Below are 57,671 nucleotides of genomic sequence, written 5' to 3'. Positions count from 1 at the left end.
GAACATATTGTAAACAAGTGCAACAACAATTCCACAAACAATACCGCCTAATGAACCTTCAATCGTTTTATTCGGACTAATTTCTGGCCATAATTTTCTTTTTCCAAATGCTTTCCCTATGAAATATGCACCTGAATCAGTTGCCCATATGACAAATAGTGCACAGAACACATATTTGATTCCTAATATTCTCGTTTCATTTAAATATAAGAATCCCATTCCAACATATGTCGTTGCCATAAGTAAAAATGAAGCATTGTCAAAAGTAAATGTATTCTTAGAAAGGACTGTATATGATAAAAGTAATAAAACAATCACAAATGTGATTTCTAATTTACCTAATCCAATCCACGTAAACAGTTCTGATGCACTACTCGGAATTAAAATAATCCACAATAATACTGCAGCTAAAACTGTTGGTACCGAAATAAGCGTAAGCTTGTTCATACGAATTAATTCATATAAACCTATAGAAGCAAGTGCATACACTAAAACTGTAAAAGGCACGCCACCGTAAATTACGATGGGAATGAATAGCGCGGCAGCAATCACTCCAGTAATAATTCTCTGTTTCACTACCAAACCCTCTCTTTCTACACGCCTCCGAATCTGCGCCCTCTATGTTGAAAGTCTGTAATCGCATTTAGTAAATGTTCCTCGGTAAAATCTGGCCAATACACATCTGTAAACCAAAATTCCGAATAAGCAATTTGCCATAACATGAAATTACTAATACGTAGCTCTCCGCTTGTACGGATTAACAACTCTGGATCAGGTAAAGAACTCGTCATTAAGTAAGAAGAAATCTTTTCTTCACTTATTTCTTCCGAACGAATTTTTCCTTCCTCACTATCTTTCATCATATGTTGCACAGCAGAAACGATTTCATCTCGACTTCCATAGTTTAACGCGAAATTAAGAATTAATCCCGTATTCTCTTTCGTATCTTCCATGGCTTTTTCCATCGCTCTGCGCGTATGCGTAGGAAGACGATCTTTTTGCCCTATTACTCGGACTTGTACGTTTTCTTCAATCAACTCTGGTAAAAATGCACCTAAAAATTCTTCTGGAAGCTTCATCAAATAATCAACTTCTTTTTTCGGTCTTTTCCAGTTCTCAGTCGAAAAAGCATAAAGAGTTAATACTTTCACATCAAGTTTACTTGCAAATTTTGTGATTTTCTTCACAACTTGCATACCTTCATGATGACCAGCAATGCGAGGCATGGCTCTTCTCTTTGCCCATCTTCCATTACCATCCATAATAATAGCAATATGTTCTGGGATATATCCTTTTTTCACTTTTTCAATGAGATGATCAAACGATGTGACCTTTTTACTTTTAAAAAAAGGAAACTTTTTAAACATCATTCATACCCTCCAACAAGCAGACGTATGCCTAAAAGTGTAAAAAGACCCCCTTAAGAAGAGGGTCATATTTGCGAAATTATCGCTATTACACTTCCATAATTTCTTTTTCTTTGTTTTTTGCGATTTCGTCAACTTTTGCAATATATTTATCTGTTTCTTTTTGGATATCTTCAGTATATCCTCTTAAATCATCTTCTGTAATGTCGCCAGCTTTTTCAAGCTTCTTAAGGTCATCATTACTGTCACGACGTACGTTACGAACAGCAACTTTTGCTTCCTCAGCATATTTTTTCACAACTTTTACAAGATCGCGACGACGCTCTTCTGTTAATGCAGGGAATGCAATACGAATTACAGTTCCATCATTAGAAGGGTTTAAGCCTAAATCTGCTTTTAAAATTGCTTTTTCAATATCACCGATAGAAGTTTTATCATAAGGTTGAATTACAAGCAAACGTGCTTCTGGAACTGTAATGTTCGCTAATTGCACAACTGGTGTTGGTGCACCATAGTAATCAACTTGTACCTTATCTAATACAGACGAGCTTGCACGACCAGCGCGAACTGTTGCTAATTCACGAGAATAAGCAGCAACTGCTTTTTCCATTTTTTCATTTGAAGACTTCAATACTTGTTGTCCCATAATTTATTTCCCCCTTACAACTGTTCCAATATTTTCGCCTAAAACGGCACGTTTAATGTTACCTTTTTCCATAACCGAGAATACAATTAATGAAATATCATTATCCATACATAAAGAAGAAGCTGTAGAATCCATTACACCTAAACCTGCTTTTAATACATCTAAGTAAGTAAGTGTTTCGTATTTCGTAGCTGTTGGGTCAATAGATGGATCTGCACTATATACGCCATCCACATTATTTTTCGCCATTAAAATAACGTCCGCTTCGATTTCAGCTGCACGTAATGCTGCTGTTGTATCTGTAGAGAAGTATGGGTTACCTGTACCTGCAGCAAAGATAACAACACGTTTTTTCTCTAAGTGACGAATTGCTTTACGACGAATGTAAGGCTCTGCCACTTGACGCATCTCAATTGAAGTTTGTACGCGAGTTTGAATTCCAATATTCTCTAAGCTATCTTGAAGAGCTAATGAATTCATAACTGTTGCTAACATGCCCATGTAATCTGCTCCTGCACGATCCATGCCCATTTCGCTTCCAATTTTCCCACGCCAAATGTTACCGCCACCAACAACAACAGCAACCTCTACATCAAGTTCTGCAATTTCTTTCACTTGTTCCGCAACTGACTTAATAACAGCTGGGTTAATTCCAAATCCTTGCTCGCCAGCTAAAGCTTCTCCGCTCAGCTTTAAAACGACACGATTATATTTCGGTTTACTCATAATGAACCTCCAATTGCTTACATCTTTATTTTAAAAAAGGGAACACAATGTGTTCCCTAATCTGTATTAGTTGTTACCTTTTACTTGGTTCATTACTTCTTCAGCAAAGTTGTCTTCGCGTTTTTCGATACCTTCACCAACAGCGTAGCGAACGAATCCTTTTAATGTTCCGCCTTTAGACTCAACGAATTGACGAACTTTCATGTCAGGATTCTTAACGAATGTTTGGTCAAGTAAGCAAATCTCTTCAAAGAATTTGCCAAGACGGCCTTCTACCATTTTCGCAACGATTTTTTCAGGCTTGCCTTCGTTTAAAGCTTGTTGTGTTAATACTTGACGCTCATGCTCAACTTCTTCAGCTGTTACAGCATCGCGGTCGATGTATTTAGGGTTAACTGCTGCGATGTGCATTGCTACATCTTTAGCAGCTGCTTCGTCAGTAGAACCTTCAAGAACTGTTAATACACCAATACGTCCACCCATGTGTAGGTAAGCGCCGAATGCATCAGCATCAGTTTTTGATACGATTTCGAAACGACGAAGTGTAAGTTTTTCACCAATTTTAGCGATTGCTTCGTTGATGTGCTCTTCTACTGTTTTGCCGCCTTCGATTGTTTGAGCCATAGCTTCTTCAACGTTAGCAGGTTTGTTAGCTAATAAGTGAGCAGCTAATTCTTTAATTAACGCTTGGAAACCTTCGTTTTTCGCAACGAAATCAGTCTCAGAGTTTAATTCTAAGATTAAACCTTCGTTACCGTTTGTTTCGATGAAAGTTAAACCTTCAGCAGCGATGCGGTCTGCTTTTTTAGCAGCTTTCGCAATACCTTTTTCACGTAAGAAGTCAATTGCTTTCTCCATGTCGCCGTTAGTTTCTGTTAAAGCTTTTTTGCAGTCCATCATACCTGCGCCAGTTTTTTCGCGAAGTTCTTTTACCATTTGTGCAGTGATTGCCATATTTTTCATCCTCCTAAAATATGTATTTATACCTTTTATAAAGGTGTTTATACCTTAAAAAAGGTGATAAAAGGCCGAACCCCTTATCACCTTTCCAAATTTGTTACGCAGTAACAGTTTCTTCACCTTGTTTTGTTTCAAGGATCGCGTCTGCCATTTTAGATGTAAGAAGTTTTACAGCACGAATTGCATCATCGTTTGCTGGAATAACGTGATCGATTTCGTCCGGATCACAGTTTGTATCAACGATACCGATGATTGGAATGTGTAATTTGCGTGCTTCAGCAACTGCAATACGCTCTTTACGAGGGTCTACTATGAATAATGCACTTGGAAGACCTTTCATATCTTTAATACCGCCTAAGAATTTCTCAAGACGCTCTAACTCTTTTTTAAGTTGAACAACTTCTTTCTTAGGAAGTACTTCGAAAGTACCATCTTCTTGCATTCTTTCGATATCTTTAAGACGCTTGATACGCTTTTGGATTGTTTGGAAGTTTGTTAAAGTTCCACCTAACCAACGTTGGTTAACGAAGTACATACCAGCACGAGTTGCTTCTTCTTTAATAGCTTCTTGTGCTTGTTTTTTAGTACCTACGAATAAAATGTCTCCACCTTCAGCAGCGATGTCACGCATCGTTCTGTAAGCTTCCTCAACTTTTTTCACAGTTTTTTGTAAGTCGATGATGTAGATACCGTTACGCTCTGTGAAGATGTAACGCTTCATTTTTGGGTTCCAACGACGAGTTTGATGTCCGAAATGAACACCAGCTTCAAGCAATTGTTTCATAGAAATTACTGACATAATTTAGTTCCTCCTAAATGGTTTTTTTGATATCCTCCGTTTACTTCATCTCTAAGCGAAACTACGAACGTAGCACCAACACTTAAATCAGTAAACGTGTGTACTTTGTACTGACACCACTGCTTACTATATCATACTGAAATATTACAATCAAGTCGAAAATGCGAACAATGTAAAACTTTCTTTTTTTCACGCTCAAATCCTAGTATTACCAACCTTCAATTCCTTTAAGCAAGGAATTGAAGGTTAATTAATAGTTTTCTAATGAATGTTGTCATGACGCCTTACGTAAGCAAAATCATTCACTTGAAAAACAAAAAACTCTCCTCAAGCGAGGAGAGTTTTTTTATAAATTAGTTTGTTTTTAATTTAGCAAGTTCCTGTAGAAACTTGTCGTTTAGCACTTTAATGTATGTTCCTTTCATACCTAAAGAGCGAGACTCAATAACACCAGCACTTTCTAATTTACGTAGTGCATTTACGATTACCGAACGAGTAATTCCTACGCGATCAGCAATTTTACTTGCAACAAGTAAACCTTCTGTTCCATTTAATTCTTCGAAGATATGCTCGATTGCTTCTAACTCACTGTAAGATAATGAGCTAATCGCCATTTGAACAACAGCTTTACTACGTGCTTCCTCTTCGATTTCTTCTGCTTTTTCACGTAAGATTTCCATACCTACAACAGTTGAGCTGTATTCAGCAAGAATTAAATCATCGTCTAAGAACTCTTGACCAAGACGAGCTAACACTAGTGTACCTAGACGCTCACCGCCACCAACGATTGGTACGATTGTAGTTAAACCTTGACCGAATAATTCTCTATTTTCTACTGGGAATGCTGTGTAGTCACTATCCACACCTAAATTTGAAGATGTTTCTGTAACATTGAATAAACTTTGCGTATACTCTTCTGGGAATTGACGCTCTGCAAGCATGTGCTTCATACGTTCGTTTTCGATTTGTTGGTGAATCGCATATCCTAATAATTTACCGCGACGACTTACAACGAACACGTTCGCTTCAATTACTTCACACATTGTGTCAGACATCTCTCTAAAGTTTACAGGCTTTCCTGCTGCGCTCTGTAATAACGCATTTAATTTTCTCGTTTTTGCTAATAATTCCATTTCAAAATTTCCTCCTACATGTTACTTACATATTTTTTCATCACTTGGAAACTAGGGCGAGTCACCTGATGACACTATTACAAAATAAACTGGCTCACATCTTTATTTTTAGCTATTGTCGCTAATTTTTCCTCAACATATTGAGGTGTTATCGTTATTTTCTCTAACGTAATTTCAGATGCCTCAAACGATAAATCTTCAAGGAGCTTCTCCATAACAGTATGAAGTCTTCTCGCTCCAATATTATCTGTATCCTGATTAACTTGATAAGCAATCTCAGCAATCTTACGAATAGCTTCGTCTGAAAATTCAATTTCTATACCTTCAGTCGCTAATAACGCCGTGTACTGTTTAATTAGCGCATTGTCAGGCTCGATTAATATTTTAACAAAATCATCCGCCGATAATTTTGTTAATTCTACTCGAATCGGAAATCTCCCTTGCAATTCCGGAATTAAATCCGACGGTTTAGACATATGGAACGCTCCAGCTGCAACAAATAAAATATAATCCGTTTTTACTGATCCATATTTCGTTGCTACATTCGACCCTTCTACAATCGGTAAAATGTCACGTTGCACACCTTCACGCGATACATCTACGCTATTCGACTGCTTACCAGCAATTTTGTCAATTTCATCGATAAAAATAATCCCGAGCTGTTCAGCACGATAAACAGCCTCTTGTGTAACTTCATCCATATCAATTAAGCGCTGTGCCTCTTCATTTGTCAAGAGTTTTCTTGCTTCTTTTACAGAAAGTTTACGTTTTTTCGTTTTTTTCGGCATGATACTTCCTAGTGCATCTTGGAAATTCATTCCCATTTGCTCCATGCCAGTTCCTTGCAACATATCAAACATAGAAGACTGTTGTTCCGTCACTTCGATCGATATCACTTCATCTTCAAGAAGGCCTGCCGCAAGCTTTCTTTCCACATCTTGACGTTTCTTTTCGATTTCATCATCTTCCTGTGCATCAGATGTTTGGTTTGAATTTTGATTACCACCAAAAAGCATTTCTAATGGATTTTTAAATCCAGATTGTTTCTCCGGACTCGGCACTAAAATTTCAACAAGACGTTGATTCGCTTGCTCTTCTGCTTTATCTTGAACTTTAACTACCATTTCCTCTTTCACAATACGAACAGACGTTTCAACAAGGTCGCGGACCATCGACTCTACATCTCGACCCACATATCCAACTTCTGTAAATTTCGTCGCTTCAACCTTAATAAAAGGTGCTCCAACGAGTTTCGCCATTCGCCGTGCTACCTCTGTTTTACCAACACCTGTCGGTCCAATCATTAAAATGTTTTTAGGTGCAATTTCATCACGTAAATTTTCAACTAATTTACTGCGACGGTATCGATTTCGTAGAGCTACAGCAACCGCTTTCTTTGCATCTTTTTGACCGATGATGTATTGATCTAATTTTTCCACAATTTGACGCGGAGTAAAATGTAAATGCATATAAAATGCCTCCCTTACGATTCTACAATTCTTCAACAATTATGTTGTGGTTCGTATAAACACAAATATCGCCTGCAATTTCTAAACTGGCCTTCGCAATTTGTTTCGCTGTTAAATGTTCACTTGCATGTTGCTTTAAAGCACGACCAGCAGCAAGTGCATAATGTCCGCCTGAACCAATTGCTAAAATACCATCATCTGGTTCAATCACTTCTCCTGTACCTGAAACAAGGAGCATCGTTGTTTTATCCATGACAATGAGCATTGCTTCTAGCTGACGTAGCATTTTATCACCACGCCATTGTTTCGCCATCTCAACTGCAGCGCGCTGCAAGTTGCCATTATACTCTTCTAATTTTCCTTCAAACATTTCAAAAAGAGTAAATGCATCAGCAACTGATCCTGCAAAACCAGCTAAAACTTTCCCTTGGAAAAGTTTGCGAACTTTGCGAGCTGTATGTTTCATTACAACAGCATTCCCCATCGTTACCTGACCATCTCCAGCCATTGCACATTCTCCATTATGATGAACTGCAAATATCGTTGTAGCGTGGAAATTTCCCATAGAAAAAACTCCTTTATATGTTTTTATAGCCTTAAAAGCAATTTATGCCCGCGGGTGATGCTTCATGTACACAGAACGCAATCTTTCTTTAGAGACATGCGTATAAATTTGTGTGGTTGACAAATTCTCATGACCTAATAGCTCCTGCACAGTACGTAAATCCGCTCCTTCATCCAACATATGTGTAGCAAATGTATGCCTTAACATATGGGGACTTATTCGCATTGTAAGTGAAGCTTTCTTAATGAGTTCGTTCAAAACATAACGTACACCCTGATCTGTTAACGGCTTACCTTTCGCATTTAAAAATACCATATGAGATTGTTCTTCAGTCTTTTGAGCTAACTGTTTTCTCCCGTTCTCTATATAAGTAATTAAAGCATCTTGTGCATAGCTTCCGAACGGAATATATCTTTGTTTTTTCCCTTTTCCCATCACTAAAATTGTTCCCACTGCAAAGTCAATGTCGGTAAGTTGCAAATTAACGCATTCGCTTACACGAATCCCAGTTGCATACATCAACTCTAATAAAGCTTGATTCCTTTGACCTAATGGTGCCCCTGTATCAGAAACTTCAAACAATTCCTCTAACTCTTCAGCATATAAAAACTTTGGGATTGACAATTCTTTCTTGGGAAGTGACGCAAGTGCAAACGGATTATCTTTTTGATAACCTTCACGCATCAAAAAACGATATAAACTTCGTAAGCTTGATACTTTCCTTGCGACAGATTTACGGGCTAACTTCTGATCGTGCAACGTCGTCAAGTATAAACGAACATCCGCGTATGTAACATCTAAAAAAGAGGATATGCCTTCTCGCTCCATAAATTGCACAAAATGTTCTAAATCATTTTGATAACTTGCAATTGTATATTTTGAATAATTTCTTTCAATTTGTAAATATCCAACGAATAATTGTAACAATTTCTTCACATTCACATCCATATAATTCACCTCAATAAAGGCTACTAAATCGTATCACAACTTAGTAGCCTTTGCAAGAAATTTAATTAAATATTTACAAAATTTTGAATTGTTTCCAAAGCGCGTGTAGCATATGCTTCATTTCGCTCTTGTTTCTTTTTAATTTTCTTCTCTAACGGTGTAAATAAACCGAAGTTTGCATTCATTGGCTGGAAGTTTTTCGCATTTGTCGCAGTAATATAATTCGCCATACTTCCCATTGCAGTTACAGGTGGTAATACAACTGGCTCTTCACCTTGTACAAGTCGAGCAGCGTTAATACCCGCTAATAATCCTGATGCTGCTGATTCAACATAACCCTCTACACCAGTCATTTGACCAGCGAAGAATAAATCATCACGTTGTTTATATTGATATGTTGGACGAAGCAAATTAGGCGAATTAATAAACGTATTACGATGCATTACACCATAACGTACAATCTCTGCGTTTTCTAGTCCTGGAATTAGCTGTAACACTTCTTTTTGTGGCCCCCACTTTAAATGTGTTTGGAAGCCTACAATATTGTATAATGTTCCTGCTGCATCATCTTGACGTAACTGAACAACCGCGTACGGTGTTTTCCCTGTTTTCGGATCTTCTAACCCAACAGGCTTCATCGGTCCAAATACTAACGTCTGTCTCCCTCTACTTGCCATAACTTCTACTGGCATACAACCTTCAAAGAAAATTTCTTTTTCAAATTCTTTTAAAGGCACTGTCTCAGCAGCAATTAAAGCCTCATAAAAACGATCAAACTCTTCTTCTGTCATTGGACAGTTTAAATATGCCGCTTCACCTTTATCATAACGGGATTTTAAATATACTTTATTCATGTCAATGCTGTCTTTCTCAACGATCGGCGCTGCAGCATCATAGAAATAAAAATAATCTTCACCTGTTAATTTTTTTAATTGTGCAGAAAGATCCGGAGACGTAAGTGGACCTGTCGCAATAACAGTTGGTCCCTCTGGAATTTCAGTGATTTCCTCATTCATTACAGTTACGTTCGGATGATTTTTCACATATTCAGTCACTTTCGCCGCGAATTCATGACGGTCTACAGCTAAAGCACCTCCTGCTGGTACAGAGCACTCATCAGCTGCACGAATAATGACAGAATCCATTAGACGCATTTCTTCTTTAATAACACCAACAGCATTTGTTAATGTGTTTGCACGAAGTGAGTTACTACATACTAATTCAGCAAATTTATCTGTATGATGAGCTGGTGTTTGCCTTACTGGTCTCATTTCATATAATTTTACTTGGACACCACGCTTTGCAATTTGGTAAGCTGCTTCGCTTCCTGCAAGACCTGCGCCAATGACGTTTACTACTTGTGTTGTCATATATATCACCTTTCCTTTTCTTCCCGAAAAAAATGTGAGCAGTTACGCTCACATTTGTTGTTCTTCTTCATAATCACACGAAATACATTGTACTTGCACGCCTTTTTTTAACTTTTTCTCTACGAGCATACCTTCACACTTCGGACATTTACGACCAATCGGCTTATCCCAAGATACAAAGTCACATTCTGGATACGTACCGCATCCGTAGAAAAGGCGTTTCTTTTTATTACTACGTCGTTCAATAATTTGCCCTTTATCACACTTCGGACAAGTAACACCGATTTCTTTTACAATCGGTTTTGTATTACGACATTCCGGGAAATTTGAACAAGCCATAAACTTCCCATATTTACCCATTTTAAAAACCATCGGGTGACTACATAATTCACAGTCTTCCCCAGCTGGTTCATCTTTAATTTCCACTTCACGCATTTCTTTTTCCGCTTTTTCTAAACGCGGTTCAAATCCTACGTAGAAATCATCAACAATTTTCACCCAATTTGCATTTCCTTCTTCTACTTCATCAAGGCTTTGCTCCATATTGGCAGTAAATTCAATGTTAATAATTTCTGGGAAAAACTCTAAAATAAGTTCGATTACTATTCCACCAAGCTCAGTCGGAACGAAGCGTTTATTATCTAAAGCAACGTATCCTCGTTTTTGGATTGTTTCAAGTGTCGGTACATAAGTAGACGGTCTCCCAATTCCAAGCTCTTCAAGTGTTCTTACTAGACGAGCCTCTGTATAACGCGGCGGAGGCTGTGTGTAATGTTGCTTTGGTTCTATATCTTTTGAAAATACAGTTTCACCTACTTCTAACGGTGGCAACATCTTATCCTTTTCTTCCGCACCATCATCTTTCGACTCTACGTACACTTTCATAAATCCTGGGAACTTTACAACTGATCCACTTGCACGGAACTGAACATTGTTATTAATGAGTTTCGCTGTAACAGTATCCATTATAGCAGATGCCATTTGACTTGCAACAAATCGCTCCCAAATCAGTTTATACAAACGGAGTTGATCACGACTTAAGAAACTTTTTAGTTCCTCTGGCTTTCTCATTACCGAAGTAGGACGAATCGCCTCATGCGCATCTTGTGCTTTCGACTTTTTCGTTTCTTTCCTCTTCTCTGTTCCTATGTATTCCGCACCAAACGCCTCAGTAATGTAATCACGAGCCTCTGTTTGAGCTGTTTCTGAGATACGTGTTGAATCAGTTCTCATATACGTAATAAGACCTACAGTCCCTTGTTTTCCAAGATCTATCCCTTCATACAGCTGCTGTGCAAGCATCATTGTTTTCTTTGCTCGCATATTTAACTTACGCGCTGCCTCTTGTTGCAAGGAAGATGTTGTAAACGGTAATGCAGGGTTACGCTTTCGCTCTTTTCGCGTTACATTTTCAACCGAAAACGCATTGTCTTTCATCTTTTCGATTATTTCGTTCACTTGTGCTTCGTTCGTTAATTGAACTTTTTCACCATCTACACCGTAAAAGCTTGCTTCAAATGTGTCTTTCCCTTTCACAAATTCTGTTTTAATTGTCCAGAATTCTTCAGGTTCAAAACTTTGAATTTCTTTTTCACGTTCGATGATTAAACGAACTGCTACAGATTGTACGCGTCCTGCACTTAATCCTTTTTTTACTTTCTTCCATAATAAAGGACTAATATTGTAACCAACAAGACGATCGAGTATACGCCTTGCCTGTTGTGCATCTACTAAATCCATATTAATTGCACGAGGATATTTAAATGATTCTTTTATTGCATCTTTTGTAATCTCATTAAATACAACTCGGCAATCTGATTCAACGTCCACATTTAACGTATTTGCTAAATGCCAAGCAATTGCTTCTCCTTCACGATCCGGATCGGCCGCGAGATAGACTTTCTTTGCTTTTTTTGCCGCTGATTTTAAATCTTTTAAAACGGGACCCTTACCACGAATGGTAATATACTTCGGGGTGAAGTTATTCTTTACTTCTATCCCCATTTGGCTTTTAGGTAAATCGCGGACATGTCCCATGGACGCGACGACTTTGTATTTTTTCCCTAAATATTTTTCAATGGTCTTCGCCTTAGAAGGCGACTCCACGATTACGAGGTAATCTGACATGCTAGTGCCTCCTTAAGAGGTGGATTCAAGTCTTCATCAATCTTATTGATTTCTCTTGTTTTTGTCAATCAAGAATGAATATACCATACAGCGACAATCTACCATTTGTCAATAATTGTTTAATAAAAACATAAAAATATATGGTTAATTTAAAATTTCTTCAAGGATATCCTCCGCATTTCTTACTAGCTTTGCGCCTTGTTGAATTAGATGATTCGTTCCCGCTGCACTCTCTATAAATATAGGTCCAGGAAGCGCAAACACCTCTCTATTTTGTTCTAGCGCAAGGTCTGCAGTAATAAGGGATCCACTTCTCGTTTTTGCTTCTACAACTAAAACACCTTTACTTATACCGCTAATAATTCGATTTCTTTTGGGGAAATACCATTTTTTCGGCACATAATGAGGCGGATACTCTGTCAATAACAATATATAATCTTTCCACATGTCATACAAACCTCTATTCTCCTTTGGATACATATAAGATAATCCGTGTCCTAATATTGCAATGGTCGGGCAATGCTGCCTTACTGTAATTTCATGAGCAATTGTATCTATCCCTCTTGCAAACCCACTAACAATAAGCCATTCTTTTTCAAGCAAAGGGTGTAAGATAAACCTCATACTCTCCTTTCCATATAAAGACGGTTCTCTCGTTCCAACAATTGCTAATTTATTTACTTTATTTAGAAAATCTCTTTCTCCTTTTCCGTATAAAACAAAAGGGGGATCTTGTATTTCTCGCAGTAATTGTGGATAGTCCTTATCCCATATTGTTATATAAAATATTCTCTTTTTTTCTAACTGGGATACATATTGTTGGAGATTTGAAATTTGAAGAAAATTTACTAGTTCTAAAGATTTTTCCGAGGATATTCCAGCGTGATATTCAAATTGTTTCGGACTAAAATTGTATATTCCCTTCAGTTCTGGATCAAGATATAGTAGTCTCTCCATCGCCTTCCAATGATCCGCCAACATGTAATGAAGGTGCAATAAACGTTCTCTTTTCATCCAAATTCTCCTTACCCATAATTTTTATTATGTAAACAAAAAATGTGTAAAAAGACACCCTCTAATAAGAAGGTGCCTTTCAAAAAGATTAGTAGTTTTTACAAGTCTCAAATAATCCCTTTTCTTTTAAAACAGAGATTAATGTTTCACCCATAACAGCTGGTGTTTCCGCTACTTTAATACCACAAGCTTCCATTGTTTTAATCTTTTCAGCAGCAGTTCCTTTGCCGCCAGAAATGATCGCCCCAGCATGACCCATACGTTTGCCTTCAGGCGCTGTTTGACCACCAATGAAGCCTACAACTGGTTTTGTCATATTAGCTTGTACCCATTCTGCTGCTTCTTCTTCTGCCGTACCGCCGATTTCACCAATCATAATTACAGCATGCGTTTCTTCATCTTCATTAAATGCTTTTAACGCATCAATAAAGTCCGTACCGTTAACAGGGTCTCCCCCGATACCTACAGCAGTAGATTGGCCAATACCTTCTTGCGTTAACTGATGTACAGCTTCATACGTTAATGTACCAGAGCGAGATACGATACCAACATGACCTTTTTTGTGAATATATCCTGGCATAATACCAATTTTACATTCGTCAGGTGTAATGACACCAGGGCAGTTTGGTCCAAGTAAACGTGTATGTTTACCCGCCATATATCTCTTTACGTTTACCATATCTAATACAGGGATTCCTTCAGTAATACATACTACTAAATCAACCTTTGCATCAACTGCTTCCATAATTGCATCAGCCGCAAAAGCGGGTGGAACGTATACAACTGAAGCGTTTGCGCCTGTTGCTTTCACAGCATCTTCTACTGTATCAAATACTGGTACGCCTTCAATATCAGTGCCACCTTTACCTGGTGTTACACCACCTACAATTTTCGTACCGTATTCAATCATTTGCTTTGTATGGAATAATCCTTGAGAACCTGTAATACCTTGAACAATAACTTTTGTATCTTTATTAACTAATACGCTCATTTTTCTCCCCCGCTTTCTATTAGCCCACTAGTGAAACAATTTTTTGTGCACCGTCTGCCATAGATTCTGCTGCAACAATATTTAAACCAGACTCATTTAAAATTTTCTTTCCTAGCTCTACGTTTGTACCTTCAAGACGTACAACTAAAGGCAACTCAAGACCTACCTGCTTCGTCGCTTCAATAACACCTTCTGCGATAACATCACACTTCATAATGCCACCAAAAATGTTAACGAAGATACCTTTTACATTTTTGTCAGAAAGGATAATTTTGAATGCTTCTGTAACTTTTTCAGCTGTTGCGCCGCCACCAACATCTAAGAAGTTAGCCGGGTCACCATGGTAATGTTTAATGATATCCATTGTAGCCATTGCTAAACCTGCACCATTAACCATACAACCGATATTTCCATCTAAAGGAATGTAGTTTAAGTCATATTTAGAAGCTTCAATTTCTTTTGAATCTTCTTCTTCAAGATCACGAAGTTCTAAAATATCTTTATTGCGATATAACGCATTAGAATCAAAGTTTAATTTTGCATCTAACGCCATAACTTTACCGTCACCTGTTGTAACAAGTGGATTAATCTCAGCGATAGAGCAATCTTTTTCGATAAACGCACTGTATAAGCCCATCATAAACTTCACAGCTTGTCCTACAAGTTCTTTTGGAATATTGATGTTAAACGCGATTCTACGCGCTTGGAAACCTTGTAAACCTACTGCTGGATCAATATATTCTTTAAAGATTTTTTCAGGCGTTTTTTCTGCTACTTCTTCAATTTCTGTTCCACCTTCTTCAGATGCCATTAAAACAACTTGAGAAGTTGCACGATCTAATACAAGACCTACATAATATTCTTTTTTAATATCGCAACCTTCTTCGATAAGTAAGCGTTTTACTTCCTTACCTTCAGGACCTGTTTGATGCGTCACAAGTGTAGTTCCTAAAATGCTTTCTGCATATGTACGAACTTCTTCTAAATTTTTCGCAACTTTTACACCGCCAGCTTTGCCGCGTCCACCAGCGTGAATTTGCGCTTTAACTACACATACTTCCGTTCCTAATTCTTTCGCTGCTTCTACAGCTTCTTCTACTGTAAATGCAACCTTCCCGTTCGGAACGCTAACCCCATAGCTTCTAAGGACTGCCTTACCTTGGTACTCATGGATATTCATGGTCCCATCCTCCCCTGTTTTCCTGTTTTACTCGAAAAGTTTTTTAATGTTTAAAAAACATTACATTGCCATTGTATAAGATGATTGGCACGCTGTCTACAATAAAGTGTCAGAAAACTGAAATCGCTTTATTCTTTTTCGAAAATAATAATGTTTATATACCAAAATAAAAAATAAGCTGTGAATATACAGCTTATTTTTGAATCATATCTTTAATTGGCGCGAATGATTTTCGATGTTCCTCTAATACTCCATGCGCTTCAATCGCTTCTAAATGTTGTTTCGTCCCATATCCCATATGTTGTTCAAATCCATATGCAGGATACTTTCCTCCTAACTCTTTCATCATGCGATCTCTCGTCACTTTCGCAATAATAGATGCAGCTGAAATAGAGACACTTTTCGCATCACCTTTAATGATTGATGTTTGCGGAATTGATGTAGGAAGCTTCATCGCATCGATTAATAAATATTCTGGTGTACACGATAAATTAGCAACGGCATCTAACATCGCTTGCTTCGTCGCTTGATAAATATTTATTTCATCAATAACTTGTGGTGATATAATTCCAACTCCAATCGCAATTGCATGCTCTTTAATTTCATCATAAAAACGCTCACGTTTCGCTTCACTTAATTTTTTCGAGTCATTTAATCCTGGAATATAAAAATCTTCCGGAAGAACGACAGCCGCCGTCACAACCGGTCCTGCTAACGGCCCACGACCCACTTCATCAATACCAGCAATGTATGTGAGCCCTTTTTCACGTAACTCATTTTCGTACTTTGACATTTCTAGAAATTTTTCTCTTTCTTTTTGCGCTAACTCTTTTTGTTTATACCACTTCAAAATTAGTTTTTGAACACCTTTTCGCTCATCGTTCACTAACATTTGAAAACGCTCGTCTTCTTCATTCATAATTTCTTGCAGCAAACATTCAGCTTCTTGAATAGTCATTTTTTGCATCTATTTACACTCCTTTTAAACGTAACCAAAAAGAAAAGACGTACAAACGCACGTCTTATACTTCTTCTACTTTTTCCACATCTTCTACCTGCTCTGCAAACTCTTCTGGTGTTTCAAACGTCATTTTTCCAAATCTTCCACCACGAAGCTCACGAAGTATAAGCTCAGATGTTTTATCATAATCAATCATTCCGCCGCCCATTAAGCAACCTCTGTTTTTTCCAATCGCATCAAATAACTCCACAATTTCTTCTGGAATGTCATTTAAATTATATCGCTCTTTTAAACGTTCTGGATAATGTTTTTCCATAAAACGTAACGCATAAATAGCTACATCCTGTAAATTTAATATAGAATCTTTAATTGCACCAGTCGTCGCTAAACGAAGACCAACTAATTCATCTTCAAATTTAGGCCACAAAATACCTGGTGTATCTAATAATTCCATTTCTTTCCCAACTTTAATCCACTGCTGGGCCGTTGTCACACCAGGACGATCTCCTGTTTTTGCTATATTTTTCTTCGCTAATTTATTAATCAGTGTAGATTTACCAACGTTTGGAATACCTACAATTAAAGCACGAATTGCTCTTGGTCTAATACCTTTAGCAACCATTTTATCGAATTTTTCTTTGACAAGAACTTTACAAGCTGCTGCAATTTCTTTCATACCTTGTCCAGCTTGCGCATTAATTGAAATTGCCTTTTGACCTCTTTCATCAAAATATGCAATCCACTGCTTTGTAAGACGATCATCCGCCATATCCGCTTTATTTAAAACAACAAGCCTTGGTTTATGTGTAATAATTTCATCAATCATTGGATTACGAGAAGATAAAGGTAATCGAGCATCTACAAGCTCAATTACAACATCAATTAACTTTAATTTTTCTGTTACTTGGCGTCTAGCCTTTGCCATATGTCCTGGGAACCATTGAATTACCATGTTGCCACCTTCTTTTTCTTTTATTTCACAATACGTGCATCTTTTAACGGCCAATATAGCATATTTGCTTTACCTATCATTTGGTCCATTGAAATTGTACCAATCGAACGGCTATCTTTACTAAAACGACGATTATCGCCTAAAACAAATAATTGACCTTCTGGAACAGTTTTCTTTCCTGTCATTTCTTCAAGAGTAAAATCATATGTAAGCGGTCCGTCAGCAAGTTGTTTTTTCTGCTTATCTAAATACGGCTCCTCATAAGGTTTCCCGTTAACATATAGTTTATCATTACGGTATTCGATTTCGTCGCCTGGCAGGCCAATAATACGCTTAATATAATCTTTTTCTTCCGTCGCTCGGAATACAATAATATCAAAGCGTTTCGGATCACCTATGTGATAGCCAATTTTATTAACAATCATTCGATCACGGTCATGTAAAGTCGGCGACATCGATACACCGTCTACGAGAATTGGGGCAAAGAAAAACTGTCTAATTACGCCCGCTAATACAACAGCAATCAAAATTGCTTTGATCCATTCCCAAAGTGAGCTCTTCTCTTTCTTCATGCTTTCCCCTCCACTGTTATGTAAGCTGCTCGTATTATACCAAAATTTCATATAGATTGGAAAAAGGGAGCTTGTGTATTTACAAGCTCCCATACATGTCTTATCGAATTTCTTTAATACGTGCTTTTTTACCGCGAAGGTTACGTAAGTAGTATAACTTAGCACGACGTACTTTACCACGGCGAAGTACTTCGATGTTCGCGATTCTTGGCGTGTGAACTGGGAATGTACGCTCAACACCTACACCGTAAGAAATCTTACGAACTGTGAATGTTTCACTGATTCCGCCACCACGACGTTTAATTACAACACCTTCGAAAAGCTGAATTCTTTCACGAGTTCCCTCAACTACTTTTACGTGTACACGTAAAGTGTCTCCAGGACGGAATGAAGGAAGGTCAGTTTTCAATTGGCCTTTTGTGATTTCTGTGATTAATTGTTGCATATTAAATTCTCTCCTTTAAACAGATGCTCTTATAAAGTCTTATTAAATTACAGCGGAACATCGTTAATACGGCTACTGATTTCAGTAGCACAAATGTTATAATAGCATATTGCTAGGACTGTTGCAATAGAAAATATATCAAGCCCTTATCGGTCTTCTTTAATCTGTTCCATCCATTTCTCTTCTTGCTTAGATAATTCTCGTTCTTCCAGTAAATCCGGTCTACGTGTGTACGTACGACGTAGTGACTCTTTATGGCGCCATTCATCAATGTTTTTATGATTTCCTGACATTAGTACATCCGGTACCTTCATACCACGAAAATCAGCAGGACGTGTATAATGTGGGTGTTCTAACAAACCTGTGCTAAAAGAGTCTTCCACTTGTGACGCTTGATTCCCAAGCACTCCTGGCAAAAGACGTACAACACTGTCAGTGACTACCATAGAAGCCAATTCTCCACCCGTTAATACGTAATCCCCAATAGAAATCTCGTCTGTTACAAGATGCTCACGAATTCGTTCATCGTATCCTTCATAATGGCCACATACAAAAATAACATGCTCTTCTCCAGCAAGCTCTTCTGCCTTCTTCTGCGTGAAACGCTCTCCTTGTGGACACATTAAGACGATTCTCGGCTTACGGTCTGTTTCCTTCGTTAACTCTTCTACTGCGTCAAAGATAGGCTGTGGGGTTAATACCATACCAGCGCCCCCACCATACGGATAATCATCTACACTATTATGCTTACTAGTTGTATACTCACGAAAATTGACAACACGAAGCTCTACCGCTTCTTTTTCTTGTGCTTTCTTTAAAATTGAAGACCCAAATACACCCGTAAACATATCTGGAAACAATGTTAAAATGTCAATTTTCATTATAGTAGCCCTTCCATTACATGAATGGTTACTAATTTATTTTCAATGTTAACTTGAAGTACAACGTCATCAATATAAGGAATTAACAAATCTTGACCCTTTGGACGTTTAATCACCCAAACGTCATTCGCACCAGGAGATAGAATCTCTTTGATTGTCCCTAACGCTTCTCCTTCTTCCGTTACAACGTTGCAACCAATAATTTCATGGTAGTAGTATTCGCCTTCAGCTAGTTCGCCTAACTGCTCTTCTGGCACTTTTATTAAAGAACCTTTTAACTTCTCTACTTCATCTACATTGTTGTATCCTTCAAGTGTTAATAAATCAAATGTCTTATGTTGACGATGAGAAGTTACCTTCACTGTAAGATAGTCTGTACCTTTCTCATCCCATATGTATAACGTGTTCCCTACTTTATATCGCTCTTCTGGAAAATCAGTACGAGAAATAACACGAATTTCTCCTTTTACGCCATGAGTATTTACAATTTTCCCTACATTAAACCACTTTGTCATAAATAGTATGTCACCCCTGGTTTCTATATAAATTAAGCATTTCCATTTTATATATGGAACATGCAATTTCTCTTTAAATGTTAAAAAAGGGAGAGGAAATAACTCCTCGCCCTTTTTACGTTTATTGAATTTCCAGTGTGACGTTCTCATCATTATGATGTCCCACTGAATACAAGAGCATTCTAATCGCTTTCGCAACTTTCCCTTGCTTTCCAATGACTTTTCCAACATCCTCAGGATGTACAGTTAATCGATACTTTATTTCTCCGTTGCAAAGTTCCTGTGTAACTTTTACATCTCCAGGATGATCCACAAGAGGTTTAACAATTGTCTCGACTAACATTTTCATTGTCATTGCCTCAATTACTTACCTTGTTTAGATAAGTGGAATTTCTCCATGATACCTTGGTTAGAGAAAAGGTTACGAACTGTATCAGATGGTTTAGCACCATTTCCTAACCATTTTAATGCTGCTTCTTCGTTGATCTTAACTTCCGCTGGTTGAGCAACCGGATTGTAAGTACCGATTTCCTCAATGAAACGTCCGTCACGAGGAGAACGAGAATCTGCAACAACTACACGATAGAAAGGAGTTTTTTTAGCTCCCATACGTTTTAAACGAATTTTAACTGCCATTTATAAAGCACCTCCGAATTTATTTCACACAGATAATTATATTAGCAAAAAGACTATTGCTTTGTAAAGTATTTTTTCTTAACAGAGCCATCTTTTTTCCTTACATGAATGGAAACTTCAATCCACCTAGTCCTTTTTTCTTACCTTTTTGCATTCCCGTCATCGTCTTCATCATTTTTTTCATATCATCAAATTGCTTGATTAGACGATTGATTTCTTGTACCGTTGTACCGCTACCTTTGGCAATGCGCTTTTTACGACTAGCATTGATTATTTCCGGTTGTTCTCGTTCTACTTTAGTCATAGAACGAATAATTGCCTCAATATGCCCAATTTGTTTTTCATCAACTTGTGCATTTTTCAGCCCTTTAATTTTATTTGCACCAGGAAGCATTCCTAACAATTCGTCAAGTGGTCCAAGTTGACGCACTTGTCCAAGTTGTTCTAGGAAATCGTCAAGCGTAAACGAAAGCGTACGCATTTTTTGCTCAAGTTCTTTTGCTTTCTCTTCATCAACTGTAGCTTGCGCTTTTTCAATTAATGTTAAGACGTCGCCCATCCCTAAAATACGGGATGCCATACGTTCTGGATGGAACGCTTCAATTGCATCTAGTTTTTCACCCATACCAGCAAATTTAATTGGTGTATTTGTTACAGCCTTAATAGATAATGCCGCACCACCGCGCGTATCACCATCTAATTTCGTTAGTACAACACCTGTTAATCCTAACTGTTCATGGAAACTTTGTGCTACATTTACCGCGTCTTGTCCTGTCATCGCATCGACAACAAGGAAAATTTCATCCGGCTTCGCAACTTCTTTGACTTTCGCTAATTCACCCATTAGTTCTTCATCAATATGCAGGCGACCCGCTGTATCGATTAAAACGTAATCGTGATGATCTTCTTTTGCTTTCGCAATCGCTTGTTTCGCAATTTCAACCGGACTTACTTGATCTCCTAAAGAGAAAACAGGCATGTCCAATTGCTTCCCTAATGTTTCAAGCTGTTTAATCGCTGCTGGACGGTAAATATCCGCTGCAACAAGCATCGGTTTACGATTATGCTTTTTACGAAGCAAATTTGCAAGCTTACCTGTCGTCGTTGTTTTACCCGCACCTTGCAGACCAACCATCATTATAACAGTAGGTGGCTTATTAGCAACAGCAATTTTGCTTTGCTCTCCGCCCATAAGTTCTGTAAGTTCTTCCTGTACGATTTTAATTACTTGTTGTCCAGGTGTCAAACTTTTCATTACATCTTGTCCGACAGCACGCTCAGACACACGCTTTATAAAATCTTTTACTACTTTAAAGTTAACATCCGCTTCTAAAAGAGCTAGACGAACTTCTCTCATCATTTCTTTTACATCGGCTTCAGAAACTTTTCCTTTGCCGCGGATTTTTTGCATTGTCTGTTGAAGTCGGTCGGCTAATCCTTCAAATGCCATATTGCCGCCCTCCTAATCTAATTTTTCGATAGCTTCAACAACTTGTTTCATTTCTTCATTCACATGCTCTTCTTCGCTGAGTAGCTGTTTTAGCTTTGCAACAAGTCGCTGTCGCTCTTGAAACTTTTGAAGTAATACTAATTTATCTTCATATTCTTCAAGCATCGCTTCAGTCCGTTTAATGTTATCATACACGGCTTGGCGACTTACATCAAATTCTTCCGCAATTTCACCAAGAGATAAATCATCTAGATAATAAAGCGACATATAACTTCTTTGTTTTTGCGTTAACAACGATTGATAAAAATCAAATAAATAGTTCATTCTCGTTGTTTTCTCGAGCATGTTGGATCATCCTTTGTTAAGTGATTTCCCTTTACATGACTTAGTTTACATGGAGTATAAAAGAGTGTCAAGTTTTTTTCTTAACATCACATATTTTTATAAAAAAAGAAGCGGAAATACCACTTCTTTCACTTACACTTCTTCTGTTTCTACTACGTTCGCAAACAAACCATAAACATATTGTTCTGGATCAAACTGTTGCAGATCATCCATTTGCTCTCCTAGCCCAACAAATTTCACCGGAACATCCATTTCGTTACGAATCGCTAAGACGATACCACCTTTAGCAGTTCCATCTAACTTCGTTAAAACAATACCAGTAACATTCGTTGCTTCACGGAATGTTTTCGCTTGGCTTAAACCATTTTGCCCTGTTGTTGCATCAATAACAAGTAATACTTCATGAGGAGCCCCTGGTACTTCACGCTCAATTACACGCTTCACTTTCTCTAACTCATTCATTAAGTTTACTTTATTTTGTAAGCGTCCCGCTGTATCACATAGCAATACATCCACTTTACGGGCCTTTGCCGCTTGTACAGCATCATACATAACAGCCGCTGGATCAGATCCTGATCCTTGCTTAATTACTTCTACACCAACACGATCGCCCCATACTTCTAATTGCTCAATCGCCCCAGCACGGAATGTATCTCCTGCCGCCAATAGGACAGACTTACCTTCTGATTTAAATTTATGTGCAAGCTTACCAATCGTCGTCGTTTTCCCCACACCATTCACACCAACAAATAAAACTACTGTTAATTGATCCTCTTGTATATTAACTTCATTACTAAAATCGCTGTCACCTTTGTAAATGCCCACTAGCTTTTCAGAAATAACAGCCTGTACTTCTTTCGGATCTTGAATGTTACGACGTTGCACTTCTTCTTTCAACTGATCAATTAATTCCATCACTGTCGAAACTCCGACATCCGCACTAATTAAAATTTCTTCTAATTCTTCAAAGAAATCTTCGTCTATTTTGCGGTAACGGTACACTAAGTCATTTACTTTATCAGCAAATGAATTTCTCGTTTTTTCTAATCCTTGTTTAAACTTCTCTGTTACCGTATCCGTTTGTTTTGAAATTTTTTCTTTTAATTTTTTTAAAAAGCTCATACTTCCCATCCTTCCTATCTACTTGCAACAAGTTCTTCGCCATCATCTAAACGAACAGAAACAAGCTTCGACACCCCTGATTCTTGCATTGTTACACCGTACAATACATCAGACTCTTCCATTGTACCTTTTCGGTGTGTAATTACAATAAACTGCGTTTCATCACTAAATTTCTTTAAATACTGCGCAAAACGAGCAACGTTTGCCTCATCAAGAGCTGCTTCCACTTCATCTAGAACACAGAATGGAACTGGGCGTACTTTTAAAATACCAAATAAGAGCGCAATTGCCGTTAAAGCACGCTCTCCCCCTGAAAGTAAACCTAAATTTTGTAGTTTCTTTCCTGGTGGTTGCGCTACAATATCAATACCCGTATTTAGTAAATCTTCTGGGTTTGTCATTACTAAATCCGCTCTACCGCCCCCGAATAATTCAGAGAATACAGATTGAAACTCTGTTCGAATCCCTTCGAACGTAGTAGAAAAGCGTTTTTTCATCTCTTCATCCATTTCCGTAATAAGTTGATGCAATGTCGATTTTGCTTCTTCTAGGTCATCTCTTTGCTCTAATAAGAATGTATGGCGCTCTGCTACACGTTCATACTCATCAATTGCCCCTAAATTTACTGCGCCTAACTCTTCAATGGATAGTTTAATTAGTTTCACCTTTTTACGTGCATCTTCTGCAGGCATCATCATTGTATACTTAAGTTTTGCTGCTTCAAATGAAATAGTATATGTTTCACGTAAATGTTGCAATCTATTTTCCAGCTCTACATCAAGTCGGTTAATTTTCACTTCTTGATCTTTCAGCATCTCAAGAATATATTTATGTTTACCTATTGTTTCTTTCACACCGCGCTCTAAATGCTCGACTCTTTCTTGCAATGATACGCGTTGTTCACGACGAGAACGAATTAACTCCGAAGTTTGATTACGATCATACGCTTTCTTCTCAATCATATTCGTAATTTGTTCTTCGCCACTTGAATTAGATGTCATCTCTTGCTTTAAGAACGCTAAATCTTCTTTCGTTTTTACAAGCGTCGCATCAGTCTCTTCTTTTTCCTTCGTCAATCGTTCGACTTTTTCTTTTTGATTAGACAAACGTTGTTGTTGTTCAGCAGCTTGTACTTTTAGCTCCGTCATTTCCTTCTGAACTTTTTCTTTTGAAGAATATTGTTCACTTTTTTGTTTCGTTAAAACGACGATTTTGCTATCTAATTCCCCAATCTCAGCTTGAAGAGTCGCTAAAATCTTTTCTAACTCTTCTTTGCGCCCTTGCATTTTTACTTGATCTTGTAAAAATCCTTCAATCTCTAAATCGTAAATCGATAAACGATCATTAATACGATGTTCATCTAATTCTAAACGATTAATTTCTTCTCTTAGCTTCTGTTCATCTACACGTTCGGTCTCTACACCTTGGCGTAGCTCTCGTATTTGTACTTCTTTTTCTTGAATCTCTTGCTTTACTGCTTTAACAAAGTTTTCTAGCTTCGTTGTTTTTTCTTCCATGTCAGTTAGTTTCTTAGTCCACTCTTCCAGTTCACGTTGACGTCCCAATAAAGAGGATTTCGCCTGTTTTACAGCTCCACCCGTCATAGAACCACCCGGGTTCACTACGTCACCTTCGAGTGTTACAATACGATAGCGGTATTGCAGTTGTTTCGCTAACTCATTTGCTCCGCGTAAATCTTTCGCAACAACAACTGTACCTAATAAACTTGAAACTACATTCTCATATTTATTATTGTACTGCACAAGTTCTGTCGCTACACCGACAAACGATGGATGCTGATTCACAATGCGTAATTGATCAAATGATAGCGATCGGCTTTTAATAACAGCTTGAGGTAAAAACGTTGCACGGCCATGTTTATTTTGCTTTAAAAATGCAATTGCATTACGAGCATGCTCTTCTGTTTGTACTACGATATGTTGCATCGCTGCCCCAAGGGCGATTTCCATTGCGATTTCATATTCTTTCGGCACAGTCAGAAGTTCTGCAACAGCTCCCTCAATACCTTGTAGTCTATTTTCTCTAGCCTTTAATACTTCACGTACCCCTTGATAGAAGCCAGAGTAGTCCTCTTGCATCTCTTCTAACATTTCTTTCCGAGAGCGCGCCTGTTGCACAAATTGATACGCTTGATACAGTTTCGTTTCATTTTCACTATACTGTGACTTACATTTCCCAAGTGCCGTTTCTGTCTTCTGTATGTTAGAAATAATGCCAGCTATTTTCTCTCTCGCTTGCTCATAACTGTCTACAAGTTTCGCCTTTTTTGCTGTAATTTCCACACGCATCTGTACATACTTTTCATTTTCTTCATCAAGTCGTTCGTTTTTAGAGTTTTGCTGTTTTGATTGTTCTTCAATCATAGATAATTCATTACGAAGACTTGCTTGTTGATTTAAAAGTTCAATATAGTCACCTTTTAAATTCTCAATTTGTTCCTCTAAATTCTCAGCAAAAGTCGCAAGTAATTGCTCGTTATCATGCAATTTCTTCTCCAATTCTTTTACTTGATTCACAAATTGCATTAAAGCTTCTGTACTTGTTTCAATTTCGCCATCATAACTTGTAGTTTTCTCTGTTAACTCAACAATTAGCTTTTCAAGCTGCGCACAATGTGTCGTTGCATTTTGCTTTCTTTCCTTTAACAGCTCGCGTTGCCCTTCTAGTTTTTCTAGTTCTTTACTAGACAGAAGTAGAACTTCTTGTAAGGAATTTACAGATTCATCAACGGCTTGTAATTGCCCGCGTAATTCCTCAAGCTCTTCTTCACTTTTTTGTAAGTTCGCCGACATTTTAGCTTCTTCATCTTTATTATGCCCAAATTGATTTCGAAGCGCTTCCCACTTTTCATGTAATTCTTCAATTTCATGTACAATAAGCGCAGCTTCTACTTTCTCTAATTCTTCTTTTTTCTCAAGATAATCTTTCGCAATAGAAGCTTGTCTTTCTAGTGGTTCTACTTGACTACTTAATTCGTGAATAATATCTTGTACACGATTTAAGTTTTCTTGTGTTTCCGCCAATTTCCCTTCAGCTTTCTTTTTACGAAGTTTGTATTTCAGCACACCCGCAGCTTCTTCAAATACACCACGACGTTCTTCTGATTTACTACTCAAAATCTCTTCGACTTTCCCCTGGCTAATAATCGAAAAAGCTTCCCTTCCCATACCAGAGTCCATAAATAAATCAATAATATCTTTTAATCTACAAGATTGTTTATTAATATAAAAATCACTATCACCCGAACGAGATACACGACGCGTTACACACACCTCGTTATACTCAATCGGTAAGCGTTGGTCTTCATTATTTAAAGTTAATGTAACTTCAGCAACATTAACCGCTCTTCTCGTATCACTGCCGGCAAAAATAATATCCTCCATCTTTGCACCGCGTAATGACTTTGCAGATTGTTCACCAAGTACCCAGCGAATTGCATCAGTAATATTACTTTTCCCGCTCCCGTTAGGTCCTACTACAGAAGTTACACCTGGAACAAAATCGACAGATACACGCTCAGCAAAAGACTTAAATCCTGCTATTTCTAATCTTTTTAAAAACACGAAAGGCCTTCCTCCTATTCTCCGTTGTTGTAAACGTTGTCTGTACGAAAACAAACTACTATACGGATTTCCCACTCCTTTTATTTATAAATAAAAGGAAAGTTTCATTCTATGCATAAGGAATCCCCCTCATTCAAAGGGGGATTCCTCATGATTGTTCTTTTAATTTTTTCAATGCTTCTGCAGCAGCTTGTTGCTCTGCCTCTTTTTTTGACTTACCACTTCCAAGACCTAATGCCTCATTATTTAAAGTTACACGGGACACAAATTCTCGGTTGTGGGCCGGTCCTTTTTCTTGCAAAATTTGATACTCAATATTGCCACTACCATCACGCTGAATCAATTCTTGCAATTGACTCTTATAATCCATCACATGAGAAAAAGCACCTTCATTAATTTTTGGATATACAACTTCTTTTAAGTATCCCCAAACTGTTTCTAGCCCTTGATCAAGATAAAGGGCACCAATAAACGCTTCAAAGACATCCGCTAATAAAGCTGGTCGTTCACGTCCACCCGTCATTTCCTCACCTTTCCCTAATAAAACAAGGCTACCAAATGACATTTCGTTTGCAAAACGAACAAGAGATGGCTCACATACAATAGCTGCACGTAGTTTTGTTAACTCTCCTTCGCTCATTGTCGGATATTTTTGAAACAGATACTGTGATACAGTGAGTTCCAATACAGCATCGCCAAGAAACTCAAGACGCTCATTGTCCTCATGCGGTTTTTTTCGATGCTCATTCACATACGATGAATGCGTAAATGCTTGAATCAATAATTTTTCATCTGTAAACGTAATACCTATCTTTTCTTGAAATACTTTAAAAGCTTCACGATATTTTGCTTCGTATTTTTTTTCTTTATGTTTTCGGTACGGCATAGGTCCCTCCAGATATAAGCCGAGAAGCCCCGTTAAAAAACGGGACTTCACTTAAGCATTATAGATGACTCTCTATGTAAGTCACAGCATCGCCAACAGTAGCAATCTTTTCAGCATCTTCATCAGAAATTTCCATTTCAAATTCATCTTCTAATTGCATTACAAGTTCTACTACATCTAGGGAGTCTGCGCCTAAATCTTCTTTGAAGCTTGCAGCTGGTACTACTTCAGTTTCTTCTACTCCTAAACGATCAACGACAATTTTGGTTACACGCTCTAAAACATCTGCCATTCTATTCACCTCCCCTCAAATATTATATAAAATATTGTCCAAAAAAACTAGGTGAAATCGATTCTTTTATTACATTACCATACCGCCATCAACATTTAACGTTTGACCTGTAACATATTTACTTTGATCAGAAGCAAAAAACGTTACAGTATTTGCGATATCTTGTGCTTCTCCAAACTGAGCTGCAGGAATTAATTTTAACATTTCGGCTTTTATATTTTCATCTAATACATCCGTCATATCAGTCGCAATAAACCCTGGAGCAATTGCATTTACAGTAATATTTCGGCTCGCTAATTCTTTTGCTGATGTTTTTGTTAATCCAATTACACCAGCTTTAGCAGCAACATAATTTGCTTGTCCTGGGTTTCCTGTTACACCAACAACAGAAGCGATATTAATAATACGTCCATGACGTTGACGCATCATATAGCGCGATACTGCTTTCGTACATAAGAAAACACCTTTTAAGTTTGTATTAATAACTGTATCCCATTCTTCTTCTTTCATACGCATTAATAAATTATCTTTTGTTACACCAGCGTTATTTACAAGAATATCAACTTGTCCAAACGTATCTACAGTTTGTTTCACCATTGCAGTAACATCATCAGCATTTGCAACATCTGCTCTTACTGCAATGGCATCTGGACCTAATTTCTTTATTTCATCAACTACTTCATTCGCCTTTTGCTCATTACCAGCATAATTTACTACAACATTTGCCCCTTGTTTCGCTAAATCAATAGCAATCGCACGACCAATCCCACGTGAAGCACCAGTTACTAATGCTACTTTCCCTTTTAACATCAGCTTTCTCCTCTCAAATTTGAAATGGTATCTTTTAATGTCTCTTCATCATATACCGCATATGCTTTCACTGAAGAATCAATCGACTTCATAAGACCAGCAAGTACTTTTCCAGGTCCGATTTCAATAAATGTATCTACCCCTTGATTCACCATATACTCAATAGATGGGTACCATAATACAGGCGAATAGAGCTGTTCAATTAGCTTTGCTTGAATATCTGTACCACTCGTAATAACATCTGCCGTAACATTTGCAATAACAGGAATATTCGTGTCTTGAATTGTAATTTCATTTAAAACACTTTGGAATTTCTCAGCAGCTGGTTTCATAAGCGAGGAATGAAACGGTCCACTTACTTTGAGCGGAATTGCTCTTTTAGCACCATTTTCTTTCGCTCTTTGAGAAGCAAGTTCTACTCCTTGCTTTGTTCCAGAAATAACAATTTGCTTCGTACTATTCATATTAGCAATTTGTACTGCATATCCTTCACTTGTTACTTCTGCTGTAACTCGTTTCAGCATATCCGGATCCGCACCTAAAATAGCTGCCATTGCACCTTCCCCGCCTGGAACAGCTTCTTCCATATATTCCCCGCGTTTCCTTACAGCATATACAGCGTCTTCGAATGTTAATGCACCAGCAGCTACAAGAGCGCTATATTCACCTAAACTATGTCCTGCGACAAAATCAGGTGTAATATCATACTCCTTCAAAGCTGTTAAAATTGCAAAGCTCGTTGTTAATAGTGCCGGCTGCGCATTTGTCGTTAATGTTAAATTTTCTTGCGGTCCTTCAAAAATCACTTCTGAAAGAGAATCATGCAAAACCTCATCCGCTTTTGCAAACACTTTCGCAACCTCTTTATTATTCTCCGCTAACTGTCTACCCATTCCAACTGCCTGTGAACCTTGGCCCGGAAAAAGAAATGCTATTTTTCCCATTTCAAATCCTCCTCTTATTGAAGCGGCTCCTTCTCCATTACACTTGAAATTGTAGGAATTACTTCTTTCGCTACCATTTCTCTCGTTTGACGGATCGCACTAAATATCGATTGGTCATTAGAAGAACCGTGAGCCTTAATGACAGGAGCTTTCAATCCAAACAACGCCGCTCCTCCATACTCCGAATAATCCATTTTATCTTTCAATACCATAAGTTTTGGTTTTAATACCGCTGCTGCTAATTTGCTCGTAAACGAACTCATTAATTGTTCTTTTAACATAGAGAATAACGCAAGTGCTGTTCCTTCTAATGATTTTAGCGCTACATTACCCGTAAAACCATCACATACAACAACGTCTGCTACACCTTGCAATAAATCTCTTGATTCAACGTTTCCAACGAAATTAATTGGTGCATCCTTGAGCATAGCAAAGACTTGTTTTGAAAGCTCGTTTCCTTTACCATCCTCTGTTCCAACGTTTAAAAGTCCAACGCGTGGATTTTCAATTCCTCTTACCTTCTCTGCGTAAACAGAGCCCATTACTGCATATTGATATAAATGAATTGGTTTTGCATCAACGTTGGCTCCAACATCTAACATAACAAAACCTTCTCCATCAACAGTTGGCATTGTAGGCGATAAAGCTGGTCGTTCAATTCCTTCCATACGACCAACAACAAACAATCCAGCTGCCATCAAAGCTCCTGTACTACCTGCTGATATACAAGCATCCGCTACGCCGTCTTTTACTTGCTGCGCCGCTAGTACCATTGAAGCTTGTTTTTTTCGACGAACCGCTCTTACTGGTTCGTCTGTCGATTCGATTTTTTCGTCCGTATGAAGTATAGTAATTCGCTCTTCACTCGTTAAATATTGACGAATCCCCTCTTCTTTCCCTACTAACGTAATATGTAAATCTGAGTATTCCTTAATAGCTTTCATTGCTCCTAATACTACAGCCTTTGGTGCATGATCGCCGCCCATTGCATCTATTGCGATTTTCATAAGTTGTTACCTTCCTCACTATAATTACTAGATCGATACATTTCAAAAGTGCCTGTAAAGACAAGTTCTTCTCCAACAAAGCTACGCACTTTGACAACCGTCCGTCCTTTATCATTCTCTACATCTTCAACACGTACTTTTGCAACAACACGCTCTCCTAATTTTACAGGACGAATATATCGAATGGTGGACTTTGCAGTTAAAGCTAATTCTTCATCAATAACCGCAACAGCTAGTGAGTTTGCTTGTGCAAACAAATGATGCCCACGAGCAATTTGATTTCTTTTAAATACATGTTCCACCTTTACTTCAAAGATAGAAATCGCATGTCTATCTAATTCTATATCAATAATTTCTCCGACAACCTCTTCTAACGGTAAAGATTTCACATCTTCTTCATGTTGTTTTGTAGCCACATGCTTAATTCGTTCTCTTAATTCAGGAATAGATAATTCCATACGATCAAGACGAACAGTTTGTATGCTCACTTGAAATTTTTCCGCTAAATCTTCATCCGTTATAAAAGGATTCGTTTCTATTGTTTGTTGTAATAATTCTTGTCTTTCTTTTTTACTTCTTCTTTTTTTCATACCGCACCATCCATTTTTATGACTAGGTACTAAAAGTAGTATATAATCATTAAAAGTAGAATGCAACAAAAACTTTTGCAGACTACTTTTAATCGAGCTTCTCTCCCTGGAACACACCTGTCCCATCAAGATAAGTACGCAGCGAAGCATACTGATCATTATGCCAAAACGCTTCTGAATCAACTAGTATCGCTGCATCTTGTCTTGCCGTTTCTAACGCCCGATAATCATGTACCATATCAGCAACCTTAAATTCTGGTAGACCACTTTGCTTACTTCCAAAGAAATCCCCAGGACCTCGTAACTCTAAATCTTTTTCTGACAATACAAATCCATCATTTGTTTCAGTCATAATGCGCATTCTTTCTTTTCCTGTTTCTGATTTCGGGTCCGCAATTAATAAACAATATGATTGTTCACTACCACGCCCAACACGCCCCCTCAGCTGATGGAGCTGCGATAAACCGAAACGTTCCGCGTCATAAATAACCATAACAGTCGCATTTGGTACATTCACGCCTACTTCAACAACTGTTGTCGACACAAGAATTTGCACTTTATTTTCACTAAACTGTCCCATTATCTCTTCTTTTTCTTGAGATGATAGTCTCCCATGCATTAATCCAACTTGGCATTTCCCTTGATAATGATGAGTCAGCATACTATGTAAGTCGATAGCATTTTGTACATCAAGCTTCTCAGACTCTTCAATAAGAGGGCAAATAACATATGCCTGTCTTCCTTTTTTTATCTCTTTCTCCACAAAGCCGAGGACACGATCTAACATATCATGTTTTGCCCAGTACGTTTCGATTACCTTTCTACCAGCTGGCATTTCGTCAATAATAGAAACGTCCATCTCTCCAAATGCAGTGATAGCTAACGTACGCGGGATTGGGGTCGCCGTCATAAACAATACATCTGGACTTTCACCTTTCTCACGTAAAATCCGGCGCTGCCCCACACCAAATCGATGCTGTTCATCGGTAATAACGAGACCTAACCTATGAAATATAACTTCGTCTTGAATTAAAGCGTGCGTTCCAACAAGGATGTCTACTTCTCCCTGTTCTAATCTCGACAAAATTTCTCGACGTCTCGCACCTTTAACAGAACTTGTTAGCAATTCAACCTTCATACCGAAATGTGAAAACGTCTCCGCGAGCGACTGATAATGTTGCTCGGCTAAAATTTCTGTAGGAACCATCAAAGCACCTTGATAATGAGCCAATTTCGCCGCATAAAGAGCAATCGCAGCCACAACTGTTTTCCCAGAACCTACATCCCCTTGCAATAATCGATTCATTCGGTACGGAGATATCATATCTTTCATTATTTCATCTACAACCCGGCGTTGTGCGCCAGTTAATGGAAACGGAAGCGCATCAGTAAACTCTTGCAATTCTACTAATGAAATTTCCTTTTTCGTCCCTTTCGAGTTTTCCCTTTCCATTTTCCGTAATGTTTGCATTTTCAACTGAAACAAGAAAAACTCCTCATATACAAAACGGCGACGCGCTTGCTTTAAGTCTTCCTGTCCCACTGGAAAATGTAACCCTCTGAGCGCTTCATAGCGTGATAATAATTTATATCGACTTAACAAACCATCTGGTAACACTTCGACTATAGAATCTCCATACTCCTTAAATGCTTGTGCAACAAACCGGCGCATCTGTTTTACTGTCAGTTTTCCTTTCACTGAATATACAGGTTCTACTTCTTGTTGTCGTACAACCGGTCCGAAATTCAGTTCTGATACAGCAATTGTTTGGCGATGCTGATCCCATTTACCAGTAATCGTTACCGTTTCATCTAAATTTAACTTTTGTTTATAGTATGGTCTATTAAAACATACAGCTGTAATTAAATAACGACCGACGAGAACACGAACTGTAAGACGTGACTTCTTCTTCCCATAATATTGCAGTAAAGGAGCACTATGAACTTTCCCCTCAACCGTTACACGCTCGTCATGCTTTACTTCAGCAAGATCTTTCATCGCATAGTCTTCATAGCGGTACGGAAAATGTTCTAATAGATGAGAAACTGTATAAATTCCCATCTCGTGTAACAACTCAGATGTTTCTCCTCCGATTCCCTTTACATCCGTAACAGGAACTTGTACAACTTCATTCAAGATTCTCACGCTCCGTCACATTATTTTCTTTGATTCATTCTATTGATTATCCATTAATATCATTGACATCTGTAATCGCTCTCTTTCACCTTATATATTCTATCATAGGCATTCTAAGAGAAACTACTCTAATCCCTCTATATAAAGTGAAACTATAATCATTGGGGGTTTACGGGCAGTTATTCTCCCACTTAACTTCTTTGCTCCAGCCGAATATAGGGGGTGGAAGTTTTACTGCCCACAAATAGCGGGATAAAACAAAGTTGTACAATACGTAAGAAAAGAGCCTCACTATTAGCAGCAAGGCTCTTTTCTATCATCAATATGCTAGCCTTTTGAATAAAAACTAGTAATAAACTTCATATCACTATTCCTTATCCATTAGCAAGTAAGTAACCCATTTATTTTCAAATCGAATCTTTTCTTATTCTACAGAGAAGATGAAAGAATACACCGGTTGGTTCCCTGCATGTACTTCTACTTCTGCATCTTCAAAGTTCTCTTCTACAAACGCAACTAATTTAGCCACTTCTTCATCTGTTGCATCTTCACCTTGTAGAATCGTTACGATTTCAGAATCCTCATCAATTAGCGCTTCTAGTAATTGCTTTGCAGCTCCTACTTTCTCAGCATTTGTAGATACAATTTTTCCATCTGCAATACACATGAAATCATCTTTTTGAATCGCTACACCGTCAATTTCCGTATCACGAACAGCATACGTAATCTGACCTGTTTTCACATGAGCTAAAGCTTCTTTCATGTTTTCTTCATTCTCTTCTAGCGTTCCAACTGGATTAAATGCTAACATTGCAGCCATACCTTGAGGAACTGTTTTTGAACGAATAACAATAACTTCTTGTTCTACAACTGACGCTGCTTGTTCTGCTGCCATCACAATATTCCCGTTATTTGGTAAGATGATGATTTTTTCAGCATTCGCCTCTTCAATCGCCTTCACAATATCCTCCGTACTCGGATTCATCGTTTGGCCACCTTCGATAACTTTCGTTGCACCAATGCTCTCAAATAGAGTTTTAATACCCGATCCCATAGCTACAGTTACAATACCATACGGTTGTTTCTCTATTGGCTGATTCGTTTGTTCAGGTACCATGGTAGGTTCATCTAATAAAGCAGTATGCTGTTCACGCATATTTTCTACTTTGATCTTAATTAGACTACCGTAACGTTGTCCATAGTTCATAGGATCTCCAGGATGTTCCGCATGAATATGAACCTTTACAACCTCATCATCCGATACAACAAGTAGTGAATCTCCGTACACACTAATATCTTCACGGAATTTTTGTTCAGAGAAATTATGTTCCTTCATTTTTTCAGGCTCTAATTTCACCATGAATTCCGTACAATATCCATACTTAATATCTTCTGTACTCAATTGGCTTTGTACACTACGGTGATGTTCTGCACGTACCATGTCATTCATAGATGATTGGGCAGGCATATTAGAAGAAATCGTTTCTCCTTTTAAGTCAGCTAAAAACCCTTCATATACAACAACAAGACCTTTACCACCGCTATCTACAACGCCAACTTGTTTTAATACAGGTAATAAATCTGGCGTACGATTTAACGATGCGTTCGCTTCTTTTACAACGTCTTCCATAAACAAAACAAAGTCGCGCTGTTTTTTCGCAACTGTCACTGCATATTTACCCGTTTCTCTTGCAACCGTTAAAATCGTTCCTTCAATTGGTTTCATAACCGCTTTGTAAGCTGCCTCTACTCCAGCTTCTAAAGCTGCAGCAAAATCAACTGTCGTTAATTCTTCTTTTTGTTCAATGGATTTAGAGAAACCACGGAATAACTGAGATAAAATAACCCCAGAGTTACCACGAGCTCCCATTAATAATCCTTTGGCTAAACTTACACCAACTTTACCAGCATGCTGTGAAGGATTTGCTTTCACTTCACGCGCGCCTGAAGTCATTGATAAGTTCATGTTTGTACCGGTATCGCCATCTGGAACTGGGAATACGTTTAATGCATCAACAAGCTGAACATTATTTGTTAAATTATTGGCTCCTTGAATGATCATTTGTGATAAACGTTTTCCATCAATTTTTTGAATTGACACAGATTTTCCTCCTTAATGCACATTACAAGTTTATTACTTTAACTCCTTGTACGTAGATGTTTACAGAATCTACTGCTAGTCCTACAGTTTGATCTAATGTATATTTCACTTTAGTCTGCACGTTATGTGCTACTTCTGAAATTTTCGTACCATAGCTCACAATAATATACATATCAATATGTACTTCATCTTCATTTTTACGAACAATAACGCCTCTAGTGAAGTTTTCTTTTCGTAAAATTTCTGTTAATCCATCTTTTAACTGATTTTTTGATGCCATGCCTACGATACCGTAGCAATCTACTGCGGCACCTCCAGCAATTGTTGCAATTACATCTGTACTAATATCAATTTGACCGTACTTCGTTTTAATTTCAATTGACATCTCGTTTCCCCCTTCATAAATGGTGAAAGTGAGCTAGACTACTTTAGTTACTATCATATAATCTTTTTAAAGAAAATTCCATCGTTCTTTCTTTTTCACTCTCATATTTTATGTTTTAAATTACATTTTTTTATGATGAGCAAAATAGTCCATTGTTATTATACAACATGTACCACTATAATATGTCAAGCAATTTTTCTTGATTTCACCTTTTCTTCATTGACATATAGTGTCAAGTATTTTTTCTTGATTTCTTTTTCCTACGGTGTTGCATTCTCTTTTTAGTTGTGTTAAATTATAGTAGTGTTTTTAGCATCGCATAAAAGGCTAACATTGAAAAATTACGTATGTTACGGTAGTTAAGGGAGGGAAATATAAATGGCTCGTGTTTGTGCTATCACTGGAAGAAAAGCTCGTTCTGGTAACTCTCGTTCTCACGCAATGAACGCTACAAAACGTAAATGGGGCGCTAACCTTCAAAAAGTTCGCGTACGCATCGACGGAAAAGTTCAACGTGTTTACGTTTCTGCTAGAGCATTAAAATCTGGCAAAATCGAACGTGTTTAATAATAAAAAAAAGAGCCGCTAGGCTCTTTTTTTATTATACCATTGGAAAAAGCACCGGTAATAGGTGCTTTTTTTAGTCTTTTTTGAAGGTATTTAACATCGCACGAACAATTCCACCAAGAAATTTAGGTAACTTAATTGTATAAAATCTCATGGTTTCCCTCCTAATCCCCATTACTCCACTTGTTCACTATATGATGCAAGGAGCAAAATTGTTTCTTCAATCAGTGCTTCTTATCATCATTAATATGCCAGAAGTAAATGAAAAATTACCTTTTTCCTCAATGAGTTCATTACTAATACAAAGTGTCGATCCCCACTCTATTGTTTTATTAGTAAGAGGGTACTTAAAACCGTGAAGTGTAATACCTTCTACCCTTTCAGTAACTGGTACAAATGATACGTATGGAAAATGTTCGTTTCCTTCAATTATATACATACCAAACTTTTTCACCATTATTTCATTTTTATTGTCCACAATACACATTTCTATGTTTACTTCTAATCCCTTTAAAAGCATCTGAATATTTGCTAAACCATGATCAAGTCTTCCACCAGTAGCACCAAAAATACGAATTAACTTTGGTTTCTGTTCTAAAGCCCAGCTAATTGCAATTTCTAAATCTGTTTGATCTTTTTCTCGCGGGACAATATGTAATTCATTTGTTTGCTGCCTCATCCATGCTAATTCCTCATCAGTAACTGAATCATAATCCCCAAACGCAACAGCCGGAGTGATCCCTCTTTTCAACAAACGGTACACTCCTCTATCAACGGCCGCCCAAACTACTTCTTCATTTTCATACCGAGAAAAATCTGCGCAGTATTCTGCAGGTCCTCCCGCTAAAATATGAATAATCATTTTTCCTTCCCCTTCTATTGTAAAAAGGCAATCTGCCATTCGGTAGATTGCCTTTCTCCTTATTTGTCACTCTAACATGTATAAATAGTGAAGTCTTAATGAACTAGAAGCTTCACTAGGATAAAGGTTCGTTCTTTATCCGCGAATTACACGAATTGCTTCACCGCGGTCTTTTTGATTGTATACTGCTGATCCCGCTACAAGAACATTCGCTCCTGCTTCAATACAAAGTCTTGCCGTTTCAGCGTTGACACCACCATCAACCTCAATTTCCACTTCTAGATTTCGCTCTTTAACCATTTCTGCAACTTGTTTGATTTTCGGTAATACAGAATGAATAAACTTCTGTCCGCCAAATCCAGGGTTTACTGTCATAAGTAATACCATGTCTATATCTTCTAATACATGCTCAATCGTTGAAACTGGAGTATGCGGATTTAATACAACCCCTGCTTTAATGTCATGAGATTTAATTAACTGAATTGTACGATGTAAATGAGGACACGCTTCTACGTGAACAGTAATAATATCCGCTCCCGCTTTTGCGAAAGTTGGGATATAGTTATCAGGATTTTCAATCATTAAATGTACATCTAGCGGTAATGATGTAATCGGACGGATTGCTTCTACAATTAATGGTCCAATCGTAATATTTGGTACGAAATGCCCATCCATTACATCGACGTGAATGTAGTCAGCTCCGCCTTTTTCTACATCTTTAATCTCTTCCCCTAATCTTGAAAAATCTGCTGATAAAATCGATGGTGCAATTTTAATCATGACTAATACCTCGGCTTTCTCTCTCTAATTTCTTCTACGAATTGTTTGTAATTCTTATAACGATATTCGGTAATCTTTCCTTCTTCAACCGCAGCTTTCACCGCACATTTCGGTTCAGCAAGGTGTGTACACCCTCTAAATTTACAGTATTGGCTCGCTTCTTTCAACTCTGGAAAACAATATGTAAGATCTTCTACCTCTATATCTATGAAATCAAGCGAACTAAAACCAGGTGTATCCGCAACAAGTCCGCTTCCAACTGTAATTAATTCTACGTGTCTTGTCGTATGCTTTCCACGTCCTAAATGTGAAGAAATATCATTAGTTTTCAATTCTAAATCTGGACGTAATACATTTAGCATTGAAGATTTCCCAACACCAGATTGGCCTGCAACGACGGAAATACAACCTTCTAAGAATGGTTTCAGAATATCAATACTTTCCGATGTATTTATAGAAGTAAACAACACATCATAACCCATTTCACGATAATCATTTGCATAAGATTCAACAGTTTCTCTCATTTTTTCATCTACTAAATCCATCTTACTAATACAAATAATTGGTTTGATGTTATGATATTCAATTAATACTAAAAATCGATCTAACAGTCCTGGATTAAAATCTGGTTCTACCGCTGAGAAAACAAGAATAGCTTGATCAACATTAGCAATAGGAGGTCTAACAAGTTCATTTTTCCGATCAAATACTTCTAACACATAACCCTCACTCGGATTATCCGCTTGAAAAACAACTTGGTCTCCTACAAGTGGCGTAATTTTATTCTTTCTAAATACACCACGCCCACGACATTGTGTAATCCCTTCCTCATTCTGCACATAATAAAACCCACTTAGAGCTTTTACAATTTTTCCTTCTGGCATATAATTCTCCTTTATTTTGTATAAAATGAAACTGCAATTAAATATGAATAGACTAGCGTTCTTTAAACAATTATTTCAAAGCCCACCAAATATATATCCAGGTTCATATATTTAATCTACCATCAAATTTGAAATATTATTTACAACAGTATCACTTTTACAGCTTTTTGAATCATATATTTTTGCCTGTTATACAGTCCACGATGTAGACAGCATAACAGGCAAGAGTAATAAATTCCATCTTCTATATAAGGACGATGGAATTCACTATTATTGAGCTGGATATGGTACTTCCTTGTCCATAATCGTTACTCCATCTCGGACAATTTTATAGTGTCCCTTTGCACCTTCTTGAATTACAAATTCTAAAGAAATAATCGCTGACTCAGTAATTGTTCTCGTTTCAACTGGTTTATCCATTTTTTGCTGCATATCTTCTTTATAAATTTCTATTGTTTGCGGCTTTTTCTCACCTGTTGCAGAAGCTTCATATGGGATAGAAATGTTATCCACTTTTACCGTTTTCGTCACTTTAGGCTTCGGACCATCGGAGATAACAATCGATACTTTATCTCCTTCTTTTAAAGGTGTCCCAGGCTTTGGTAACTGTGAAATAACAAGACCTTTATCAACCGTATCTGAATACTCTCTTTTTATATCAGAAACAAGCTTTCTTTCATTTAAATAACCTTTTACACTATTTTCAGTCCATCCTGAAAAGTCACCTGGTCTTATTTGATAAGGTCCTTTACTTACCCAAATTTTCAGTTCTTGTTCTGCCTCTATAACCATTTGATCAGGCGTTGGTATTTGCTCTACAATTTCACCTTTCGGCTTATCATTTTCAATATAATTTATTGTAACTTGTTTATATTTTTCTTCTAACTCAGCTCTTATACTCTCGAAATCTTTTCCTGTCAAATCACGCATCTTGCTTTTCTTTTTCCCACCTGATTGATAGATAGTAATTTTAGAGTTTTCTTTCACTACTCTTCCTGCTATAGGATCTGTTTTTATCACTTTTCCGGCTTCAACATCATCTGTATATACAAGATTAGGTTCAGTAACTTCAAAACCTTTTTCAACTAATGTATTTACAGCTGTCGTATATTTCATACCAGCCACATCAGGAACCTTCACATCTTTCGGAATAAAGAAGCCTGGAATAACAGTAAGTGCTAAGGTTATCCCTATCGCTAAAAGTAAAAATGTTGTAATTAAAACTTTCAGCCATTTATTATTTCGCTTTTTCTTCTTACCTGATTTGGTCTCTTCTTTTCTTACTTGTTCATCCACTTTACTTCCTTTTAATACAATCGTTTCATCACTTACATTTTGAAATAGTTGTTCTTGTTGAATAATTGGAATCGCTTTCGTTGCTTCCATATCTTCTGGTATGTAAAATGGTTGTTCATTTATTCGTTCTGGGTATAGTGCTGTTTCAATATCTCGTTTCATCGCGTTAGCAGATTGATATCGATGGAACGGATCTTTCGCAGTTGCCTTTAATATAATATTTTCAACACTTTGTGGAATATTTTCATTCCATCTTTTTGGAGATGGCATTTCATTTTGTAAATGTTTTAACGCAATTGCAACAGCAGATTCACCAGAAAACGGTTGTCTTCCTGTTAACAATTCAAACATAACAATTCCAAGTGAATAAATATCTGATTGTTTATTCGCTATACCGCCGCGCGCTTGTTCTGGTGATAAATAATGCACCGAACCGAGCACCGAATTTGTATGTGTAATCGTTGCTGCACTTGTAGCTGTCGCAATTCCAAAGTCTGTTACTTTGACCACTCCGTCATCTCGAATCAAAATATTGTGCGGTTTAATATCGCGATGTACAATCTCAAAATGATGGGCGTGTGCCATAGCGGACGTTAACTGCTCCATTATATCAAGAGCCTCTCCTATCGGTAACATCCCTCGATCAATTATGTATTGCTTCAATGTTCGTCCAGGTACATATTCCATTACAAGATAATATATATCATCCTCTTCCCCAACATCATACATATTCACAATATTTGGATGCGACAACGTTGTAACAGATTGCGCTTCTCGATGGAAACGTTTAATAAACTCTTCATTATTTGAATAGTCGAGTCTTAATATTTTTACCGCTACATCTCGACCAAGTATATCATCATGAGCTAAATATACATTGGCCATTCCTCCACCGCCAATCATTTTCAGCAGCTTATAACGGTCATTTAAGCGTTTTCCAATCAGCACGTTGCACTTCACCTACTTTCGTTTGTCGAATCCGTATAATCAATAATAACGAGGGTAATATTATCTTCTCCACCACGATCATTTGCTAATTGAATGAGATGCTCTCCCTTCGCCTCGAGCTGTTCATTCAATTGTAAAATTTGTTGCATATCAGCCATAGGGACTTTGTTAGACAATCCATCAGAGCAAAGAAGCAATTGATCGTCTTCTTCGAGCACCAATGTTTTAACATCTAGTCCGACTTTTTCTTCTGTTCCTAACGCTCTTAACAGAACATTCTTTTTCGGGTGATATTCTGCATCTTCTTTTGAAATTTCACCGTGCCTAACAAGTTCATTTACAAGTGAGTGGTCTTCCGTTACAAGCGATATTTCTCCCTCTGATACCATATAACAACGACTATCTCCTATATGACCTATTGTTACAAAACTAGGTGTACAAATCGCCACGATAACCGTTGTTCCCATGCCATTACATTCTACATGCTGCTGAGAGTAAGCATATATGCGCTCATTAATAATTCCAACGTTAGTATGTAACCACTTTTCTACCTTTTTAGGCTCATTCATATTATGCGTTTGCTTCCAATAATCATGGAATAATTGAATAGCCATCGAGCTAGCTACATCGCCAGCTCGATGACCTCCCATTCCATCTGCTACTACCGCTAAAATATTTCCATCTAAATTGCGAAAAACTCCTGCACTATCTTCATTATGTTGACGAACTTTTCCTTTATCCGATAGAAACACGGCTTTCATCTAGTCACCTCGTCTCTTCTTTGCGCTCCTTTGCACGCAACTGACCGCAGGCTGCATCAATATCATGACCTTGTTCACGGCGAATGGTTACATTCACTCCACGATCTTTTAGCGTCTTTTCAAATAAGAAAATTTGCTCTCGTGGCGTACGTACATAATCACGTTCTGGCACGTAGTTTACCGGAATTAAGTTTACATGACATTTTACACCTTTTAAGAGCGCAGCAAGTTCTTCAGCGTGCTCAACTTGGTCATTTTCTCCTCCAAATAAGCCATATTCAAATGTAATACGACGCCCTGTTCTATTTACATAGTATTTAACAGCTTCCATTAAATCAGGTAGCTTATAAGCACGGTTGATCGGCATTAATTTTGAACGTATCTCTGTATTTGCAGCATGCAATGAAATCGCAAAATTAATTTGCATATCTTCTTCAGCGAACTTATAAATTTTTGGAACAATTCCACTTGTTGAAACTGTCATATGTCTTGCACCAATATGAATTCCTTTTTCATGATTTACAATGCGTAAGAATGACATTAAGTTATCATAATTATCAAATGGTTCTCCAATTCCCATAACAACAAGAGAACTTACACGTTCTTCTGTTTCATCAAGCGCACGCTGAACTTCTACTACTTGCGCTACAATTTCTCCAGCCTCTAAGTTTCGTTTTAATCCACCAAGTGTAGATGCACAGAATGTACAGCCAATGCGGCAACCCACCTGTGTTGTTACACAAATGGAATTTCCATATTCATGTCGCATTAGTACAGTTTCAATAGAGTACCCATCATATAACTGGAATAGGAATTTAATCGTTCCATCCGAAGACGTTTGTTTTACTAAAGTGTTTAAAGTTGTAATATCAAAGGAATTCGACAATTTATCGCGCAATCCTTTAGCAAGGTTTGACATATCCTCATAATTTTTTACACGTTTTTTATATAGCCAATCAAAAATTTGTCCTGCACGGAACTTAGGTTCCCCTTGTTCCTTTAACCAATCTTGCATTTCATGAAGTTGTAAAGAATAAATTGATGGTTTCTTTGTTTCTAGATTTTTCTTTTGTTTTTTTACAGTCGTTTCCATGATGCTACACCTTCTTTCTTAAACAAGCAATATAAAAGCCATCTGTTGCAAAATAATGCGGTAAAATTCGTACTTGACCTTCATCAATATACGGATTTAACTTTTCTGGCATGCGATCTTTTATCGTAGTATCCCATTCAAATTCAGGATGCTCTTGTAAAAATTGCTTTATTACTTGTTCATTTTCTATTTTTTCAATTGTGCACGTACTATAAACAAGGCGACCACCTTGTTTTAACAATGGTGCTATTTTTTCTAGTATCGCAAGTTGAATCGTTGATAACCTTTCACTATCGCCCTTATCTTTACCTAACTTAATATCAGGTTTACGTCTAATAACACCAAATCCAGAACATGGTGCATCTACTAATATTTTGTCAAAAGATTCATTTGCAAAATGCTCTTGAACTTTTCTAGCATCTAAAGCCATCGTTTCTACATTTTCTAAACCAAGTCTCTTCGCCTGTTGTTCAATTAAACGTACTTTATGTGCGTGTAAATCAAGCGACATTACCTTACCAGTTCCGTCCAAACGCTCTGCAATATGAGTTGTTTTTCCGCCAGGAGCAGCACAACTATCTAGAACTGTATCTCCTTTATTCGGTTCTAAAGCACGTGCTACAAGCATTGAGCTTTCATCTTGAATAGAAAGGAAACCTTTTTTGAACGCTTCTGTATGTGCGACATTTCCTCTTTCAATTTGAATTGCATCCTCTGACAATTCGCCACGTTTTGCTTCTATACCCTCATCAGCTAATAACGCAACCGCTTCTTCTACCGTTACTTTATCAACATTTACACGTGCTGTTGGTACAGGTGGCAACATATTTACTTCACACATTTTCTCTGCTGTCTCTAAACCATATTCGGATGCCCATTCTTGTACAAGCCACATTGGATGACTCGTTGCAATCGCAAGTCGTTCTACTGGATTTTCAATTTCTTCTAACGAAGGTACACCTTCTCGCTGAATTGAACGCAATACTCCGTTCACCATGCCTGAAATCCCTTTATGCCCACGACGCTTTGCAATCTCAACTGCTTCATGAATAGCCGCTCTTTCTGGAACTCGGTCTAAATATAGCATTTGATATAGAGATAGGCGAAGCAACACTCTTACCCACGCTTCAACCTTTTTTCTTAAAAATGGTTGTAAATAATAATCTAGTGTGTCACGACGTTGAATTGTTCCATATACCATTTCAGTTAATAAACCAATATCTTTTCTGTCAATTGTATTTTTTTCAATCAAATTATTTAAAAGTAAGTTGCTATATGCACCACTTTTTTCTACTTGAATTAAGCCATCCAGAGCTAACTCACGAACATTTTGTCTCATGCATTTTCTCCTAACTTCGTACCAATTTCAGGTTTTGTTCCACGTAAAAATTGTGAACAACTCATACGCTTTTTACCAGATGGTTGCAATTCAGTGATTTTAACGCCTGTCTCGTTCCCTGCTGCAACAACAAATCCATCTTCTTCAAGAGCTACTATTGTACCTGGTTCAGCTTTCTCTGCAATAGAGACCTTCTCTCCCCACCATACTTTAATAACTTGTCCTGCCAAAGTCGTATAAGCAACTGGCCATGGATTCAATCCGCGAATGTGATTGTATACTTCTTCACCTGTTTTTGTCCAATCAATTATCTCTTGCTCACGTTTTATATTATATGCAAACGTCACTTCAGCTTCACTTTGTTTAATTGGTTCTAGTTTACCCTGAATTAGTAAAGGAACCGTTTTAGATAAAAGGTGTGCTCCTGCTTCGCTTAACTTATCAAATAATGAACCTGTTGTTTCACGCTCTTCAATTTCTACTTCTACTTGCGTTAATATATCGCCAGCATCTAATTTTTCTACCATATACATAATTGTAATACCTGTTTTCTCTTTACCTTCCATGATCGCATAATGAATTGGTGCACCACCGCGAAGTTCTGGAAGTAATGATGCGTGGACATTAATACATCCATACTTTGGCGCTTCTAAAATTTCATTCGGTACGATTTGTCCAAATGCTGCTGTTACAATTAAGTCTGGCTCTAGTGCTAATACTTTTTCATATTCGTCTTTTTCACGAATTTTTAACGGCTGTACTACTGGAATACCATGTTTTTCCGCTTCTACTTTAACAGGAGTAGGTGTTAAAACCTTTTTTCTACCAACTGGACGATCAGGTTGCGTTACAACACCAACTACGTCATATCCGTCCTCGATAAGACGACGAAGCACCGGCACAGAAAAGTCCGGTGTCCCCATAAATACTACTTTCATCATTCAAAAACCGCTCCTTTTAAACCTATTCTAATTCGCCTGCTTCATAATACCTTTTCACTTTAGATGTAAATAAAACACCGTGTAAATGATCGATTTCATGCTGAATTGCACGCGCTAAGAAGTCATCCGCTTCTAATAAAAATATTTTACCGCGACGATTTTGTGCACGTACTTTAATGTAATCTGCGCGCTCCACTTCACCATAAAGTCCCGGAAAGCTTAAGCAGCCTTCGGGACCTACTTGTTCACCACGTTTTTCTAAAATAACAGGATTAATTAATTCAATTTTACCCGTATCATCACCTATATCAACAACAGCAACTTGTAAGCTTACACCCACTTGTGGCGCAGCTAGACCAACTCCGTCTGCAATTAACATTGTTTCATGCATATCTTTTAACAATTTCACTAACTTTTTATCAAAGTTAATTACTCTTTCGCATGGTGTTTCTAACACTTCATTTGGATGCTTTACAATTTCTAAAACTGACATATTTCCCTCCGCTACATTAACATTGTTGGATTAAAATCAATTGAGATTTGTAGCTCTTTTTGCATTTCTGCTTGATAATGTTCATTTACCATTTTGAGCACGTTCTTTAAGTTTGGTTCCCGTTTGTATTTTATCATGCATTGGTAACGATATCTATCTTTTATCCTTGGAATTGCTGAAGCAACCGGCCCTAACACCATCGTTTGCCTTGAACAATGCGTTCGTAAATGACCGACAATTTTTTCCGTCACTTGGACTGCCTTTAATAATTCCGGATGAGATACAGTTACAAGTACAACGTAGTAATATGGCGGATATTGTCTCATTTGCCTCATTTGCATTTCGTGCTCATAAAATACATCATATTGTTGATTCTTTGCTAATTCTACACTGTAATGTTCCGGCGTATACGTTTGAATTACAACTTCCCCTGGCAATTCATGTCTTCCTGCACGTCCACTCACTTGTGTCAATAGCTGATACGTCTTTTCACTCGCCCGAAAATCAGGTAGATGAAGCATCGTATCCGCCGTTAAAACCCCAACAAGCGTCACCTTCGGAAAATCAAGCCCTTTTGCAATCATTTGTGTTCCAAGTAATATATCTGCTTTCTCTTCACCAAACGCCTTTAATAATTTTTCATGCATTCCTTTACGGCTTGTTGTATCCACATCCATTCGAATGACCCGCGCCTCAGGGAATAGTTTTGTGATTTCTTCTTCAACCTTTTGCGTCCCTGTACCAAAGAAACGAATATACGTACTATTACAAGCAGGACACTCCGTTGGCATATTTTCCTCATGACTACAATAATGACATTTTAAACGATGGTTCATTTTGTGATATGTCAACGAAATATCACAATGCGGACATTGTACGACATACCCACAATCACGGCACATCACAAACGTAGAATGACCCCTTCTATTTAAAAAGAGAACCATTTGTTCTTTCTTTTCTAATCGATCTGCTATTTTTTCATGCAGTGCCTTTGAAAACATTGAGCGATTTCCATCACGAAGCTCTTCACGCATATCAACAATTTCTACAGTCGGCAAAGCTTGTTTGTTCATACGTTTTTCCATTGTAAGCAACCCATAGACACCTTTTTTCGCTCTAGCAAACGATTCAAGTGTCGGCGTTGCACTTCCGAGAACGATTGGACACTTATGGTATTGTCCTCTCCACACTGCTACATCTCTTGCATGATACTTTGGGTTATCCTCTTGCTTATAACTTGATTCATGCTCTTCATCAATAATAATGATTCCTAAATTTTCGAATGGAGCAAAAATAGCTGAACGCGCACCAACTACAACTTTCACTTCTTTTCTTAATATCTTTCGCCATTCATCATATTTCTCGCCAACAGAAAGCGCACTGTGAAGAACTGCAACTTGCGAACCGAACCTACCTTTAAAGCGATCTACCATCTGGGGCGTTAGCGCAATTTCAGGAACAAGCACAATTGCTTCTTTTCCTTTCTCGAGCACCGCTGCTATAGATTGTAAATACACTTCAGTCTTACCACTTCCTGTAACACCATATAGTAAAAATGGATTGTAAGTTTCATTTGTAATTGATGACAAAATCGGTGTAATTACTTGTTTTTGTTCCTCAGTAAGCGGAAATGGTTTCGTTTGTTCAAAATCATCATCGTCATACGGACTCCGGTATACCTCTACATACTTTTCTGAGATTAGACCCTTTTTAACAAGTGCTTTTATTGGAGCATCTGTTATTTGTAATTCTTCTGTTAAATTTTTTAACGGTACACTTTTGTAGTTTTCTACAAAATAATAGAGTACATCTTGTTGTTTTTTACTTTTCAGTTCAAATGCTGCTAATTCCAATTTATCTGCCGGCAACTCCGGTTGAACTACTCTTTGTTTCTTCTTCTGCACTTTATCCTTTACTTGATAAACCACTTCAGTCGTACCATTTTTAATTTCTTGTTGAATAGTGCGATATAGGTGCGGCTGTGCTTCGATAGCTTCCCAATCTATCGTTTCCTTCCCTTGAAATAAAGAAAGAATTTCTGGTGCTACTTCTTCTCGGTTACGAAGTTGCAGACGCTTTTTATATGTTGCTTTGATCGCCGTCGGAAGCATCACCTGAAAAGCTGAAATCATATAACATAACGTTTCACTTGTAAGCCAATACCCAAGTTTTAATAATTCATCATTTAAAACAGGAGTGACATCTAATATTTCATACAACGCTTTTAACTTTTTACTTTCTAGTTCAACCGAATCCTTTATGCCAATAATAAAACCTTGCAATTTCCTCGGACCGAATGGGACTACTACACGCATTCCTGTTTGCACGATATCTTCCCATTTTTTAGGGATAATATAATCAAACGGTCGATCTGTTTGACGTGCAGGTACATCAACAATTACACTTGCAAACTTCATACATAATCATCTTCTAACATCATTTCTATTTGCTTTAATATTTCACGAGCCACTTCTTTTTTCGTTAAAAGTGGCAGCTCAATGATTTCTCCATCTTTTCTATACATTGTCACAATATTTGTATCCGTACCAAACCCAGCTCCTTGCGCTTTCACGTCATTCGCAACAATCATATTTGCATTTTTCTCACGTAATTTTCTCGTTGCGTATTCCTCTATGTTTGTCGTTTCAGCTGCAAAACCGATAAGTAACTGTCGGTCCTTCTTCTCACCTAACGTTTTTAAAATATCCACTGTTCTTTCTAATTCAATTACAGCATCGCCATTTTGCTTTTTCATTTTATTATCGTGAACATATTTTGGGCGATAATCTGCAACTGCCGCTGTTTTGATAACAACATCCACACTCTGATAATGCTGAAGGACTGCCTCTAACATATCTTGTGCAGATTCTACTTGTATTGTTGTGACATGTAATGGTGACTCTAATGCTGTCGGTCCTGAAACAAGTATGACATCAGCACCTAAGCTTGCTGCAACTTCTGCGATCGCATACCCCATCTTTCCAGAAGAAAAATTCGTCATAAAACGGACTGGGTCAATCTTTTCACGTGTCGGGCCAGCCGTTATTAATATTCTCTTTCCTTGCAATGGTTTTTGTTCTGAGAAAACCTCTTCTAACCTTCTAATAATCACTTCAGGTTCTTCCAGTCTTCCCTTAGCTACATAACCACATGCTAAAAAGCCTTCGCCAGGCTCAATAAATGTATATCCTAACGCTTTTAACGTCATCATATTTTTTTGAACAATTTTATTTTCATACATATGCACATTCATAGCAGGTGCAATCCAAACTGGAGCTGTAGTAGCTAACAAAGTAGTTGTAATCATATCATCAGCAATACCGCCAGCTAACTTTCCAATGCAATTCGCTGTAGCAGGTGCCACAAGTACAACATCTGCCCAATCCGCTAAATCAATGTGAGCGATAACTGCTGAGTCTTTTTCATCAAACGTATCCGTATATACATCGTGGCGAGAAAGCGCTTGAAATGTAAGAGGTGTAACAAACTTCATTGCCGCTTCACTCATCATTACTTTTACAGTAGCACCCGCTTGTGTCAATTTACTCGTTAACGCAGCTGCTTTAAAAACTGCAATGCCTCCTGTTACACATAGAAGTATCTTTTTCCCTTTTAGCATATGACTCGTCCTCTTTCTTTTTCAAACTTATTCTACTGAAATAGAATTTTCAGCTCGTCAGTACCAATATGTTGTTCCACCTTTTTACGATTATTTCTTCCCTATCATAAAAAAATAACAACCTACTTGTAAATAGGTTGTTACCGTTACATAGAAAATTATAAAGTCTATGTTTTAATTTGTCGAAAAGAATGTCTTAATCAATTATTGTGTCATCGCTTGGTACATATTTTAATACTTCTAAATCGATTTCTTCTAATGCTTTACCTACACATTTATAAGAAACAGGCTTTTCAATAACACAATTGTCAGCAATTTGCATTTCACGTGCACGCTTTGCAGCTACTGTTACAAGTGTATATTTAGAATCGATTTTTGTTAATAATGAGTCAATTGATGGATTTAACATAATTATAGACCCTCCGTCATTTCTTTATAGTATTTTGCCACTCTTTCGCGGCGGCAATGTTCACCAACCACAATTGCTTTAATTCGGTCGCAAGCTAATTCAACTTGATCGTTTTCTACAACATAGTCATAAGCGTCCATCATTTCGATTTCTTCTTTCGCTACAGTTAAACGATTTTCAATAACATCTTCAGTTTCTGTACCACGGCCGACAATTCGGTTCTTTAGTTCAGATAAACTTGGAGGTGCTAAGAAAATAAATACACCTGCTGGGAAGGCTTTCTTAACTTGAATTGCTCCTTGCACTTCAATTTCTAAGAACACATCTTTTCCTTCTTGTAACGTTTTTTCAACATAATCAATCGGTGTTCCGTAATAATTACCAACGAACTCAGCCCATTCAAGTAACTTTTCATTACGAATCATTTCTTCAAATTCTTCTCTCTCTTTAAAGAAATAATCCACACCATCTACTTCACCTTCACGCGGTTTACGTGTCGTTACTGAAATAGAGTACTGAAAACGTGTGTCTTCATGGCTAAACAGCTCTTTTCGAACCGTTCCTTTCCCGACACCAGAAGGTCCCGAAAGAACGATGAGCAATCCTCTTCTACTTCTCATAAATATGTAAAACCTACCCTTCCTCACTTAAATCTTCTTTATTATTCAAACGATGTGCAATCGTCTCTGGCTGAATTGGACTTAATACTACATGCCCATCATCCATAACAATAACCGCCCTTGTTTTTCTCCCATACGTAGCATCAAGCAAAGCATTATGTTCACGCGCTTCCTGTACTGTCCGTTTAATAGGAGCTGACTCCGGACTTACAATAGCAATAATTCGATGAGCAGATACAATATTTCCGTATCCAATATTTAAAAACCGCATGGCCATAGTTTGCGCCTCCTAGTAAGTCTATCCGATTTCTCCACCACGTATAACTTTATATATTTTTTGAAAGCTACTCAATATTCTGTACTTGTTCACGAATTTTTTCAAGGTTATTTTTCATTTCTACGACATATTTTGAAATTGTTAAGTCATTTGCCTTAGAACCTATCGTATTAACTTCCCTATGCATCTCTTGCACGATGAAGTCCATTTTCCTTCCAACAGGCTCTGTAATTTGCAGTGCTTCACGAAATTGATCTAAATGACTTTGTAATCGAACTAATTCTTCGTGAATATCTGAACGCTCTGCAAATATTGCTACTTCTGTCAACAATCGTTGTTCATCTAAATCTTGATTATGTAATTCCTTTAAGCGATTTTCTAATCGTTCACGATATTTTTGTGTAACAATTGGTGCATGTGGAATAATTGCATTTACACAATTATGAATCTCTTGCAAACGATATGCTATATCTTTATGTAATCGTTCTCCTTCGCCATCTCTCATCGTTTTCAACATATGAGCAGCTTGGCGAACAGCTTCATATAAACCGGTTTCAAATTGTTCATTTACATTTTCTATTTCTTCAACTGCCGTTACTTCTGGCATTCCCATTAGTTGCCCGAGTGTAATAGAATCTTGTAATTGAAATTTCCCTTTTATATCTTCCATAATGGATTGGTACTGCTTGAGAAGTTCCCAATTCACAGTTAATTTTCTTTCAACAAGCCCTTCACCTGTTATACTAATAGACACTTCAATACGTCCACGGCGAACTTGCTTTGCAATTATTTTACGAATCTTGTCTTCAAACGCCATCATTTGCTTCGGAAGCCGAATACTCATTTCTAAAAAACGATGGTTCACTGACTTCATTTCTACTGTTATTTGAAAAGTATCGTTTTCTACCTTCGATCTTCCAAATCCTGTCATACTACAAATCATCTTTATCACATCCAAGCCATGAAATAACTCAATGAAAAAGGCAATAGAGACAAGGCTCTACTACCTTCTGTAAATTATATCATATTTTCATATCATTGACTATTTCAAGTTTAATCCCTTCTTATATAACAGCGGCTTTTTCTTTTTCTCCTTTTTTCTTGTTAATAAGGATCCTACTAATAAGAAGGTCGGAATAGATGATAATCCTCCAATTAACAACCAATCTCGTGCTTGTATCGGCATTGTGCTAAAAATCGGCTGTAATGGTGGATAATATATAACTACAAGCATTAACAGTAAAGAAATAATAACCGCCCCTACTAAATATATATTTCCAAACGGGTTGCGGTGAAATATAGAATGTTCACTACGACAATCAAATACATGAATAAGCTGAGCCAGTACTAATGTTGCGAAGGCTACCGTTTGTGCATACTTCAATTCATTCGGATGCTGGTTAAATGCAATAATAAACGCTACTAATGTCACTGCTCCGATTAGAAAACCACGACTTATAATTTTCCACGCAAGCCCTCTAGCAAACACCCCTTCTTTCGGATGGCGTGGTGTTCTCTTCATCACATCTCCTTCAGCCTTATCCAAACCTAATGCCATCGCTGGTAAACCGTCAGTAACTAAGTTCACCCATAAAATTTGAATTGGAACCATCGGCAATGGCAGTGCAAGTAACATCGCAAATAACATAACTAAAATTTCACCAACGTTAGATGCTAACAAATACCGAACAAACTTCCGAATATTTTCATATATGTTTCTACCTTCTTTAATCGCCGATTTAATCGTAGCAAAGTTATCATCTAACAACACAAGTGACGAAGCTTCTTTTGCAACATCTGTCCCTGTAATTCCCATCGCAATCCCTATATCAGCTGTTTTAATAGCTGGAGCATCGTTCACTCCATCACCTGTCATAGCTACTATATGTCCCTTATTTTGTAGCGCCTTAACGATTTTCAATTTATGCTCAGGAGACACACGAGCGAATACATACGTATCTTCTACAATATCTTCTAATGCCTCTACATCCATATTCGCAAGTTCTACACCTTCAACAACGCGTCCACCCGCCGGTAAAACCCCTAGCTGTTCCGCAATTGCCATTGCCGTCACTTTATGATCTCCCGTAATCATTACCGTTCTAATACCAGCTTCCTTACACTCTTTCACCGCTTGCGCCACTTCTAGTCTTGGCGGATCTATCATTCCTTGTATTCCAACAAGCATAAAATCCTGCTCGACTTCTCTTTCATGTTCAATTGAATCTGTAGCTTTTAACGGTTTAAATGCCACTGCAATCGTTCGTAAAGCTTGACTTCCTAAACTATGAATCGCTGCCTGCACTTCTTTTCGATACATTTCACTTAAAGGCTGTTGCTTATTTCCCCACAAAATTGTTTGACTCATCTGCAAAAGAACATCTGGTGCTCCTTTTGTAATAACAAATTTTTTGCCTTCACGATCACGAACGATAACGCTCATCATTTTTCTAGTTGAATCAAAAGGAAATTCACGAATGACTTCAAACTTTCCTTTAAGAGCTTCACGTGATATTCCCGCCTTCATTGCAGCAGCAACGAGAGCTCCCTCTGTTGGATCTCCATCTAACACATACGTCTTTTTCTTTTGAATAACATTCGCATTATTACATAAACAGCCAAATGTAAGTAGTTGATACAGTGATTTCGTCTTAGTAGGGTCAATTACTGCTTCACCTTTCATAAACGAACCTGTTGGCTCATAGCCTTGACCTGTTACTTTCCACAATTCTCCGCCTGACCACATATGTGTTACCATCATTTTATTTTGTGTCATTGTTCCTGTTTTATCTGAGCAAATAACAGAAGCACAGCCTAACGTTTCTACAGCTGGCAACTTTCGCACAATTGCCCTCTTTTTAATCATACGCTGTACGCCAAGTGATAGCGCAACCGTAACGATAGCTGGCAATCCTTCTGGAATAGCTGCAACAGCAAGCGAAACCCCAGCCAAAAACATGTGATACACTTCATTCCCTTGATATACACCAGCTAGTACAACAAGAGCCGTCAAAATAAGAGCAACAATAATTAAAATTTTTCCAAGCTGTTCTAATCTTCTTTGTAATGGCGTTTCCATTTGCTCAGCATTTTGCAACATATTTGCAATTTGCCCCATAGCTGTATTCATTCCAGTTGCTACGACTACCCCTGTTCCAGCACCTCTCGTTATCATCGTCCCCATAAATGCCATGTTTTTTTGATCACCAATTGAAACATCTTGACCTTGTAACGCCTCTACCTTCTTTTGTACAGGCAATGACTCTCCTGTAAGAGCCGATTCTTCAATATATAAACTTGAAGATTCCACAAGGCGAACATCCGCGCCAATACGGTCACCACTAGAAAATTTAATAATATCACCTAGTACAAGCGCCTTTGACGGCGCTTTTATCCACTTCCCATTTCTTAGTACAGTAACTTGAGGAGCTGCCAATTCTTTTAAAGCTTCCAACGATTTTTCAGCTTTCCTCTCTTGAAAGAAACCGAGGACACCATTAATAATAACAATTGCAACAATTGCAATCGAATCAATATACTCTCCTAAAAAAGCTGAAATAATTGTAGCACCAAATAAAACAAGTACCATAAAATCTTTAAATTGCGCTAAAAACACCATAAGCGCAGAAGGCCGCTTTGCTTCTTGCAATTCATTTGTACCAAATTTCTTTAATCGGCCCTCTGCTTCTTGCTCTGTAAGACCTACCTCCACATTCGTATTCGTTCTTTCCTCCACTTCATGTGCTCGCATTTCATACCAGTTCATCCTGCCATCGACCTCCTGATTCCAGACATACTCTAATGAAAGCTTATTCAGCCTCGTCCAAAAAAATGCTATAATTAACTTTTAGTTAGAAAGGAGTGTTCATTCATGGCATTCGATGGATTATTTACAAGAGCAATTACACATGAAATTGCAAATTCTCTTCAAACAGGAAGAATTTCAAAAATATATCAACCCTCAAAATATGAAGTTTTATTACATATTCGAGCAAACGGAAAAAACCAAAAGCTAATTCTTTCATCTCACCCTACATATGCGCGTATGCACTTAACAAATCAAAACTACAATTCACCAGCGCTACCGCCGATGTTTTGTATGCTTCTTCGCAAACATTTAGAAGGTGGATTTATTGAAAAAATTGAACAAATTGACTTAGAACGTATTATTCAAATTACAGTCCGCAGTCGCAATGAAATCGGTGACGAATCAGTAAAAACATTAGTAATCGAAATAATGGGACGACACAGTAATATTATCTTAGTAGATACGAAAACAAATGTTATTTTAGATAGCTTAAAACACGTTTCTTTAGCGGTAAACCGACATCGTACTGTATATGCTGGAGCTGAATATGTTGCCCCACCGGCACAACATAAAGTTAATCCGCTTCTTATCGAAACAGAAGATGATTTTATTAAACCGCTAGACTTTTTATCTGGCAACATGGACAAACAACTTGTCGGAGCATTCATGGGAATTTCCCCATTATTTGCAAAAGAAGTTGTAAAAAAAGCAGGTATGGCAAATGAAAAAGCATTATCTGAAGCTTTCTTCAGCTTGCAAAAACCTTTGCTAACACATCAGTACGTGCCAGCAATGATAACAGCAAATGGAAAAGAGTTCTTTTACCTATTCCCTCTTTCTCACTTACAAGGAAACGAAAAAACATTTTCATCTGTTAGTGAATTATTAGATCGTTTCTTCTTTGGTAAAGCAGAGCGCGATCGTGTAAAACAACAAGCTCACGATTTAGAACGCTTTATGCAAAATGAAAAAACAAAAAACGAAAAGAAGCTAATTAAACTAGAAAAAACATTACAAGATGCCGGAAAAGCAGATAAATACCAACTATTTGGAGAGCTACTTACAGCCAATATGTACGCTTTGAAAAAAGGTGATAAAGAGATAGAAGTCGTTAACTATTACGACGAAAATGGTGGGACTGTAAAAATCACATTAGATCCTTTAAGAACACCATCCGACAATGCACAACGCTATTTCCAAAAATATCAAAAAGCAAAAAATTCAGTTGTTGTTGTAGAAGAACAAATCGAAAAAACAAATGAAGAAATTCTTTATTTTGATAGCTTACTTCAACAAATGGAGGTTGCTTCTTCAAAAGATATTGAAGAGATTCGTGAAGAACTGGCCGAAGAAGGTTATGTACGTAATCGTAAGAAGAACAACACAAAGAAAAAACCGACAAAACCGGTATTGGACAAATATTTAGCTAGTGATGGAACAGAAATTTTCGTCGGTAAAAACAATAAGCAAAATGATTATTTAACAACGAAATTCTCCCGTCGTGATGAAATTTGGTTACATACGAAAGACATACCTGGGTCCCACGTTGTCATTCGTTCTCTTGAACCTACGGAAGAGACTTTACACGAGGCCGCTAAAATCGCTGCTTATTACAGTAAAGCAAAAGATTCTAGTTCTGTTCCTGTAGATTTCACAAAGGTACGCCATGTCAAAAAACCGAGCGGTGCAAAACTTGGATTTGTTACATATGACAATCAACAAACATTATATGTAACACCAGATGCTGATACAGTAATGAAATTAAAAGCGTAAATACTTAAAAATGCGTTGCTTGCTAGCAACGCATTCTTTAATTTAGTTCATATATCCATTAACTAATTCGTAACATCTTTCTTTTGTCATCTTATATTTCTCTTCCGAAGCCTCTATGCGTCTCATCGTTCCATTATTTGGATCTGTACCAATCGCTGTAACTTTACTTTCTTTTTCTTTAACCCATGCAATCTGTTTTGTTTTTAATGACTGAAATGCATCAGCTGACATCGTATTTTTTAATGTACTGTAAATTTCATTTAGTTTATTATCCCATAGTTGATAATTTCCTTCTATTTCATTTACTATGTCATTTGTTGACATAACATTTGTATGTTTTTCTTCGTTTTCTAGAGCAACTAACTCATTTAGAGCCTTAGTTTTACCTAATACTGAAGAAGATTCTTTTTTTGGCTGCTTCTCTTCTTTTGAACTAGTATACGTACTGGAATCATTTCCCTTAGCTGTTTCTTGCTCTTGAATAAAATCTTGTTTCGTTACCTTTTCTTGCTCTTCATCATCTACATTGTGAGTAATAACAGATGTTTGGGCATCCACAGCAACTACTCCGTTACTTTCTTTAAAAATATATTTCTTATTTCCACTATTCTCTTCTCTAACGAAAGAGACATTCTTGAAACCTTGAACTCTAAGAATTTCGTTAGCTTCTTCTTTAGTTAACTTTAAATCTACTGGCGTATTTGATGACCATTTATCCATTAACCATTTTCCATCAGTATAAACTAAAACAAATTCCCACGTCTCCGCTTCATTCCCCATATCATTTGCAAGGATAAGTGTCTCAATCTTTAAAACATCATTTTTCTGTGAACAAGTTATTCTCACGTCTGGCTCAATATGAATTGGGAATGGCAACATATCCGTCTCTCTAGACCTATTAAATGTGTCAAGCGACTTAGGAAGCTGATTTTCTACAAACTTATCTGTAACTAATCCCTTAACTCCTTTTTTCGCTGTCTCCATATCTCCAGGATTATTTCGGCTCCATCCATTTTCTTTTTCCATCTCACTAAAAGCGTTTGCTATCCTATCTACGCTCTTTCGTACAATCTTTTTCGCTTCTTTTCCTGTCACTTCTGGCGCTTCATCAAGCTGTTCAATCTTTTCATTTACTTGAACTTTGTTTTCACTTTTTTCACAACCTGCTAGAACAAACATACTAACTACCAAGCAAAATGACATTACTTTACTTAATTTTTTCATATACTCACATTCCTTAATCCTATTTATTCGTTACGTATCCCTATCTTCGAGAGAAACCCAACAATTA

Annotated in this window: 56 protein-coding genes (1 of these 56 only partly in view); 2 read left to right on the top strand and 54 right to left on the bottom strand. The window is 37.5% G+C overall.

Annotation, left to right across the window (positions count from 1 at the left end):
* The 36 genes from cdsA to MR155_RS03460 all read right to left on the bottom strand — a co-directional run.
* Window positions 1-576, bottom strand: the 5' portion of a protein-coding gene (gene cdsA, locus MR155_RS03635; RefSeq protein ID WP_002088171.1) for a phosphatidate cytidylyltransferase. It extends 216 nt beyond the left edge of the window; 576 of the gene's 792 nt are visible here — the first part of the coding sequence; it begins with the start codon at window positions 574-576; its stop codon lies beyond the left edge, outside the window.
* Between the two features lie 17 nt (window positions 577-593).
* The gene (locus tag MR155_RS03630) at window positions 594-1,370 is read right to left on the bottom strand and encodes an isoprenyl transferase (RefSeq protein ID WP_002014545.1); all 777 of its coding nucleotides are present in this window, start codon (window positions 1,368-1,370) and stop codon (window positions 594-596) included.
* 85 nt (window positions 1,371-1,455) lie between these two features.
* Window positions 1,456-2,013: a ribosome recycling factor gene (gene frr / locus MR155_RS03625; protein WP_000531506.1), complete on the bottom strand. Its 558-nt coding sequence runs from the start codon at window positions 2,011-2,013 to the stop codon at window positions 1,456-1,458.
* A 3-nt stretch (window positions 2,014-2,016) separates the two neighbouring features.
* Window positions 2,017-2,739: a UMP kinase gene (pyrH, locus tag MR155_RS03620; RefSeq protein WP_002014544.1), complete on the bottom strand. Its 723-nt coding sequence runs from the start codon at window positions 2,737-2,739 to the stop codon at window positions 2,017-2,019.
* 66 nt (window positions 2,740-2,805) lie between these two features.
* Window positions 2,806-3,693 (bottom strand): translation elongation factor Ts, encoded by an 888-nt coding sequence (tsf, locus tag MR155_RS03615; protein WP_002088177.1) that lies wholly within the window; start codon window positions 3,691-3,693, stop codon window positions 2,806-2,808.
* Between the two features lie 103 nt (window positions 3,694-3,796).
* Window positions 3,797-4,498, bottom strand: coding sequence for a 30S ribosomal protein S2 (rpsB, locus tag MR155_RS03610; protein ID WP_002088178.1), 702 nt, complete (start codon window positions 4,496-4,498; stop codon window positions 3,797-3,799).
* A 353-nt stretch (window positions 4,499-4,851) separates the two neighbouring features.
* Window positions 4,852-5,631 carry a GTP-sensing pleiotropic transcriptional regulator CodY gene (gene codY, locus MR155_RS03605; protein ID WP_002014541.1) on the bottom strand — a complete coding sequence of 260 codons (780 nt, stop codon included), beginning with the start codon at window positions 5,629-5,631 and terminating at the stop codon, window positions 4,852-4,854.
* Between the two features lie 77 nt (window positions 5,632-5,708).
* The gene (gene hslU / locus MR155_RS03600) at window positions 5,709-7,100 is read right to left on the bottom strand and encodes an ATP-dependent protease ATPase subunit HslU (protein WP_002014539.1); all 1,392 of its coding nucleotides are present in this window, start codon (window positions 7,098-7,100) and stop codon (window positions 5,709-5,711) included.
* Window positions 7,101-7,122: 22 nt separating this feature from the next.
* Window positions 7,123-7,665, bottom strand: a complete 543-nt coding sequence (gene hslV, locus MR155_RS03595; protein WP_002014538.1) for an ATP-dependent protease proteolytic subunit HslV — start codon at window positions 7,663-7,665, stop codon at window positions 7,123-7,125.
* Window positions 7,666-7,707: 42 nt separating this feature from the next.
* Window positions 7,708-8,607, bottom strand: coding sequence for a tyrosine recombinase XerC (gene xerC / locus MR155_RS03590; RefSeq protein WP_078175468.1), 900 nt, complete (start codon window positions 8,605-8,607; stop codon window positions 7,708-7,710).
* Between the two features lie 71 nt (window positions 8,608-8,678).
* A complete protein-coding gene (gene trmFO / locus MR155_RS03585; protein WP_002066796.1) occupies window positions 8,679-9,983 on the bottom strand; it encodes an FADH(2)-oxidizing methylenetetrahydrofolate--tRNA-(uracil(54)-C(5))-methyltransferase TrmFO in 1,305 nt (434 codons plus the stop codon).
* A gap of 48 nt (window positions 9,984-10,031) precedes the next feature.
* Complete coding sequence (topA, locus tag MR155_RS03580) at window positions 10,032-12,110, bottom strand: type I DNA topoisomerase (RefSeq protein ID WP_002088184.1); 2,079 nt, start codon at window positions 12,108-12,110, stop codon at window positions 10,032-10,034.
* A gap of 144 nt (window positions 12,111-12,254) precedes the next feature.
* Window positions 12,255-13,124 carry a DNA-processing protein DprA gene (dprA, locus tag MR155_RS03575; protein ID WP_242307970.1) on the bottom strand — a complete coding sequence of 290 codons (870 nt, stop codon included), beginning with the start codon at window positions 13,122-13,124 and terminating at the stop codon, window positions 12,255-12,257.
* 88 nt (window positions 13,125-13,212) lie between these two features.
* Window positions 13,213-14,115: a succinate--CoA ligase subunit alpha gene (sucD, locus tag MR155_RS03570; RefSeq protein WP_002033796.1), complete on the bottom strand. Its 903-nt coding sequence runs from the start codon at window positions 14,113-14,115 to the stop codon at window positions 13,213-13,215.
* Window positions 14,116-14,134: 19 nt separating this feature from the next.
* On the bottom strand, window positions 14,135-15,295 hold the full coding sequence (sucC, locus tag MR155_RS03565) for an ADP-forming succinate--CoA ligase subunit beta (protein ID WP_002014529.1): 1,161 nt from the start codon (window positions 15,293-15,295) through the stop codon (window positions 14,135-14,137).
* A gap of 193 nt (window positions 15,296-15,488) precedes the next feature.
* The gene (locus MR155_RS03560; RefSeq protein WP_242307968.1) at window positions 15,489-16,262 is read right to left on the bottom strand and encodes a ribonuclease HII; all 774 of its coding nucleotides are present in this window, start codon (window positions 16,260-16,262) and stop codon (window positions 15,489-15,491) included.
* 55 nt (window positions 16,263-16,317) lie between these two features.
* The gene (gene ylqF / locus MR155_RS03555) at window positions 16,318-17,208 is read right to left on the bottom strand and encodes a ribosome biogenesis GTPase YlqF (RefSeq protein ID WP_002088188.1); all 891 of its coding nucleotides are present in this window, start codon (window positions 17,206-17,208) and stop codon (window positions 16,318-16,320) included.
* 20 nt (window positions 17,209-17,228) lie between these two features.
* Entirely contained in the window at window positions 17,229-17,780 is a 552-nt protein-coding gene (gene lepB, locus MR155_RS03550; RefSeq protein WP_002088189.1) for a signal peptidase I, read from the bottom strand.
* Window positions 17,781-17,880: 100 nt separating this feature from the next.
* On the bottom strand, window positions 17,881-18,225 hold the full coding sequence (rplS, locus tag MR155_RS03545) for a 50S ribosomal protein L19 (protein WP_002014524.1): 345 nt from the start codon (window positions 18,223-18,225) through the stop codon (window positions 17,881-17,883).
* 146 nt (window positions 18,226-18,371) lie between these two features.
* A complete protein-coding gene (trmD, locus tag MR155_RS03540; protein ID WP_242307964.1) occupies window positions 18,372-19,106 on the bottom strand; it encodes a tRNA (guanosine(37)-N1)-methyltransferase TrmD in 735 nt (244 codons plus the stop codon).
* Entirely contained in the window at window positions 19,106-19,621 is a 516-nt protein-coding gene (rimM, locus tag MR155_RS03535) for a ribosome maturation factor RimM (RefSeq protein WP_002014521.1), read from the bottom strand. The genes trmD and rimM overlap by 1 nt, the downstream gene beginning before the upstream one ends.
* Before the next feature lie 121 nt (window positions 19,622-19,742).
* Window positions 19,743-19,970, bottom strand: a complete 228-nt coding sequence (locus MR155_RS03530) for a KH domain-containing protein (RefSeq protein ID WP_002088196.1) — start codon at window positions 19,968-19,970, stop codon at window positions 19,743-19,745.
* A 14-nt stretch (window positions 19,971-19,984) separates the two neighbouring features.
* Entirely contained in the window at window positions 19,985-20,257 is a 273-nt protein-coding gene (rpsP, locus tag MR155_RS03525; RefSeq protein ID WP_000268750.1) for a 30S ribosomal protein S16, read from the bottom strand.
* A gap of 100 nt (window positions 20,258-20,357) precedes the next feature.
* On the bottom strand, window positions 20,358-21,707 hold the full coding sequence (ffh, locus tag MR155_RS03520; protein ID WP_002014519.1) for a signal recognition particle protein: 1,350 nt from the start codon (window positions 21,705-21,707) through the stop codon (window positions 20,358-20,360).
* Between the two features lie 12 nt (window positions 21,708-21,719).
* On the bottom strand, window positions 21,720-22,052 hold the full coding sequence (locus MR155_RS03515; protein WP_002033794.1) for a putative DNA-binding protein: 333 nt from the start codon (window positions 22,050-22,052) through the stop codon (window positions 21,720-21,722).
* A 132-nt stretch (window positions 22,053-22,184) separates the two neighbouring features.
* A complete protein-coding gene (gene ftsY / locus MR155_RS03510; protein WP_002088200.1) occupies window positions 22,185-23,174 on the bottom strand; it encodes a signal recognition particle-docking protein FtsY in 990 nt (329 codons plus the stop codon).
* A 14-nt stretch (window positions 23,175-23,188) separates the two neighbouring features.
* On the bottom strand, window positions 23,189-26,758 hold the full coding sequence (smc, locus tag MR155_RS03505) for a chromosome segregation protein SMC (RefSeq protein WP_242307961.1): 3,570 nt from the start codon (window positions 26,756-26,758) through the stop codon (window positions 23,189-23,191).
* Between the two features lie 148 nt (window positions 26,759-26,906).
* Window positions 26,907-27,644, bottom strand: coding sequence for a ribonuclease III (gene rncS / locus MR155_RS03500; protein WP_113936793.1), 738 nt, complete (start codon window positions 27,642-27,644; stop codon window positions 26,907-26,909).
* A 58-nt stretch (window positions 27,645-27,702) separates the two neighbouring features.
* Window positions 27,703-27,936, bottom strand: coding sequence for an acyl carrier protein (acpP, locus tag MR155_RS03495; RefSeq protein WP_002014515.1), 234 nt, complete (start codon window positions 27,934-27,936; stop codon window positions 27,703-27,705).
* Window positions 27,937-28,005: 69 nt separating this feature from the next.
* A complete protein-coding gene (gene fabG / locus MR155_RS03490; protein WP_219303416.1) occupies window positions 28,006-28,746 on the bottom strand; it encodes a 3-oxoacyl-[acyl-carrier-protein] reductase in 741 nt (246 codons plus the stop codon).
* On the bottom strand, window positions 28,746-29,690 hold the full coding sequence (gene fabD, locus MR155_RS03485; RefSeq protein ID WP_219303417.1) for an ACP S-malonyltransferase: 945 nt from the start codon (window positions 29,688-29,690) through the stop codon (window positions 28,746-28,748). The genes fabG and fabD overlap by 1 nt, the downstream gene beginning before the upstream one ends.
* A gap of 14 nt (window positions 29,691-29,704) precedes the next feature.
* Complete coding sequence (gene plsX / locus MR155_RS03480; protein WP_242307957.1) at window positions 29,705-30,697, bottom strand: phosphate acyltransferase PlsX; 993 nt, start codon at window positions 30,695-30,697, stop codon at window positions 29,705-29,707.
* Window positions 30,694-31,287 carry a transcription factor FapR gene (fapR, locus tag MR155_RS03475; protein WP_000747354.1) on the bottom strand — a complete coding sequence of 198 codons (594 nt, stop codon included), beginning with the start codon at window positions 31,285-31,287 and terminating at the stop codon, window positions 30,694-30,696. Before fapR ends, plsX begins: the two co-directional genes overlap by 4 nt.
* A gap of 88 nt (window positions 31,288-31,375) precedes the next feature.
* A complete protein-coding gene (gene recG / locus MR155_RS03470; RefSeq protein WP_219303418.1) occupies window positions 31,376-33,424 on the bottom strand; it encodes an ATP-dependent DNA helicase RecG in 2,049 nt (682 codons plus the stop codon).
* Window positions 33,425-33,848: 424 nt separating this feature from the next.
* Window positions 33,849-35,525, bottom strand: coding sequence for a DAK2 domain-containing protein (locus tag MR155_RS03465; protein ID WP_113936790.1), 1,677 nt, complete (start codon window positions 35,523-35,525; stop codon window positions 33,849-33,851).
* 22 nt (window positions 35,526-35,547) lie between these two features.
* Window positions 35,548-35,910, bottom strand: a complete 363-nt coding sequence (locus MR155_RS03460) for an Asp23/Gls24 family envelope stress response protein (RefSeq protein WP_002014507.1) — start codon at window positions 35,908-35,910, stop codon at window positions 35,548-35,550.
* 378 nt (window positions 35,911-36,288) lie between these two features.
* On the opposite strand from MR155_RS03460, the gene rpmB reads away from it, so the two are divergent.
* Complete coding sequence (rpmB, locus tag MR155_RS03455) at window positions 36,289-36,477, top strand: 50S ribosomal protein L28 (RefSeq protein ID WP_000124776.1); 189 nt, start codon at window positions 36,289-36,291, stop codon at window positions 36,475-36,477.
* Window positions 36,478-36,550: 73 nt separating this feature from the next.
* Here rpmB and spoVM read toward each other — a convergent pair whose 3' ends face one another.
* From spoVM to MR155_RS03370, 17 genes are all read right to left on the bottom strand, one after another.
* On the bottom strand, window positions 36,551-36,631 hold the full coding sequence (spoVM, locus tag MR155_RS03450; protein WP_001213599.1) for a stage V sporulation protein SpoVM: 81 nt from the start codon (window positions 36,629-36,631) through the stop codon (window positions 36,551-36,553).
* Window positions 36,632-36,697: 66 nt separating this feature from the next.
* Complete coding sequence (locus tag MR155_RS03445) at window positions 36,698-37,378, bottom strand: thiamine diphosphokinase (RefSeq protein ID WP_002088210.1); 681 nt, start codon at window positions 37,376-37,378, stop codon at window positions 36,698-36,700.
* A 96-nt stretch (window positions 37,379-37,474) separates the two neighbouring features.
* Complete coding sequence (gene rpe, locus MR155_RS03440) at window positions 37,475-38,119, bottom strand: ribulose-phosphate 3-epimerase (RefSeq protein WP_002014505.1); 645 nt, start codon at window positions 38,117-38,119, stop codon at window positions 37,475-37,477.
* Window positions 38,120-38,121: 2 nt separating this feature from the next.
* Window positions 38,122-39,003: a ribosome small subunit-dependent GTPase A gene (rsgA, locus tag MR155_RS03435; RefSeq protein ID WP_002088214.1), complete on the bottom strand. Its 882-nt coding sequence runs from the start codon at window positions 39,001-39,003 to the stop codon at window positions 38,122-38,124.
* A gap of 270 nt (window positions 39,004-39,273) precedes the next feature.
* Window positions 39,274-41,247: a Stk1 family PASTA domain-containing Ser/Thr kinase gene (pknB, locus tag MR155_RS03430; RefSeq protein ID WP_002088215.1), complete on the bottom strand. Its 1,974-nt coding sequence runs from the start codon at window positions 41,245-41,247 to the stop codon at window positions 39,274-39,276.
* A gap of 8 nt (window positions 41,248-41,255) precedes the next feature.
* Complete coding sequence (locus tag MR155_RS03425) at window positions 41,256-42,008, bottom strand: Stp1/IreP family PP2C-type Ser/Thr phosphatase (protein WP_002137950.1); 753 nt, start codon at window positions 42,006-42,008, stop codon at window positions 41,256-41,258.
* 4 nt (window positions 42,009-42,012) lie between these two features.
* A complete protein-coding gene (gene rlmN, locus MR155_RS03420; protein WP_002014500.1) occupies window positions 42,013-43,101 on the bottom strand; it encodes a dual-specificity RNA methyltransferase RlmN in 1,089 nt (362 codons plus the stop codon).
* A 4-nt stretch (window positions 43,102-43,105) separates the two neighbouring features.
* A complete protein-coding gene (rsmB, locus tag MR155_RS03415) occupies window positions 43,106-44,440 on the bottom strand; it encodes a 16S rRNA (cytosine(967)-C(5))-methyltransferase RsmB (RefSeq protein WP_002128834.1) in 1,335 nt (444 codons plus the stop codon).
* On the bottom strand, window positions 44,437-45,381 hold the full coding sequence (gene fmt / locus MR155_RS03410; RefSeq protein ID WP_219303420.1) for a methionyl-tRNA formyltransferase: 945 nt from the start codon (window positions 45,379-45,381) through the stop codon (window positions 44,437-44,439). Before fmt ends, rsmB begins: the two co-directional genes overlap by 4 nt.
* Window positions 45,382-45,403: 22 nt before the next feature.
* On the bottom strand, window positions 45,404-45,874 hold the full coding sequence (def, locus tag MR155_RS03405) for a peptide deformylase (RefSeq protein WP_219303421.1): 471 nt from the start codon (window positions 45,872-45,874) through the stop codon (window positions 45,404-45,406).
* A gap of 11 nt (window positions 45,875-45,885) precedes the next feature.
* Window positions 45,886-48,291, bottom strand: coding sequence for a primosomal protein N' (gene priA, locus MR155_RS03400; protein WP_002137952.1), 2,406 nt, complete (start codon window positions 48,289-48,291; stop codon window positions 45,886-45,888).
* Complete coding sequence (gene coaBC, locus MR155_RS03395) at window positions 48,288-49,493, bottom strand: bifunctional phosphopantothenoylcysteine decarboxylase/phosphopantothenate--cysteine ligase CoaBC (protein WP_242307954.1); 1,206 nt, start codon at window positions 49,491-49,493, stop codon at window positions 48,288-48,290. Before coaBC ends, priA begins: the two co-directional genes overlap by 4 nt.
* Window positions 49,494-49,689: 196 nt before the next feature.
* Window positions 49,690-49,902, bottom strand: a complete 213-nt coding sequence (gene rpoZ / locus MR155_RS03390) for a DNA-directed RNA polymerase subunit omega (protein WP_002014493.1) — start codon at window positions 49,900-49,902, stop codon at window positions 49,690-49,692.
* A 2-nt stretch (window positions 49,903-49,904) separates the two neighbouring features.
* Window positions 49,905-50,522, bottom strand: coding sequence for a guanylate kinase (gene gmk / locus MR155_RS03385; protein WP_002014492.1), 618 nt, complete (start codon window positions 50,520-50,522; stop codon window positions 49,905-49,907).
* A 13-nt stretch (window positions 50,523-50,535) separates the two neighbouring features.
* Window positions 50,536-50,799 (bottom strand): extracellular matrix/biofilm regulator RemA, encoded by a 264-nt coding sequence (gene remA / locus MR155_RS03380; protein ID WP_001251456.1) that lies wholly within the window; start codon window positions 50,797-50,799, stop codon window positions 50,536-50,538.
* 67 nt (window positions 50,800-50,866) lie between these two features.
* Entirely contained in the window at window positions 50,867-51,742 is an 876-nt protein-coding gene (locus tag MR155_RS03375; RefSeq protein ID WP_002088227.1) for a YicC/YloC family endoribonuclease, read from the bottom strand.
* 99 nt (window positions 51,743-51,841) lie between these two features.
* Window positions 51,842-54,565, bottom strand: coding sequence for a calcium-translocating P-type ATPase, SERCA-type (locus MR155_RS03370; RefSeq protein ID WP_242307917.1), 2,724 nt, complete (start codon window positions 54,563-54,565; stop codon window positions 51,842-51,844).
* Between the two features lie 105 nt (window positions 54,566-54,670).
* On the opposite strand from MR155_RS03370, the gene MR155_RS03365 reads away from it, so the two are divergent.
* The gene (locus tag MR155_RS03365) at window positions 54,671-56,380 is read left to right on the top strand and encodes an Rqc2 family fibronectin-binding protein (RefSeq protein ID WP_242307904.1); all 1,710 of its coding nucleotides are present in this window, start codon (window positions 54,671-54,673) and stop codon (window positions 56,378-56,380) included.
* A gap of 42 nt (window positions 56,381-56,422) precedes the next feature.
* Here MR155_RS03365 and MR155_RS03360 read toward each other — a convergent pair whose 3' ends face one another.
* A complete protein-coding gene (locus MR155_RS03360; protein WP_078206262.1) occupies window positions 56,423-57,604 on the bottom strand; it encodes a lysozyme inhibitor LprI family protein in 1,182 nt (393 codons plus the stop codon).
* Between the last annotated feature and the right edge of the window lie 67 nt (window positions 57,605-57,671).

The organism is Bacillus cereus group sp. BfR-BA-01331 (assembly GCF_022663915.1).
GTDB classification, from domain to species: Bacteria; Bacillota; Bacilli; order Bacillales; family Bacillaceae_G; genus Bacillus_A; species Bacillus_A mycoides.
Note: the sequence above shows the minus strand (reverse complement) of the source record. Positions and strands in the feature narration are given on the sequence as shown.

Excerpts from the sequence above, each read along its gene's own strand:
- rsmB (WP_002128834.1), bottom strand. The coding sequence starts at position 44,440 with ATGAGACAAAATGTTCGTGAGTTAGCTCTGGATGGCTTAATTCAAGTA.
- MR155_RS03460 (WP_002014507.1), bottom strand. The coding sequence starts at position 35,910 with ATGTCAATTGAAATTAAAACGAAGTACGGTCAAATTGATATTAGTACA.
- frr (WP_000531506.1), bottom strand. The coding sequence starts at position 2,013 with ATGGGACAACAAGTATTGAAGTCTTCAAATGAAAAAATGGAAAAAGCA.
- rpoZ (WP_002014493.1), bottom strand. The coding sequence starts at position 49,902 with ATGTTAAATCCATCAATTGACTCATTATTAACAAAAATCGATTCTAAA.
- rplS (WP_002014524.1), bottom strand. The coding sequence starts at position 18,225 with ATGCAACAATTAATCACAGAAATCACAAAAGGCCAATTGAAAACTGAC.
- coaBC (WP_242307954.1), bottom strand. The coding sequence starts at position 49,493 with ATGCTAAAAGGGAAAAAGATACTTCTATGTGTAACAGGAGGCATTGCA.
- fabG (WP_219303416.1), bottom strand. The coding sequence starts at position 28,746 with ATGTTAAAAGGGAAAGTAGCATTAGTAACTGGTGCTTCACGTGGGATT.
- fapR (WP_000747354.1), bottom strand. The coding sequence starts at position 31,287 with ATGAAAAAAAGAAGAAGTAAAAAAGAAAGACAAGAATTATTACAACAA.
- fabD (WP_219303417.1), bottom strand. The coding sequence starts at position 29,690 with ATGGGAAAAATAGCATTTCTTTTTCCGGGCCAAGGTTCACAGGCAGTT.
- rsgA (WP_002088214.1), bottom strand. The coding sequence starts at position 39,003 with ATGCCAGAAGGAAAAATTGTAAAAGCTCTAAGTGGGTTTTATTATGTG.
- ffh (WP_002014519.1), bottom strand. The coding sequence starts at position 21,707 with ATGGCATTTGAAGGATTAGCCGACCGACTTCAACAGACAATGCAAAAA.
- rpsB (WP_002088178.1), bottom strand. The coding sequence starts at position 4,498 with ATGTCAGTAATTTCTATGAAACAATTGCTTGAAGCTGGTGTTCATTTC.
- tsf (WP_002088177.1), bottom strand. The coding sequence starts at position 3,693 with ATGGCAATCACTGCACAAATGGTAAAAGAACTTCGCGAAAAAACTGGC.
- pyrH (WP_002014544.1), bottom strand. The coding sequence starts at position 2,739 with ATGAGTAAACCGAAATATAATCGTGTCGTTTTAAAGCTGAGCGGAGAA.
- ftsY (WP_002088200.1), bottom strand. The coding sequence starts at position 23,174 with ATGAGCTTTTTAAAAAAATTAAAAGAAAAAATTTCAAAACAAACGGAT.
- spoVM (WP_001213599.1), bottom strand. The coding sequence starts at position 36,631 with ATGAGATTTTATACAATTAAGTTACCTAAATTTCTTGGTGGAATTGTT.
- topA (WP_002088184.1), bottom strand. The coding sequence starts at position 12,110 with ATGTCAGATTACCTCGTAATCGTGGAGTCGCCTTCTAAGGCGAAGACC.
- codY (WP_002014541.1), bottom strand. The coding sequence starts at position 5,631 with ATGGAATTATTAGCAAAAACGAGAAAATTAAATGCGTTATTACAGAGC.
- remA (WP_001251456.1), bottom strand. The coding sequence starts at position 50,799 with ATGGCCATGCGGTTTTTAAATATTGGATACGGAAATATTGTATCTGCT.
- def (WP_219303421.1), bottom strand. The coding sequence starts at position 45,874 with ATGTCAGTTTTAGAAATTGTAAAGCATCCAAATGAAGTGTTAGAAACA.
- dprA (WP_242307970.1), bottom strand. The coding sequence starts at position 13,124 with ATGAAAAGAGAACGTTTATTGCACCTTCATTACATGTTGGCGGATCAT.
- trmFO (WP_002066796.1), bottom strand. The coding sequence starts at position 9,983 with ATGACAACACAAGTAGTAAACGTCATTGGCGCAGGTCTTGCAGGAAGC.
- trmD (WP_242307964.1), bottom strand. The coding sequence starts at position 19,106 with ATGAAAATTGACATTTTAACATTGTTTCCAGATATGTTTACGGGTGTA.
- sucC (WP_002014529.1), bottom strand. The coding sequence starts at position 15,295 with ATGAATATCCATGAGTACCAAGGTAAGGCAGTCCTTAGAAGCTATGGG.
- MR155_RS03630 (WP_002014545.1), bottom strand. The coding sequence starts at position 1,370 with ATGATGTTTAAAAAGTTTCCTTTTTTTAAAAGTAAAAAGGTCACATCG.
- rlmN (WP_002014500.1), bottom strand. The coding sequence starts at position 43,101 with ATGGAAACGACTGTAAAAAAACAAAAGAAAAATCTAGAAACAAAGAAA.
- rncS (WP_113936793.1), bottom strand. The coding sequence starts at position 27,644 with ATGCCGTACCGAAAACATAAAGAAAAAAAATACGAAGCAAAATATCGT.
- gmk (WP_002014492.1), bottom strand. The coding sequence starts at position 50,522 with ATGAGAAGTAGAAGAGGATTGCTCATCGTTCTTTCGGGACCTTCTGGT.
- MR155_RS03515 (WP_002033794.1), bottom strand. The coding sequence starts at position 22,052 with ATGCTCGAGAAAACAACGAGAATGAACTATTTATTTGATTTTTATCAA.
- fmt (WP_219303420.1), bottom strand. The coding sequence starts at position 45,381 with ATGATGAAAGTAGTATTTATGGGGACACCGGACTTTTCTGTGCCGGTG.
- hslU (WP_002014539.1), bottom strand. The coding sequence starts at position 7,100 with ATGCATTTACATTTTACTCCGCGTCAAATTGTGGAAAAATTAGATCAA.
- hslV (WP_002014538.1), bottom strand. The coding sequence starts at position 7,665 with ATGGGAAATTTCCACGCTACAACGATATTTGCAGTTCATCATAATGGA.
- MR155_RS03370 (WP_242307917.1), bottom strand. The coding sequence starts at position 54,565 with ATGAACTGGTATGAAATGCGAGCACATGAAGTGGAGGAAAGAACGAAT.
- MR155_RS03425 (WP_002137950.1), bottom strand. The coding sequence starts at position 42,008 with ATGAAAGCCGTGTTTCTATCGGATAAAGGAAAAGTTCGTCAACATAAT.
- MR155_RS03445 (WP_002088210.1), bottom strand. The coding sequence starts at position 37,378 with ATGGCAGATTGCCTTTTTACAATAGAAGGGGAAGGAAAAATGATTATT.
- rpmB (WP_000124776.1), top strand. The coding sequence starts at position 36,289 with ATGGCTCGTGTTTGTGCTATCACTGGAAGAAAAGCTCGTTCTGGTAAC.
- rimM (WP_002014521.1), bottom strand. The coding sequence starts at position 19,621 with ATGACAAAGTGGTTTAATGTAGGGAAAATTGTAAATACTCATGGCGTA.
- ylqF (WP_002088188.1), bottom strand. The coding sequence starts at position 17,208 with ATGGTAATTCAATGGTTCCCAGGACATATGGCAAAGGCTAGACGCCAA.
- acpP (WP_002014515.1), bottom strand. The coding sequence starts at position 27,936 with ATGGCAGATGTTTTAGAGCGTGTAACCAAAATTGTCGTTGATCGTTTA.
- sucD (WP_002033796.1), bottom strand. The coding sequence starts at position 14,115 with ATGAGCGTATTAGTTAATAAAGATACAAAAGTTATTGTTCAAGGTATT.
- rpsP (WP_000268750.1), bottom strand. The coding sequence starts at position 20,257 with ATGGCAGTTAAAATTCGTTTAAAACGTATGGGAGCTAAAAAAACTCCT.
- MR155_RS03360 (WP_078206262.1), bottom strand. The coding sequence starts at position 57,604 with ATGAAAAAATTAAGTAAAGTAATGTCATTTTGCTTGGTAGTTAGTATG.
- plsX (WP_242307957.1), bottom strand. The coding sequence starts at position 30,697 with ATGAAAATCGCAATAGATGCAATGGGCGGCGATCATGCACCAAAGGCT.
- MR155_RS03365 (WP_242307904.1), top strand. The coding sequence starts at position 54,671 with ATGGCATTCGATGGATTATTTACAAGAGCAATTACACATGAAATTGCA.
- MR155_RS03560 (WP_242307968.1), bottom strand. The coding sequence starts at position 16,262 with ATGCAAAAAATGACTATTCAAGAAGCTGAATGTTTGCTGCAAGAAATT.
- priA (WP_002137952.1), bottom strand. The coding sequence starts at position 48,291 with ATGAAGTTTGCAAGTGTAATTGTTGATGTACCTGCACGTCAAACAGAT.
- rpe (WP_002014505.1), bottom strand. The coding sequence starts at position 38,119 with ATGATTAAAATTGCACCATCGATTTTATCAGCAGATTTTTCAAGATTA.
- lepB (WP_002088189.1), bottom strand. The coding sequence starts at position 17,780 with ATGAAGAAAGAGAAGAGCTCACTTTGGGAATGGATCAAAGCAATTTTG.
- MR155_RS03375 (WP_002088227.1), bottom strand. The coding sequence starts at position 51,742 with ATGATTTGTAGTATGACAGGATTTGGAAGATCGAAGGTAGAAAACGAT.
- MR155_RS03530 (WP_002088196.1), bottom strand. The coding sequence starts at position 19,970 with ATGAAAATGTTAGTCGAGACAATTGTTAAACCTCTTGTGGATCATCCT.